The 56767-nt window shown below is 63.4% G+C and carries 51 protein-coding genes (2 of these 51 only partly in view); 24 read left to right on the top strand and 27 right to left on the bottom strand.

The window, feature by feature from the left end; genetic code table 11:
• A protein-coding gene (locus tag B0G81_RS25525) for a lytic transglycosylase domain-containing protein (RefSeq protein WP_134138816.1) crosses the window boundary here: on the bottom strand, window positions 1–360 show its 5' portion. It extends 87 nt beyond the left edge of the window; 360 of the gene's 447 nt are visible here — the first part of the coding sequence; its start codon is at window positions 358–360; its stop codon lies beyond the left edge, outside the window.
• A gap of 514 nt (window positions 361–874) precedes the next feature.
• Between B0G81_RS25525 and gspD the strand changes: the two genes are divergently transcribed.
• The 3 genes from gspD to gspF are packed head-to-tail and all read left to right on the top strand — an operon-like array spanning window position 875 to window position 6010.
• Entirely contained in the window at window positions 875–3235 is a 2361-nt protein-coding gene (gene gspD, locus B0G81_RS25530; protein ID WP_134138821.1) for a type II secretion system secretin GspD, read from the top strand.
• Window positions 3232–4788 carry a type II secretion system ATPase GspE gene (gspE, locus tag B0G81_RS25535; protein ID WP_134138826.1) on the top strand — a complete coding sequence of 519 codons (1557 nt, stop codon included), beginning with the start codon at window positions 3232–3234 and terminating at the stop codon, window positions 4786–4788. Before gspD ends, gspE begins: the two co-directional genes overlap by 4 nt.
• Window positions 4789–4792: 4 nt before the next feature.
• Window positions 4793–6010 carry a type II secretion system inner membrane protein GspF gene (gene gspF / locus B0G81_RS25540; RefSeq protein WP_106284904.1) on the top strand — a complete coding sequence of 406 codons (1218 nt, stop codon included), beginning with the start codon at window positions 4793–4795 and terminating at the stop codon, window positions 6008–6010.
• Window positions 6011–6085: 75 nt separating this feature from the next.
• On the opposite strand, the gene B0G81_RS25545 is transcribed toward gspF, so the two are convergent.
• Window positions 6086–6499: a general secretion pathway protein GspC gene (locus B0G81_RS25545; RefSeq protein WP_106284950.1), complete on the bottom strand. Its 414-nt coding sequence runs from the start codon at window positions 6497–6499 to the stop codon at window positions 6086–6088.
• Between the two features lie 173 nt (window positions 6500–6672).
• Here B0G81_RS25545 and gspG point away from each other — a divergent pair, with 173 nt between their 5' ends.
• The 8 genes from gspG (at window position 6673) to B0G81_RS25585 (ending at window position 13454) form a co-directional block, all read left to right on the top strand.
• Window positions 6673–7137: a type II secretion system major pseudopilin GspG gene (gspG, locus tag B0G81_RS25550; protein ID WP_106284905.1), complete on the top strand. Its 465-nt coding sequence runs from the start codon at window positions 6673–6675 to the stop codon at window positions 7135–7137.
• Between the two features lie 106 nt (window positions 7138–7243).
• Complete coding sequence (locus B0G81_RS25555) at window positions 7244–7825, top strand: GspH/FimT family pseudopilin (RefSeq protein ID WP_134138830.1); 582 nt, start codon at window positions 7244–7246, stop codon at window positions 7823–7825.
• Window position 7826: 1 nt separating this feature from the next.
• Complete coding sequence (gspI, locus tag B0G81_RS25560) at window positions 7827–8243, top strand: type II secretion system minor pseudopilin GspI (RefSeq protein WP_106284906.1); 417 nt, start codon at window positions 7827–7829, stop codon at window positions 8241–8243.
• A complete protein-coding gene (locus B0G81_RS25565) occupies window positions 8221–8907 on the top strand; it encodes a prepilin-type N-terminal cleavage/methylation domain-containing protein (RefSeq protein ID WP_106284907.1) in 687 nt (228 codons plus the stop codon). Before gspI ends, B0G81_RS25565 begins: the two co-directional genes overlap by 23 nt.
• A 490-nt stretch (window positions 8908–9397) precedes the next feature.
• Window positions 9398–10684 (top strand): type II secretion system minor pseudopilin GspK, encoded by a 1287-nt coding sequence (gene gspK, locus B0G81_RS25570; protein WP_208328553.1) that lies wholly within the window; start codon window positions 9398–9400, stop codon window positions 10682–10684.
• 28 nt (window positions 10685–10712) lie between these two features.
• Window positions 10713–12140 (top strand): type II secretion system protein GspL, encoded by a 1428-nt coding sequence (gspL, locus tag B0G81_RS25575; protein ID WP_134138834.1) that lies wholly within the window; start codon window positions 10713–10715, stop codon window positions 12138–12140.
• On the top strand, window positions 12137–12640 hold the full coding sequence (locus tag B0G81_RS25580; RefSeq protein WP_116118592.1) for a type II secretion system protein M: 504 nt from the start codon (window positions 12137–12139) through the stop codon (window positions 12638–12640). Before gspL ends, B0G81_RS25580 begins: the two co-directional genes overlap by 4 nt.
• Window positions 12641–12674: 34 nt before the next feature.
• The gene (locus B0G81_RS25585) at window positions 12675–13454 is read left to right on the top strand and encodes a type II secretion system protein N (protein ID WP_134138838.1); all 780 of its coding nucleotides are present in this window, start codon (window positions 12675–12677) and stop codon (window positions 13452–13454) included.
• Between the two features lie 207 nt (window positions 13455–13661).
• Here the strand turns inward: B0G81_RS25585 and B0G81_RS25590 are convergent, their stop codons facing one another.
• Window positions 13662–15233, bottom strand: coding sequence for an efflux transporter outer membrane subunit (locus tag B0G81_RS25590; RefSeq protein WP_134138843.1), 1572 nt, complete (start codon window positions 15231–15233; stop codon window positions 13662–13664).
• A 187-nt stretch (window positions 15234–15420) separates the two neighbouring features.
• Entirely contained in the window at window positions 15421–15792 is a 372-nt protein-coding gene (locus B0G81_RS25595) for a hypothetical protein (RefSeq protein WP_134138849.1), read from the bottom strand.
• A gap of 250 nt (window positions 15793–16042) precedes the next feature.
• Here B0G81_RS25595 and B0G81_RS25600 point away from each other — a divergent pair, with 250 nt between their 5' ends.
• Together B0G81_RS25600 and B0G81_RS25605 are read left to right on the top strand one after the other, a co-directional pair.
• On the top strand, window positions 16043–16585 hold the full coding sequence (locus B0G81_RS25600) for a MarR family transcriptional regulator (protein WP_134138850.1): 543 nt from the start codon (window positions 16043–16045) through the stop codon (window positions 16583–16585).
• Window positions 16586–16720: 135 nt separating this feature from the next.
• Entirely contained in the window at window positions 16721–18283 is a 1563-nt protein-coding gene (locus B0G81_RS25605) for a DHA2 family efflux MFS transporter permease subunit (RefSeq protein WP_134143204.1), read from the top strand.
• 79 nt (window positions 18284–18362) lie between these two features.
• Here B0G81_RS25605 and B0G81_RS25610 read toward each other — a convergent pair whose 3' ends face one another.
• The 4 genes from B0G81_RS25610 to ada form a co-directional block, all read right to left on the bottom strand.
• A complete protein-coding gene (locus B0G81_RS25610; RefSeq protein ID WP_208328554.1) occupies window positions 18363–18863 on the bottom strand; it encodes a hypothetical protein in 501 nt (166 codons plus the stop codon).
• A 212-nt stretch (window positions 18864–19075) separates the two neighbouring features.
• A complete protein-coding gene (gene gshA / locus B0G81_RS25615) occupies window positions 19076–20692 on the bottom strand; it encodes a glutamate--cysteine ligase (protein WP_134138852.1) in 1617 nt (538 codons plus the stop codon).
• Between the two features lie 321 nt (window positions 20693–21013).
• Window positions 21014–21931 (bottom strand): DNA-3-methyladenine glycosylase, encoded by a 918-nt coding sequence (locus B0G81_RS25620; RefSeq protein ID WP_134138856.1) that lies wholly within the window; start codon window positions 21929–21931, stop codon window positions 21014–21016.
• The gene (gene ada / locus B0G81_RS25625) at window positions 21928–23118 is read right to left on the bottom strand and encodes a bifunctional DNA-binding transcriptional regulator/O6-methylguanine-DNA methyltransferase Ada (RefSeq protein WP_134138860.1); all 1191 of its coding nucleotides are present in this window, start codon (window positions 23116–23118) and stop codon (window positions 21928–21930) included. The genes B0G81_RS25620 and ada overlap by 4 nt, the downstream gene beginning before the upstream one ends.
• Before the next feature lie 394 nt (window positions 23119–23512).
• Between ada and B0G81_RS25630 the strand changes: the two genes are divergently transcribed.
• Window positions 23513–23938 carry a VOC family protein gene (locus tag B0G81_RS25630; protein WP_134138863.1) on the top strand — a complete coding sequence of 142 codons (426 nt, stop codon included), beginning with the start codon at window positions 23513–23515 and terminating at the stop codon, window positions 23936–23938.
• A 32-nt stretch (window positions 23939–23970) separates the two neighbouring features.
• Here the strand turns inward: B0G81_RS25630 and B0G81_RS25635 are convergent, their stop codons facing one another.
• Complete coding sequence (locus B0G81_RS25635) at window positions 23971–24525, bottom strand: YaeQ family protein (protein ID WP_116119683.1); 555 nt, start codon at window positions 24523–24525, stop codon at window positions 23971–23973.
• Window positions 24526–24667: 142 nt separating this feature from the next.
• Complete coding sequence (locus B0G81_RS25640) at window positions 24668–25645, bottom strand: LysR family transcriptional regulator (RefSeq protein WP_134138866.1); 978 nt, start codon at window positions 25643–25645, stop codon at window positions 24668–24670.
• 187 nt (window positions 25646–25832) lie between these two features.
• On the opposite strand from B0G81_RS25640, the gene B0G81_RS25645 reads away from it, so the two are divergent.
• From B0G81_RS25645 to B0G81_RS25665, 5 genes are all read left to right on the top strand, one after another.
• Window positions 25833–27281 (top strand): aldehyde dehydrogenase family protein, encoded by a 1449-nt coding sequence (locus B0G81_RS25645; RefSeq protein ID WP_134138870.1) that lies wholly within the window; start codon window positions 25833–25835, stop codon window positions 27279–27281.
• 126 nt (window positions 27282–27407) lie between these two features.
• Complete coding sequence (locus B0G81_RS25650; RefSeq protein WP_116118602.1) at window positions 27408–28412, top strand: arabinose ABC transporter substrate-binding protein; 1005 nt, start codon at window positions 27408–27410, stop codon at window positions 28410–28412.
• A gap of 86 nt (window positions 28413–28498) precedes the next feature.
• Window positions 28499–30046, top strand: coding sequence for an L-arabinose ABC transporter ATP-binding protein AraG (gene araG / locus B0G81_RS25655; RefSeq protein ID WP_134138873.1), 1548 nt, complete (start codon window positions 28499–28501; stop codon window positions 30044–30046).
• Between the two features lie 71 nt (window positions 30047–30117).
• Window positions 30118–31122 (top strand): L-arabinose ABC transporter permease AraH, encoded by a 1005-nt coding sequence (gene araH / locus B0G81_RS25660; RefSeq protein ID WP_106284922.1) that lies wholly within the window; start codon window positions 30118–30120, stop codon window positions 31120–31122.
• A gap of 39 nt (window positions 31123–31161) precedes the next feature.
• Window positions 31162–32895: an IlvD/Edd family dehydratase gene (locus tag B0G81_RS25665; protein ID WP_116118604.1), complete on the top strand. Its 1734-nt coding sequence runs from the start codon at window positions 31162–31164 to the stop codon at window positions 32893–32895.
• 260 nt (window positions 32896–33155) lie between these two features.
• Here B0G81_RS25665 and B0G81_RS25670 read toward each other — a convergent pair whose 3' ends face one another.
• On the bottom strand, window positions 33156–33494 hold the full coding sequence (locus B0G81_RS25670; protein ID WP_012434866.1) for a hypothetical protein: 339 nt from the start codon (window positions 33492–33494) through the stop codon (window positions 33156–33158).
• A gap of 450 nt (window positions 33495–33944) precedes the next feature.
• Window positions 33945–34487 (bottom strand): spermidine N1-acetyltransferase, encoded by a 543-nt coding sequence (gene speG / locus B0G81_RS25675; RefSeq protein ID WP_134138876.1) that lies wholly within the window; start codon window positions 34485–34487, stop codon window positions 33945–33947.
• 184 nt (window positions 34488–34671) lie between these two features.
• Here speG and B0G81_RS25680 point away from each other — a divergent pair, with 184 nt between their 5' ends.
• The gene (locus B0G81_RS25680) at window positions 34672–34947 is read left to right on the top strand and encodes a hypothetical protein (protein WP_243856583.1); all 276 of its coding nucleotides are present in this window, start codon (window positions 34672–34674) and stop codon (window positions 34945–34947) included.
• Window positions 34948–35019: 72 nt separating this feature from the next.
• On the opposite strand, the gene B0G81_RS25685 is transcribed toward B0G81_RS25680, so the two are convergent.
• Together B0G81_RS25685 and B0G81_RS25690 are read right to left on the bottom strand one after the other, a co-directional pair.
• A complete protein-coding gene (locus B0G81_RS25685) occupies window positions 35020–35445 on the bottom strand; it encodes an HIT family protein (RefSeq protein ID WP_106284957.1) in 426 nt (141 codons plus the stop codon).
• A 68-nt stretch (window positions 35446–35513) separates the two neighbouring features.
• On the bottom strand, window positions 35514–36455 hold the full coding sequence (locus B0G81_RS25690; protein WP_134138881.1) for a GlxA family transcriptional regulator: 942 nt from the start codon (window positions 36453–36455) through the stop codon (window positions 35514–35516).
• A 181-nt stretch (window positions 36456–36636) separates the two neighbouring features.
• Here B0G81_RS25690 and B0G81_RS25695 point away from each other — a divergent pair, with 181 nt between their 5' ends.
• Complete coding sequence (locus B0G81_RS25695; RefSeq protein WP_134138886.1) at window positions 36637–37449, top strand: SDR family oxidoreductase; 813 nt, start codon at window positions 36637–36639, stop codon at window positions 37447–37449.
• 23 nt (window positions 37450–37472) lie between these two features.
• On the opposite strand, the gene B0G81_RS25700 is transcribed toward B0G81_RS25695, so the two are convergent.
• Entirely contained in the window at window positions 37473–38000 is a 528-nt protein-coding gene (locus tag B0G81_RS25700; RefSeq protein WP_134138891.1) for an Lrp/AsnC family transcriptional regulator, read from the bottom strand.
• A gap of 152 nt (window positions 38001–38152) precedes the next feature.
• On the opposite strand from B0G81_RS25700, the gene mdeB reads away from it, so the two are divergent.
• Complete coding sequence (mdeB, locus tag B0G81_RS25705) at window positions 38153–40900, top strand: alpha-ketoglutarate dehydrogenase (protein WP_134138895.1); 2748 nt, start codon at window positions 38153–38155, stop codon at window positions 40898–40900.
• 129 nt (window positions 40901–41029) lie between these two features.
• On the opposite strand, the gene B0G81_RS25710 is transcribed toward mdeB, so the two are convergent.
• The 8 genes from B0G81_RS25710 to dinD form a co-directional block, all read right to left on the bottom strand.
• Window positions 41030–42118 carry a PleD family two-component system response regulator gene (locus tag B0G81_RS25710; protein WP_134138897.1) on the bottom strand — a complete coding sequence of 363 codons (1089 nt, stop codon included), beginning with the start codon at window positions 42116–42118 and terminating at the stop codon, window positions 41030–41032.
• A gap of 60 nt (window positions 42119–42178) precedes the next feature.
• Entirely contained in the window at window positions 42179–43195 is a 1017-nt protein-coding gene (locus tag B0G81_RS25715; protein ID WP_134138899.1) for a chemotaxis response regulator protein-glutamate methylesterase, read from the bottom strand.
• A gap of 16 nt (window positions 43196–43211) precedes the next feature.
• Complete coding sequence (locus B0G81_RS25720; protein WP_134138902.1) at window positions 43212–45704, bottom strand: hybrid sensor histidine kinase/response regulator; 2493 nt, start codon at window positions 45702–45704, stop codon at window positions 43212–43214.
• Window positions 45701–46381 (bottom strand): chemotaxis protein CheW, encoded by a 681-nt coding sequence (locus B0G81_RS25725; protein ID WP_134138904.1) that lies wholly within the window; start codon window positions 46379–46381, stop codon window positions 45701–45703. The genes B0G81_RS25720 and B0G81_RS25725 overlap by 4 nt, the downstream gene beginning before the upstream one ends.
• Window positions 46374–47786 carry a CheR family methyltransferase gene (locus B0G81_RS25730; RefSeq protein ID WP_134138908.1) on the bottom strand — a complete coding sequence of 471 codons (1413 nt, stop codon included), beginning with the start codon at window positions 47784–47786 and terminating at the stop codon, window positions 46374–46376. Before B0G81_RS25730 ends, B0G81_RS25725 begins: the two co-directional genes overlap by 8 nt.
• Entirely contained in the window at window positions 47783–48247 is a 465-nt protein-coding gene (locus B0G81_RS25735; protein ID WP_116118615.1) for a chemotaxis protein CheW, read from the bottom strand. The genes B0G81_RS25730 and B0G81_RS25735 overlap by 4 nt, the downstream gene beginning before the upstream one ends.
• Window positions 48248–48311: 64 nt before the next feature.
• On the bottom strand, window positions 48312–49877 hold the full coding sequence (locus B0G81_RS25740; RefSeq protein ID WP_279590539.1) for a methyl-accepting chemotaxis protein: 1566 nt from the start codon (window positions 49875–49877) through the stop codon (window positions 48312–48314).
• Window positions 49878–50135: 258 nt separating this feature from the next.
• Window positions 50136–50951 carry a DNA damage-inducible protein D gene (gene dinD, locus B0G81_RS25745; RefSeq protein ID WP_121306934.1) on the bottom strand — a complete coding sequence of 272 codons (816 nt, stop codon included), beginning with the start codon at window positions 50949–50951 and terminating at the stop codon, window positions 50136–50138.
• A gap of 288 nt (window positions 50952–51239) precedes the next feature.
• Between dinD and B0G81_RS25750 the strand changes: the two genes are divergently transcribed.
• Window positions 51240–51566 carry an ecotin precursor gene (locus B0G81_RS25750; protein WP_134138916.1) on the top strand — a complete coding sequence of 109 codons (327 nt, stop codon included), beginning with the start codon at window positions 51240–51242 and terminating at the stop codon, window positions 51564–51566.
• A gap of 88 nt (window positions 51567–51654) precedes the next feature.
• On the opposite strand, the gene B0G81_RS43800 is transcribed toward B0G81_RS25750, so the two are convergent.
• The 3 genes from B0G81_RS43800 to mnmE form a co-directional block, all read right to left on the bottom strand.
• Window positions 51655–51816, bottom strand: coding sequence for a hypothetical protein (locus B0G81_RS43800; RefSeq protein ID WP_012434883.1), 162 nt, complete (start codon window positions 51814–51816; stop codon window positions 51655–51657).
• 234 nt (window positions 51817–52050) lie between these two features.
• The gene (locus tag B0G81_RS25755) at window positions 52051–53265 is read right to left on the bottom strand and encodes an integrase arm-type DNA-binding domain-containing protein (protein ID WP_134138918.1); all 1215 of its coding nucleotides are present in this window, start codon (window positions 53263–53265) and stop codon (window positions 52051–52053) included.
• 176 nt (window positions 53266–53441) lie between these two features.
• Window positions 53442–54836, bottom strand: coding sequence for a tRNA uridine-5-carboxymethylaminomethyl(34) synthesis GTPase MnmE (gene mnmE / locus B0G81_RS25760; RefSeq protein ID WP_106284936.1), 1395 nt, complete (start codon window positions 54834–54836; stop codon window positions 53442–53444).
• A 369-nt stretch (window positions 54837–55205) separates the two neighbouring features.
• Between mnmE and B0G81_RS25765 the strand changes: the two genes are divergently transcribed.
• Window positions 55206–55619 carry an XRE family transcriptional regulator gene (locus B0G81_RS25765; protein WP_116118620.1) on the top strand — a complete coding sequence of 138 codons (414 nt, stop codon included), beginning with the start codon at window positions 55206–55208 and terminating at the stop codon, window positions 55617–55619.
• Between the two features lie 136 nt (window positions 55620–55755).
• Here the strand turns inward: B0G81_RS25765 and yidC are convergent, their stop codons facing one another.
• On the bottom strand, window positions 55756–56767 hold the 3' portion of the coding sequence (yidC, locus tag B0G81_RS25770; protein WP_134138920.1) for a membrane protein insertase YidC. It continues 647 nt past the right edge of the window; only the last 1012 of its 1659 coding nucleotides appear in the window; its start codon lies beyond the right edge, outside the window; it ends in the stop codon at window positions 55756–55758.

Consider the following 56767-nt stretch of genomic DNA (forward strand, 5'->3'; position numbering starts at 1 on the left):
GTGGTAGGCACCGATGGCCTGCCAGGTGTTGCCGTACTTGTTCATCTGACGGCGCAGATGCCACGCCGCTATATAGACGTTCTTGCACGGCTCCATTAGCGTGCCTTGCGAGATGCCATACTGGGCGAGCACGGGCAGATGGATCGAATTGATCTGCATCACGCCGTAGTCGGTCGAGCCATTTGCATTTTTATGCGTTGCGTCGGGACGATTGTGCGACTCCTGCCACGCAATTGCGCGCAGAATCAAGGGGTTGACCTTCTGATACTTCGCCGCTTCGTCAAAGCAATCGGCGCGTGCTGACCCTGCTGCTATCAGCAGGGCAAGTCCCACGGCGGCGGTGACGAAGCTTCGTTTCATCAGTCAAGACCACTAAGCAAAGCGCAAGAGTAAGGTTCGGTAAGGCATCGTATCGGCCATACTTCAGCCGCTGACGGTCGTCGGGCCACAGGCCTGAGGTTTGTCGGACATCGGGGAAAACCCGCGTCGGCAACTCGCAACCAGGGACTCGAACGGCTCGTATCATACCGGCAGGCGGACCCTCGTCAAGTTGGCTAACCGACATAAGGGAGCAGAAAACGAAGCGTTTTTGCGCCCAATCGTCTGACTTTCCGTTGGCTTTCAATTGTTTGACAACAGGCGGCGATTTCTAGAGAAATCGCGCAAGACAGTTCGTTTTGTGACAAATCAGACATGAAAAACTGTTACTGTTCATTTTTTTCGGACATCGGACGGCCGCCGACGAGGGCGAAAATCGTCCGCGAGGCTGGCCGGCAGACCGTCAGAGCGGCGGCCTGCTCGCATGTCCGCACTGCATGACCGTCGACAGCTAGGGCTGTCGGCATCGAAACCTTATTCCATGAGAAGAAATCGTATGGCTTTGCGTCGCGTCGCAACGGCGCTGCTGGTGGCTGGCTTGATCACCGCGCAGACAGCACAGGCACAGGTGACACTGAACTTCGTCAACGCGGACATCGACCAGGTGGCCAAGGCGATTGGCGCGGCAACCGGCAAAACGATCATCGTCGACCCGCGTGTGAAAGGTCAGTTGAATCTCGTGTCGGAGAACGCGGTGCCTGAAGATCAGGCACTGAAAACCTTGCAGTCCGCCTTGCGCATGCAGGGCTTCGCGCTCGTGCAGGACCACGGCGTACTGAAAGTCGTGCCCGAGGCCGACGCAAAGCTGCAAGGCGTGCCGACCTATGTCGGCAATACGCCTACGGCGCGCGGCGACCAGGTCGTCACGCAGGTATTCGTTCTGAAGAACGAATCGGCCAACAATCTGCTGCCGGTGCTGCGTCCGCTCATCTCGCCGAACAATACCGTCGCGGCCTACCCAGCCAACAACACGATTGTAGTCACTGACTACGCCGACAACGTGCGGCGTATTGCCCAGATCATCCAGGGTGTGGATTCCGCGGCGGGCCAGTCGGTATCGGTGGTGCAACTGAAGAACGCGAATGCGATCGACATCGCCACGCAACTCAACAAGATGCTCGACCCGGGTTCGATCGGCAGTACCGACGCGACGCTGAAGGTATCGGTCACCGCCGACCCGCGCACCAACTCGCTGCTGATCCGCGCGTCGAACGGGGCGCGCCTCGCGGCCGCGAGGACTCTGGCGAAGGAACTCGATACGCCGACCACCATGCCCGGCAACATTCACGTCGTGCCGCTGCGCAACGCGGACGCGACGAAGCTCGCGAAGACCTTGCGCGGCATGTTCGGCAAAGGCGGCGAGACCGGCTCGTCGAGCAACTCGAACGACGCGAATTCGTTCAACCAGAACAACACCGGGGGCATAGGCGGCAACAATTCGACGGGCTCGTCGGGTACGCCGCCGCTGCCGTCGGGCGGACTCGGCAGCAGCTCTCTGGCTTCGCCGATGGGCGGCAGCGGCAGCGGCGGCGGATACGGCGCGGGCGGTTCCAATAACGGCGGGTTCGGCAACGAGAAGGACAAGAGCGACGACAATCAGCCAGGCGGCATGATCCAGGCGGATTCCGCGACCAACTCGCTGATCATCACGGCGGCCGAGCCGGTGTACCGCAATCTGCGCGCGGTGATCGACCAGCTCGACGCACGTCGCGCGCAGGTCTATCTCGAGGCGTTGATCGTCGAGTTGAACTCGAACACGAGCGGCAACCTCGGCATTCAGTGGCAGGTGGCGAACAATTCGATCTTCGCCGGCACGAACCTGCAGACCGGATCGAGCAACAGCATCATCAACCTGACGGCGGCCGCCGCAGCGGCCGGCACCACCGGCGGGCTTGCCACCGCGCTCGGCAACGGGGCTTTGCAGCAGGGCCTGAACGTCGGCTGGATTCACAACATCTTCGGTGTGCAAGGACTCGGCGCGCTGCTGCAGGCGCTGTCGCAGACCGCCGACGCGAACGTGCTGTCCACGCCTAATCTCATTACGCTCGACAACGAGGAAGCGAAGATCGTCGTCGGTACGAACGTGCCGATTCAGACGGGTTCATATTCGAATCTGACGAGCGCGACGGCGACTTCGGCGTTCAATACCTACGACCGCGTCGACGTCGGTCTGACGCTGCACGTGAAGCCGCAAATCACGGACGGCGGCATTCTCAAGCTGCAGCTCTACACGGAAGACTCGGCGATCGTCACTGGCACGAACAACGCGGTGACCAACCCGGCCGGCCCCGAATTCACCAAGCGTTCGATCCAGTCGACGGTGCTCGCCGATAACGGCGAGATCATCGTGCTGGGCGGCTTGATGCAGGACAACTACCAGGTCAGCAACAGCAAGGTGCCGCTGCTCGGCGATATTCCGTGGATCGGCCAGCTGTTCCGCTCGGAACAGAAGACCCGCAACAAGACCAACCTGATGGTGTTCCTGCGCCCTGTGATCATCAGCGATCGCGGTACGGCTCAGGCCGTGACGTCGAATCGCTACGACTACATCCAGGGCGTGCAGGGCGCGTACAAGCAGGACAACAACCTGATGAAGGACAACGACGATCCGGTGGTTCCGCCGATGCCGATCGGTCCGAGCCAGGGTGGTTCGCCCGCGATGAATCTGTTCGATCTCGACAAGATGCGCCGTCAACAGTTGGCGCCGCCGCCGGCTAACGGCGGAGCGCCCACGAATGGCGGCGCCGCTACCAACGGTAACGCCGTGCAGAGCAGTCCGGCCACCGTCGGGCCTGCCATACAGAGCAGCCCCGTCACCGTGACGCCGTCCACCGCGTCGCCTGGAGTGCGGCCGTGAGCACGCCGTCCACGCCGCCGTCAGCGTCTGCTACGCCAGCCGCAACGCGAGCCGGTGCCGCAACACTACCGCCCGCCGGCGCGACGGAGCATGCCGGGCGCGAGGCGCCCTCCGCCATCGCCGCGCGCCTCGTGCCGTACGGCTTTGCCCGTGCCGGCCAGATTCTGGTCGCGCATCAGCATGCGGACAGCCTCGAGGTCTGGATCAGCGAACGCACGAGCGACGCCGCGCTGTCCGAAGTAGCGCGTAACTTCGGCGCGGTGTCGATCGTACGGCTGCCCGCCGACGAGCTCACGCAGGCAATCAACCAGGCGTATGCGCGCCAGGACGGCAGCGCTGCGCAGGTGGTCGGCGAAGTGGAAGGCGAAGTCGATCTCTCGCGCCTGATGCAGGACATTCCCGAAGTGGAGGATCTGCTGGAGTCAGAAGACGACGCCCCGATCATCCGCATGATCAATGCGCTGCTCACGCAAGCGGCGCGCGAGCAGGCGTCGGATATTCATATCGAGCCGTTCGAGACTTCTTCCGTCGTGCGCTTTCGCGTCGACGGTACGTTGCGCGACGTCGTGCGGCCGAAGAAAGCGCTGCACGGCGCGCTGATCTCGCGGATCAAGATCATGGCGCAGCTCGATATCGCCGAAAAGCGTTTGCCGCAGGACGGCCGTATCACGCTGCGCGTGGGCGGCCGTCCGGTCGACGTGCGCGTCTCCACGCTGCCGACCGGCCACGGCGAACGCGCGGTGCTGCGTCTGCTGGAAAAAGACGCGTCGCGCCTGAACCTCGAAGCGCTCGGCATGGCGTCGGATACGCTCGGCAAGTTCGACAAGCTGATCGGCAGGCCGCACGGCATCGTGCTGGTGACCGGCCCGACCGGTTCCGGTAAAACGACCACGCTGTATGCGGCCATGTCACGGCTCGAAACCGCGACCACGAACATCATGACGGTCGAGGATCCGATCGAATACGACCTGTCCGGCATCGGCCAGACGCAGGTCAACGAACGGATCGGCATGACCTTCGCGCGGGCGTTACGCTCGATTTTGCGGCAGGATCCGGACGTCATCATGATCGGTGAAATCCGCGACCTCGAAACCGCGCAGATCGCGGTGCAGGCGTCGTTGACGGGCCACCTCGTGCTGGCCACGCTGCACACGAACGACGCGGCATCCGCCGTGACGCGTCTGACCGACATGGGTGTCGAACCGTATCTGCTGGCGTCATCGCTGCTCGGCGTGCTGGCGCAGCGGCTGGTGCGGCGCCTGTGCCCGATATGCCGCGAAGAGCGTGTCGAGGAAGACGGCAGCGTGCGCTATCACCCGGTCGGTTGCGACCGGTGCGGCCATTCCGGTTATGCGGGACGCCGCGGCGTCTACGAATTGCTGCTGATCGACGACGACATCCGCACGCTCGTTCACCGCAACGCAGCCGACGCGGAGATTCTCGCGGCCGGCCGTGCGCAAGGCATGCGCACGCTGCGCGAAGATGCGGACCGCTGGCTCGCCTCCGGGCTGACATCGCTCGAAGAAGTGATCCGCGTCACGGGCGGAGCATAAGCGCATGCCGGCATTTCGTTTCGAAGCGATCGACGCGGCGGGCAAGGCGCAAAAAGGCGTGCTCGACGCGGACAGCGCGCGCGGCGCGCGGACCAATCTGCGCTCGCAAGGACTGACGCCGCTCGTCGTGGAACCGGCGGCCACGCGCACGCGCGGCGAGCGCAATCAGCGGCTGTCGCTGGGGCGGCGTCTGTCGCAACGCGAGCAGGCGATCCTGACGCGCCAGCTCGCCAGCCTGCTGATTGCGGGCCTGCCGCTCGACGAAGCGCTCGCGGTGCTGACGGAGCAATCGGAGCGCGACTACATTCGCGAACTGATGGCGTCGATTCGCGCGGAAGTGCTCGGCGGCCATTCGCTGGCCAATGCACTGACGCAGCATCCGAAAGACTTCCCCGAGATTTATCGCGCGCTGGTCGCGGCGGGCGAACATACCGGCAAGCTCGGTCTCGTGCTGTCGCGGCTCGCCGACTACATCGAGCAACGCAACGCGCTGAAGCAGAAGATCGTGCTCGCGTTCACGTACCCGACCATCGTCACGATCATCGCTTTCGGCATCGTCACGTTTCTGTTGAGCTACGTCGTGCCGCAGGTGGTGAACGTGTTCGCCAGCACCAAGCAGCAACTGCCCTTCCTCACCATCATGATGATGGCGCTCTCCGGATTCGTGCGGAACTGGTGGTGGGCGATGCTGATCGGCGTGGCCGTGCTGGTGTACCTGGTGCGCTCGGTTCTGAGGCAGCCCGGTCCGCGCCTCGCGTTCGACCGTTGGCTGCTCACCGCACCGCTGCTCGGCAAACTCGTACGCGGCTATAACACGGTGCGCTTTGCCAGCACGCTCGGCATTCTCACCGCGGCGGGCGTGCCGATTCTGCGCGCGCTGCAAGCCGCCGCCGAAACGCTCAGCAACAACGCGATGCGCGAGAACATCGACGATGCGATCGTGCGGGTGCGTGAAGGCACGTCGCTGTCGCGCGCGCTCGGCAATACGAAGACTTTTCCGCCCGTGCTGGTTCACCTGATCCGTTCGGGCGAAGCGACCGGCGACGTGACCACGATGCTCGACCGCGCGGCCGACGGTGAAGCGCGCGAACTCGAACGCCGCACGATGTTCCTGACGAGTCTGCTGGAGCCGTTGCTGATTCTGGCGATGGGGGGCGTGGTGCTGGTGATCGTGCTGGCGGTGATGCTGCCGATCATCGAATTGAACAACCTGGTGCAGTAGGAGTGGATTGCGCGATTACCGCGAAGGGTCACCGCGCAATCCATTGAAGCGACGCTGCTGTTCAGCGCCTGAGCTTCAGCGCACGTAGATCGTCGGGCCTGCGGGATTGGCCGGCAGGAACACTTCGGAATGCGCGCCATTGCGGTCGATGATGATCGAGCGGGCGCGGACTTCGGAGAGTTTGGTGCCTTTCATCAGCGCGCTGCCGAGCGACACCGCATGCGGCGGTTCGCCGCCCACGCTGACGATGGCCGCGGCGCCTTCCCGCAAAGCGAGGATGCCGAACAGCCGCACGTCCTGGTTGGCGTTGCGCGTGAGCTGGCCGCCGAATAGCGTGGCAGCCTGCTCGGTCGAGATCTGCGCGTGCGCGGCGGCTGCAGGCAACGGCGCACCGGACAACGTGCTGAGCGTGATGACCCAGTAGGTGAGCGTCGCGCAGAACACGGCGAACAGCGCGAGCGACAGAAGGCGGATTTGGATGGCGTTCATGCGCATCATTGTACGGACTATTGTGAAAATTGCGTTGGGCTGAAAGCGCCTTCTCACGACCCTTCAACTGCATGACATTAAAATGACCGGCCGGGCGTGTTCAATGGCACCCTGATTGCCAAAACGCGAATCCCGCCGAGTCAAAAATTTCACCTGAAAAGAGGTAGCAAGCTATGCAACTGTCGACCACTCGCCGTCATGACATCGCGGGTCCGCGCAGCCGTCGTCAACGCGGGTTCACGCTGATCGAAATCATGGTCGTGATCGCGATTCTGGGCATTCTGGCCGCGTTGATCGTGCCGAAGATCATGAGCCGTCCCGACGAAGCGCGCCGTGTCGCCGCCAAGCAGGACATCGGCACGATGATGCAGGCGCTAAAACTCTATCGTCTGGACAACGGCCGTTATCCGACGCAGGAGCAGGGCTTGCGCGCGCTGATCGAAAAACCGGCCACGGACCCGGTGCCGAGCAACTGGAAAGACGGCGGTTACCTGGAGCGTCTGCCGAACGATCCGTGGGGTAACGCTTACCAGTATCTGAATCCGGGCGTGCACGGCGAGATCGACGTGTTCAGCTACGGCGCTGACGGCAAAGCGGGCGGCGAGGGCAACGACGCCGACGTCGGCTCGTGGCAGTAGGCGCTCGATGAGCTGGTGTTTTCATGCGTGCGGTGGGATTGAACCTCGCACGTTCCCGTCGATGCATCGTCGTTTGATTTTGAGTTGATCGTTCGTGGCCGGCACTATGCGATTGCCCCCTTGCAAGTCCCGTGTGGACACGCCCTGTACGGCTCCGTTGCCGCGCGCGGCGCGGGCCGGCGTGCGCTCGCAAGGCGTGCGTCACCCGCGTGAGGCGGGCCGGCCCGGCGGCGGCAAACGCGCGGCGGGTTTCACACTGCTCGAAATGCTGGTGGTGCTGGTGATTGCGGGCCTGCTGGTGTCCTTGACCGCGTTGACGATGACACGCAATCCGCGCACCGATCTGAACGAGGAAGCGCAGCGTCTCGCGCTGCTGTTCGAATCGGCTGGCGACGAAGCGCAGGTGCGCGCGCGGCCGATCGCCTGGCAACCGCTCGATGGCGGCTTTCGCTTCGACTTGCGTACCGAAGACGGCTGGCGTCCGCTGCGTGACGATCTGCTGGGACCGCGTCGCTGGGAAGGTGGCGTGACCGGCGTGAGCATCAGCTATCCGGGTTCGGATTCGCAGCCCAGCCGTATCGTATTCGGCACCGAGGCGATCGACGTGCCCGTGCAGATCACGCTGTTTTCGGCAGCCGGGAGCGCGACGATAGTCGGCACCGGCAATGGCCGCTACGAGGTGCACTGAGATGCGTCGTTGCAGGAGCATGACGGCTCGCGAGAAGGTTCACGGCGCGCAGCGCGGTTTCACGATGATCGAAGTGCTGGTGGCGCTGGCGATCATCGCGGTGGCGTTGGCCGCGTCGTTGCGCGCGGTGGGCAGTCTGGCGAGCGGCGAGGCCGACTTGCATCGCCGTTTGCTGGCGGGCTGGAGCGCGGACAATACCTTGGCGCAACTGCATCTGACGCATGCCTGGCCGAACGTCGGCTCGACGAGCTTCGACTGTTCGCAGGGCAACTTGCAGCTGGTCTGTACGGAGCAGGTGACGGCCACGCCGAATCCGGTGTTTCGTCGGGTGGAAGTGATGGTGACGATGCCGGGCGGTTCCGGCAATCTGGCTCAGATGGTGACGGTGGTCGCGAATGAAAACAACCGTTCGCTCTGAGCGCCGCCGCCCATTGAGGGCGAGGGGCGCGCGTGGTTTCACGCTGATCGAATTGCTGGTGGCGATTGCGATTCTGGCGGTGATTGCCGTGCTGTCGTGGCGCGGGCTTGACCAGATCATTCGTGGCAGGCAGACCATCACGAGCGCGATGGAGGACGAGCGCGTTTTTGCGCAGTTGTTCGACCAGATGCGGATTGATGCGCGGCAGGCCGCGTCGGATGATGAGGCTGGGCAGGCGGCGGTGTCGGTATCCGGCAGCGTGTTGCAGATCGTGCGGGAATTCCGGTTGCCGGGCGCGGCGCCGCGGTTGCAGGTGGTGCGGTATCGGGTGTCCGATGGGCGCGTGATTCGATATGCGTCGCCGCCGTTGGCGAATATGGGGGAGTTGCGGCGGGCTTTGCGCGGCAGTGAAGGTGAAGGGTGGAGTGGTGTGCCGTTGATGGGCGGTGTTGGGTCTATTTCTGCTCAGGTTTATGTGCCTAAGGTGGGGTGGACTACGCAGATGGGTGAGGTGCAGAGCGCCATTACCGAGGCGGACAATAATCTTAAGGTGCCCCAACTGGGCAGTGCGCCGCTGCCGCGGTCGGTGACGGGGTTGCAGGTTAGTGTTGGGGCTAAGTCGTTGGCGCGGCCTGTTACTCGCGTTTTTCTCGTCGGAGAGTGATATGAAGTTCGCTTTTTTGTCTTTCCGACGGGGGGGTTTGGGGGCTTTGGGGTTTTTGCGTGTTGGCCTTTCCTTGAATTCGTTGTGGTCTATTAGCGTTGCCCCTGTGCGGGGCGGCACTTACTTTCTTTGCCGCCGCAAAGAAAGTAAGCAAAGAAAGCGGCTTCACACCGCTAACGTACAAGCGGGGCCCCCGCACAGTCACTTTTGTGGCGCGATCAACGCACAATCCCTCGCACAGCCAACGGCAGTGACCAGGCAGTCATCCGCTCCGGCGGCGCTGCGCGCGCCGAGCGGCAAGCAATCAAACCAATGGTCCCTGGCAATGCCCGAGCACGCCTCACGGTATCTCCGGTCTGCTTCGGCGCTTGGGCATGCACCCGCACCTAATTCGGCGCCCCGCCGAGGCGAAGCCGACGGCCCCCGCTCCGCCAAAACGCAGGCACCGCGCTCTACCCTTCCGGCGAGCACGGAGTGCGAGGCGGGAGGTATGACGGCCTTGTCACCGGGGTTGAATGTGCGAGGAGACAGATTCCAGATGGTCCACTACCGAGGCTGTGCGGGGGATCCGCTTAGCATTGGCGGTGTGAAGCGGCTTTCTTTGCCTACTTTCTTTGCCGCGGCAAAGAAAGTAGGTGCCGCCCCGCACAGGGGCAACGCTAATAGACCACAAAGAATTCAAGGAAAGGCCAACAAAACCCAAAAAACCAAAAAAACCCACACCGGCGTAGCCATAATCAGCGCATTACTAGTAGTCGCACTATCAGCGATCCTGGTGTCGGGCATGCTCTGGCGCCAGCAAGTCCAGATCCGAAGGATAGAAAACCAGCGCCTCCTGTCCCAGGCCCAATGGGTAGCCCGCGGCGCGCTAGACTGGACACGCCTGATCCTCCGCTCAGAAGGCGACACATCAGCCGGCATCACATACCTTGGCGGCCTATGGGGCGTCCCAATAGCCAAAACCCGCCTATCCGATTTCCTCGGCCAAATAGGCGAAGTAAGAGCACAACAAGGCGCAGAAACCTACCTATCGGGATCAATCGAAGACGCCCAGGCAAAATTCAACCTGAGAAACCTGGTCGAAAGCCCAGCCCCAGGCGTGATGCAACTGGACATGGACCAGATCGGCGCCTACCAGCGCCTATTGGCATCGCTCGGCGCAAACAGCCAGCTGGCAAAAACCACGGCAATCCAGGTCCGCGCGAGCCTCGCACAATCGGCAACCCGTTTCCAGACCATCACTTCGACGAACGGCACCACCGCGACCCCGCCGCCGATCCAGGGCGGCGCCACCGGCGGCAGCTTCACCAACAAACCGGGTATCGAAGACAGCGATGACAGCTCCGCGAACGCCCCGATCCAGATGACCAGCGTCGACTCGCTGCTCGATATCCCCGGCTACACGCCCGAAATGGTCGCGCGCCTGCGCCCCTTCGTCACCGTGCTGCCGACCGTCTCGGCGGTCAACGTGAACACGGCTTCGGCCGAAGTCATCGCGGCGGTCGTACAAGGAATGAGCCTGTCGACGGCGCAAGCCTTCGTCGCGCGCCGGCAAACGGTATTTTTCCGCAATGTCGGCGACATACAGCTCGCGTTGCGCGGCGCCGGCGTGCAATCGGTCTCGATCGACCCGAGCGAACTCGACGTCAACTCGAATTACTTCCTCATCCACGGCCGCGTGCAGCACGAACGCGCCGAAGTGGACCGCACGACCCTCGTCTATCGCGACGCATTGACTCACACTACGCGTATCGTGCGAGTAGAAGACCAACTATGAATAACGCTTTTCCCAGAGAGAGTGGCCTTTGAGCACGCTGATCGTTCTATTGCCGCCGCGTGATCCGGCGGTGCCATCGCAGGAATGGCAACTGCCGGAGCTGCCGTTCGTGCTGCTCGACAAGTCGGGCCGCACCCAGCGCGCCGGCCGGTCGGCGCTCGCGCTGCTGCCGCGCGCGTCAACCACGGTGCTGATGGTCGCCGCGCGCGATCTGCTGATGATGCCCGCCACACTGCCGCCGCTGCGTGGCCCGCGGCTGCGCCAGGCGCTGCCCAATATCGTCGAGGATCAACTGATCCAGGACCCGCAGACCTGTCACATCGCCGTCGACCCGAAACCGCTCGCGGGCGGCCGGCAGTTGCTGGCGATCATCGACCGCGGCTGGTTCCGGTATATCTGCGAATCGTTCGCCAACGCCGGGCATCGCAGTTTGCGCGCGGTGCCGGTCACGCGCTGCCTGCCGCAGGCGGCCGCGCTCGATGCCGATGTGCCCGCCGAAGTCGCCGAAACGGTAAATGCCGGTGAGCCGGCCATGGCGGGCGCTGCAGGCGGGGCCTCGTCGTCGCCGGACGTCGCACCGCTGCTGGCGCCCGGCGTCGCGGCTGCGGTGCCGATGGTGGCCGCCGTGCTCGGCGCCGTAGTCCAGACCGCGCCCGCCCTGCTGCTCGAAGGCGTGGCAAACAGCGCAGGCGACCGAGGCGTGCCGCGCGTCGAACTGGCGATTGCGCGCGGCGTGCAGGGCGAAGGGCTGGCAGTGCCCGCTAATGCCGTGAACGCGACGCTTGCCGCGCTCGGCGGGGCGGCGCCGGTCTCGCTGCACATGCTCACTGAGGTGCCCGGCAACGAGCCGAGTCTCGCGCCGAATAGCCCGGCGCGGCTGGCTGCGCACATCCACGGCGCGAGTCCGCTGCCGTTCGAGCAACTGGCGCGGCGCGCGCTGGAGTGCCGCTTCGACCTGTGCCAGTTCGAGTTTGCTTCGCAGCCGTGGCGGCTCGACCGCGCGACGCTGCGGCGTCTGCGTCTGCCGGTGCTGCTCGCGGTCGGCGCGCTGCTGATCGCCATCATCGGCGCAAACGTGCAGTGGCTGATGCTCGCGCGCCAACGCGATGCAATCAACACGCAGATGACCGAATTGCTGCTCAATACCTTCCCCAAAACGACCGTCGTGCTCGACGCGCCCGACCAGATGTCGCGTCAGTTGCAGCAGTTGCGCGTGGCGGCGGGCGAGCTGTCGCCGGACGATTTCCTGCCGCTCGCCGATGGCCTCGCGCGTTCGCTGGCGCCGGTGCCGGTCAACGGCATTGCCGCGCTCGACTATCACGACCGCCGGCTCGACGTGAACTTCAAGCCGGAGGTCAAGCTCGATCCCGATTTCGCCAAGCGCCTCGCGCGCAACGGCCTGAGCGGCGCGATCGACAGCAATACCGGCAAGTGGACCATCAGGAACGGACAATGAAAGCTGAACTCGCTCAAACATGGGCCGGATTCTGGGAACAGCGCACCGAGCGCGAAAAAGCCCTCCTGACGTGGGGCGGCGGCGTTCTCGCCGTGGTGATCGCGTGGTCGGTGCTGTGGGCGCCGGCGCAGGAAGGCCGCTCGCATCTGCGTGAATCGCTGCCCGCCATGCAGCGTCAGTTGGCGCAGATGACCGCGCAGGCGAACGAAGCGCGTCAACTGTCGGCGGCGGCTCAAGGCGTCGCGCCGACCGGCGCCGCGCTGAAGGACGCGCTGACCGCTTCGCTCAACGATCACGGCCTCGCGGCGACGCAGGTTCAGGTGATCGGCAATGCGGTCCAGATCCAGTTGAAGAACGCGTCGTTCCCGGCATGGACCGCCTGGGTCGACGACGTGCGCAAGCAGTTCAAGGTGCAAGTCTCGGAGGCGCACGCCACGGCGCTCAAGGAAGACGGCCAGGTGGACCTGACGGCGTCGTTGCAGCCGTCTACCGCGAAATGACAATAACCGCGACCGCGCCGTCACAGGATCTCGCATGAATTACTGGATGCGGCGCTTGCGCGTCGCGCTGCCTTGGCTGGTGATCGCGGTGCTGTCCGCCGCGGCCGTGATGCTGACGATGCTGCCGGCCGCCTGGATCACCCCGCAGTTCGCCAAGCAGACAGGTGGCCACGTCAATCTCGTCAATCCGGCCGGTTCGCTGTGGCACGGCTCGGCCACGCTGATGCTGGCCGCCGGTTCGGACATGAGCGCGGCGACGCTGCTGCCCGGGCGGATCGAATGGCACACGGCGTTCTGGCCGCTGTTTACCGGCCGTGTGCGCATGATCATGCGGCACAGCGAAGCAATGCCGGAGCCGATCACCGTCGACGCCACGCCGCGCACCGCGACTGTTACGGCCGGCGCGATCGCCGTGCCGGCTTCGCTGCTGAGCGGTCTTGGCGCGCCCTTTAACACGCTCGATCTGCAAGGCAATGTGCAACTGTCCTGGTCGGACTGGCGCAGCTTCAATCGGGAAGCGTTCGGGCAACTCACCGTCACGTTGACCGACGTCAGTTCGCGCGTCTCGCTGGTCAAGCCGCTTGGCTCGTACCGGGTGCTGTTCCAGGCGCAGGGCGAATCATCCACGCTCGACCTGACCACCACCAAGGGTCCGTTGATGCTGACCGGCAATGGCACGGTGTCGGCGGCGTCGACGTCGTTTCATGGCACGGCCAGCGCCGCGCCGGAGGCGCGCGACAATCTCGCGGGACTGTTGAACCTGTTGGGGCGGCCGAGCGGGCCAGACACGGTGGCGTTGACGTTCGTGCACTGAGGCGCGCGGTCCGGCGTTACGGCGCAGGCTGGCTGAGGCGAGGCATCGGCTTCGTTGCGTGCGGCGGCCAGCGCTGTGGCGTAGGAGCGCGATAACCTCGTGGGGCTGATGGATCCGTGGTGGCGCCTGGCGTCGGCGCGATAAAAAAGAGGCATGGCCGTGGAATGCAGCCATGCATCTTTTGCCTTGCCTCGACGGCCGGCGCTTTTACTCGGTATGCATTCGCGACAGCGGGGTCGCCGCGCTTTGCGCGACAGGCGCGGCCGATGACGCCGGCAGCGGCACCGGCGCCGCCACGTCGCCGGTTTCGCGATTCATCTGCGAGACGTCCCAGCCGCCGCCCAGCGCCTTCACCAGACCGACCGACGACACCATCCGCTGCCCGGCGATGTTCTCCAGCTTCTGCTCGGCCGTGAAGGCCGTGGTCTGCGCTGTCAGCACGTTGACGTAGCCGACCGTGCCGGCCTTGTATTCGTTCGTGACGATGGCGAGCGCCTGGCGCGCCGAATCCACCGCTTGCTGCTGCACGACGATTTCCTGTGCGAGGATGCGCTGGGACGCGAGATTGTCCTCGACGTCCTGGAACGCGGCCAGCACTGTTTGACGGTAGGTCGCGACGTCGCCGTCGTAGGCAGCGCGCGCGGCGTCGGTCTGAGCCTGGCGCAGGCCGGCGTCGAACAGCGTTGCGGCGAGCTGCGGTCCGAGCGTCCAGAAGCGCGACGGCGCGGTCAGCAGCTGCGAGAACACCGAATTTTCGAAGCCGCCGGTCGCCGACAGCGTCAGCGACGGGAAGAACGCGGCGATGGCGACGCCGATCTGTTCGTTCGCCGCCGCGGCCTTGCGCTCCGCCGAGGCGATATCCGGACGCCGCTCGAGCAGCGCGGAGGGCATCTGCGCCGGTACGGTGGGCGGCGCGGCGGTGAGCGGCATCGGCGGAATCGAGAAGGTCGAGGCCGGCTCGCCCACCAGAACGGCGATTGCGTGCTCGTCCTGGGCGCGCTGAACGCCGTTGTCGATTGCGGACGCCTGCGCCGATTGCAATTGTGTCTGCGCCTGAATCACGTCGGAGCGCGCGGCAACGCCGGCTGCGTACTGGTTTTGCGTGAGCTGCAGTGAGCGTTGATAGGCCGCGACGGTGTCGTCGAGCAGCTTTTGGGTCGAATCGAGCGCACGCAGCGAGAAGTAGGTCTGGGCGAGCGTGGCCTGGGCCGACAGCCGCGCGTTGGCTAGGTCCGCCGCGGCGCTTTGCTGGCCGGCTTTTTGCGCGTTCACCGAGCGGGTGACCGAACCCCACAGATCCGGCTCCCAGCTTGCGTCGAGTTGCACGTTGAAACTGTTGCCGACGCCGGAGCGGCTCGTCGCGGTGGTCGAATTGCCGCCGGAGGACGTCCCGTTGCCGGAACGCGTTGCACCCGCCGACGCGCCGATAGTCGGGAAATATGCCGCACGCGCCTCGCCGACGAGCGCGCGCGCCTGCCGATAGGCGGCAGCAAACTGGGCGACGGTCTGGTTGGCGGTGTTCAGGCGCTCCTCGAGCGCATTGAGCTGAGGATCTTCGTAAATGCTCCACCAGTCGCCGCGATCCTGCTGATCGGCCGGTTGCGCGACTTTCCAGCCGGGCGCGGCTTCCTTGTACGACGCTGGGATCTCGGCGGCAGGCCGCTTGTAGTCGGGGCCGACCGCGCAAGCCGCCAGCAGGCTGGCGAAGGCCGCGGCCACCGCAATAGTCAGGGCGCGAGGCGCAAGTATCCGCGCGCGCGAGATTCGATCAGACTGCATGCAATGAATTCCTTCTGGACGCCGCGGCACGGCCAATGGCGGCACCGCCGGCCGGGCGAGATCTTGGTCGCCGGAATGTTAGCGTATGAACCCGCTGGGCGCGGGAAACTGAAAGGGTAATGCGAGGAAGGAGGCAGGTGTGTTACGGAGGGTACCGCGAAGGTTACGCGCTGTTACCGGCCAGGCGTTAAACCCGCGATTCCGTCGACTTGGTCCGGCGGGCCAGCTTACCCGCGGCGGCCCGGCACGGCGCATCGCCGCGCGTCTGGCAGACGCCGGCGGGACCGACGTGCTTTTCCGCGCTGGCAGGAGCGACAGCGGCGTTCGCCGTAGGCACGGCGGCCGCCACCAACTGGATTTTCCCTGCCTCGCCACCCTTCTGTCCCCGGCGATGCTCGAACCACGCCAGCACCGCGACGCCGACCGACCCGCCAGGCAAGACGAACAGGACGGCGAACAGCGCGAGTTTCCACCAGCGGTGCGGCCCTTGAAAGGTGCTGAGCGCGGAATCGGTCAGGGAGCGGCTCAGGCCGCCAAGCGTGTTTTTGAGGTACAGCATCGGGGAAATCCTTTTTCGCGCGTCGCGGTCGCGGCGGCAGACAATCGGTCAGAACATGTTTCGGGTGGCGCGGGTCGCGCGTAACTCGTTGCCTATAATAATATTGACTATGCAATTAAATTTCAAGATACTTCCGTCCGCGAACGTCGGCCGTGTTGTTTTCCTGTCGTTCGCGCTATGTGAAATCGAGTTTGACTTGTCTGCTTAGGCAGCTAAAATTCGTTCTGCTCGAGACGTTCCCGGATACACGATGACTGATGGCCCCTACAAGGCGAACGAGATTCATCTCGAATCGAGTCTTGGCTACTACCTGACGAAAGCTCGAAACGTGCTGGTCGAGCGGACGGATCGTGCGGTCAAGCCATTGGGACTGACCACGCAGCAGATCGGCGTGATCCTGATGCTGTCGTCGCGGCGCGCGAGCACACCGTTCGAGCTGTCGCGCGCCATGTCGTACGACAGCGGATCGATGACGCGTCTGCTCGATCGCCTTGAAAAGAAAGGCTTTATCGCGCGTTCGCGCAGCGAGACCGATCGGCGCATGGTGAAGCTGGAGTTGACGCCGCAAGGTCACGACGCCGCGCGGCAATTGCCCGCTCTGGGCGCGGCGGTGCTGAACGAGCAATTGCGCGGATTTTCGGCCGCCGACCACGCCACGTTGATCGACCTGCTCGGCCGTTTCATCGCGAACGGCCTCGACGCGGGTGCAAGCGCGGGATGTGGATTGGGGACGCAACAGGAAACGCTGGACGAATCCCCCGAAACGTCGCTGCGGGAACACGGCGAACACTAACTTGGACGCGCTTTTTTGAGAGCGTCATCGTCGGAAAATATCTGTCTGGGCAGAGAGTGATCCGGCATGTAAACACGCTACCTGGCGTGGTCGATAAGGCTGCCGCGACAAGCTTTCCAGTTGAGGAGAAGAATGATGAATGCCACGGCTTCCGCCGCCGCCCTACCCGTCGCTGAACCCGCCCCGCTCAAGGGCGGCGCTTTGGCTCTGCTAACGGTCGGGCTCGCACTCGGCACGTTTATGGAAGTGCTCGACACGTCGATTGCGAACGTCGCGGTGCCGACCATTTCCGGCAGCCTCGGTGTCGCGACCAGCCAGGGCACCTGGGTGATCTCGTCGTATTCGGTCGCCTCGGCGATCGCAGTGCCGCTCACAGGCTGGCTCGCGCGGCGTGTCGGCGAAGTGAAGCTCTTCACGCTGTCCGTGTTGCTCTTCACGATCGCTTCCGCGCTGTGCGGCTTCGCGCACAACTTCGAATCGCTGATCGCGTTCCGGCTGGTGCAGGGGCTCGTTTCCGGGCCGATGGTGCCGCTCTCGCAGACCATTCTGATGCGCTCGTATCCACCGGAAAAGCGCGGACTTGCGCTGGGTCTATGGGCGATGACGGTGATCTGCGCGCCCATCTTCGGGCCCGTGATGGGCGGCTACATTACCGACAACTACACGTGGCCGTGGATCTTCTATATCAACGTGCCGATCGGTCTGTTCTCGGCGGTATGCGCGTTCCTGCTGCTGCGCGGCCGTGAGACGAAGACCACGAAACAGCGCATCGACGCGGTCGGCCTCGCGCTGCTCGTGATCGGCGTGTCGTGCCTGCAGATGGTGCTCGACCTCGGCAAGGATCGCGACTGGTTCAACTCGACGTTTATCGTGACGCTGGCGGTGATCGCGGTGGTGTCGCTCGCCTTCATGCTGGTGTGGGAGATGACCGAGAAAGAGCCGGTAGTCGATCTCTCGCTATTCAAGGATCGCAACTTCGCGCTTGGCGTGATAATCGTGTCGTTCGGCTTTATGGCCTTCTTCGGCTCGGTAGTGATTTTCCCGCTCTGGCTGCAAACGGTGATGGGTTACACCGCCGGCCTGGCCGGTCTGGCGACCGCGCCGGTTGGTTTGCTCGCGCTGTTTTTGTCGCCGATGATCGGCAAGAACATGCACCGTCTGAATCTGCGCGTGGTGGCGAGTTTTGCGTTCATCGTGTTCGCGTTCGTCTCGTTCTGGAACTCCACGTTCACGCTCGACGTGCCGTTCAATCACGTGATCTGGCCACGGCTCGTGCAAGGCATCGGCGTCGCCTGCTTCTTCGTGCCGATGACCACCATCACGCTCTCCAGCGTGCCGGATGAACGCCTGGCGAGTGCTTCCGGGCTGTCCAATTTTTTCCGGACCTTGTCGGGTGCGATCGGCACGGCGATTAGCACGACGTACTGGGAGAACGACACGATCCGCCATCATGCGATGCTGACCGATTCGGTCAACGTCTACGCCGCGAACACCAATGCTTATACCAATGCGCTGGCCGGTATCGGGCTCTCCGGCGACGGCATCACCGCGCAGTTGAATCAGGTGGTGACGGCGCAGGCTTATATGATGGCCACTAACGATTTCTTCCGCATTTCCTGCGCGGCGTTTCTCGTGCTCGCGGTGTTGGTGTGGATTACCAAGCCACGCAAGGGCGTAGGCCCGTCAATGGGGCATTGAGGTCTGACGCTGCCTTGAGCGGACGCGCGCCGAAAGAAACCATATTGTTCCTGCAACTTCTCGCGCGCGTCTTCAGCTTTTATTGCGTGACGGCTTCGCCATTCGTCGCCGGGATCGATTGACCCTGCATGGCATCCGGATGCGGCGCTGTCGGCGCGGCTTGCGGGGGTTTAGCGCCACTCTGCGGCGCGCCGGCCGCGGTGCCTCGCACGTATTGCTTGAAGTCGGCGCCTGCTTCCCACGGGTTCGGCTTGCAGCCCATCGAGCCGTCGCAATGCGCGGCGAAGCCGATCGTTGCCGTGCCGTCCGGATTCGCGGCGCGCGTGATCTGATACGCCAACGCGCGCTTGCCGCCATCCGGGCCGGCGGTCTGAATCAACGTGTCGGTCGAGGCATCGATCTTGTATGTCGAATGGCTCGCCACCCACGCTTGCGCGCGTTGCCACCAGACATCGCATTCCGTTTTGTTCGAACACGTTAATGGCGTGGTCGCGATCTGCATGACGTCCGGATCCACCTGCCCTTGCGTTGAACATCCCGCCGCCGCTACGCACAGCATGGCCAACAGACTTTTCTTCATCACGTTGAATCCTCCCTCTGTGGTGCGCGTCATGTCAGTTTGGACTACGGCGCGGGGACGGTGTTTCATCTGGATCAGAGAATCGTTAGAACGCGCGGAGTATTTGCCGATGACGTTTGAAACGCACCGTACTTTGCGTAGACGTTACCGGCGCGGAATAAAAAAAGCGGCCGTGTGGGCCGCTCTTTCGTCATGTCGCCTGCAAGCGTGATTCAGACGCTGAACCGGTTTAGCGTGTACGCCCGATATGCAGCGACGAACGCGTCGAACGAACCGACTTCGTCCCGTTCGAGTTTGGCTTGCTCGGCAAGCGATTGCGCGGCGAGATCGGCGAAGGCCTGGGTCTGTTCCGCATCCAGCGGACGTGAGCGGAAGTACGCGGCGCGCGCTTCGCTTTGTTCGAGACCGAATGCGAGGAAGCTCTGCTGCTTCTCGCGCATGGTCTGCAACACGCGCGCCGACGGCGTCAGCGATGCGTCCGCCAGCTTCGCGCGTTGAACCGCGACGGCGCGAGCATGCGCATCGCCGCCATGCAAAGTGTCGAGCGCGGCGGCGGCCGCGTCGATCTTGATGAGCAGCTCGTTCGCCCAGTCCGTCATCGCAACCGGTTGGCCGTCGCGTGCCAGTTCAAGGCCCGGCTTGCGCCCTTCCATCGTTACGCGGCCGAAATTCTGATTGGCTTCGGCATAAGCATCTGGCGGTAACAGCGCGCTGTCGTCGAGCGCGCAGACCAGCAGGTAAGCGTCGAGAAAACGCGACGTTTCGAGCGAAATGCCGGTCGGCTCGAACGGGTCGATGTCCATGCAACGCACTTCCACGTATTGCACGCCGCGTGCGGCGAGCGCGTGCAGCGGACGCTCGCCCGGATGCGTGATGCGCTTCGGACGGATCGTCGAGTAAAACTCGTTTTCGATCTGCAGCACGTTCGTGTTGATCTGCACCCACTCGCCGTCGCGTTGCGTGCCGATTGCCTCGTATGCGGGGTACGGCTGGCTCACGGCTTTCGCGAGCGCGTCGAGGTAGCCCGGCAGCGTGTCGTAATCGGCGCGCAATTCGGCTTGCGCCGCAGTGTTCGAATAGCCGAGGTCGCTCATGCGCAAACTGGTCGCGTACGGACGATAGAGCGTGTCGGCGTCGAACGTGTCGAGCGTGTGTTTGCGATCGCGGAGGAAACGCCGATCCAGCGCCGGCGATGCGCCGAACAGATACATCAGCAGCCAGTTGGTGCGGCGGAAATTGCGGATCAACGCGAGATAGCGATCGGACTGGAAATCGACCGCGCTCGCGGTGGATTGCTGGTCCGCATGCAGCCGACGCCACACTTCTTCGTTCAGCGAATAGTTGTAGTGAATGCCCGCAATGCACTGCATCGTGCGGCCGTAGCGGAGCGCGAGGCCGATGCGGTACACGTACTTCAGCTTGCCGATGTTCGAACTGCCATAGTTCGCAATCGGAATGCCGTCGTCGGTGTCGGGCAAGAGGCCCGGCATGGAGTTGTTCCACAGGATCTCGTCGCCGAGTTGTGCATAGACAAAACGGTGGAGCGTATCGAGCTTTTCGAGCGTGAGCGCGACGTCGTGCTCAGCCGGCGTGATCAGTTCGAGCAGCGCTTCGGAATAATCCGTGGTGAGCGATGGATGCGTGAGCGCCGAACCGAGCGCGCGCGGATGCGGCGTCAAGGCGAGCTTGCCCTGATGCGTCACGCGCAGGCTTTCCTTTTCGATGCCGCGCAGGCCGCGTATCAGCGCGTCGCGCTGCGGGCCTGAGGTCAGCACGGACAGGCGGTGCGAGAGCGCGTCGGTCGTGCGGGAAGGTGTCGTGTTTGGCATTGATGCGAGTCGGGCGTTGTCGGCCGCCATGTGCCGCAGCACGGCGGTTGACAACGTTCGGCGGAATTTTCGGTAGCGGGCACTTTAACATCTCGCCAGAACGGCTGCTTGAGGCCGCTTCGGCGGGTCGCCGGAGCACTTCGGACCGCTTCTTTTTTGGGCCAATTTCACTGCTTTTTGCGCCAGTCCGTTGGCTTTGCCCGACATCACTCTATCCGTCACGCACGGCGCGCGCGATCCGCATTTCTTCTCACCAAACCGCGTGATGTGTCGGTCGCCATCGGCGACGCACCGCTTCAACGCCGGGCGTGACGCGCCGTTTCAGCCGCCACGTGCGGCGCCCGCGCGGTCCGCCACTTCATTCCACAGATGCATCGCCGCGTACGCACGCCACGGCCGCCATGTGTCGGTGCGGGCGCGCTGCTGCGTGGGCCGTACGAGCGACGGATCGCGCGCGCAGATCGACTGCATCAGCACGAGGTCCCATGCGGGCCATGCGTCGGCATCGCGCCATGCGCGCATGGCGACGTACTCGACGGTCCACGGACCGATGCCGGGCAGCGCCAGCAGCGCGGCACGCAGACTGTCGGCGTCGGCCGTGTTGCTGTCGAGCGGCACGTCGCCGGTGGCGACCGCGCGCGCGAAACCTTGCAATGCCGCTACACGTTTACCCGGCATGCCGATTTGCGCGAGATCCACGGCGGCCAGCGCGGAGGGCGTCGGGAAACGCCAAGCGGTGTTCTCATGCGGATGCCCCTCGATACGCCCGCCGGCGCGCTGCACCAGTCTGCCGATGATGGTGGTCGCCGCCTTCACGCTGACCTGCTGCCCGACGATTGCGCGCACCACCAGCTCGAAGCCCGACCACGCGCCCGGCACGCGCAAGCCGGGCACGGCTTCGACCAGCGGCGCGAGCCACGGATCAGCGGCGAGTTCTGCGCCGATCTTTTTCGGATCGGCGTGGAGGTCGAACATCTTCGCAATCGGCGCGGCGAGCGCGTCGGCGTGACGGCTTACCGGCCCTTCTATGCTGGCGACGAGGCAACGCTTGCGCGGATGCAGACGCACGCTCAGCGTGCCGCTGTCGCCGGCCCAATCGATCGCGCGGCGGTACGCGCCGTCTTCCACCGCTTCGACGCCGGGCGTCGCGCGTCCGCCGAAGAAACGCAGCAGGCGCGGCCAGTCGAAGGGTGATTTGAACGGCAATTCAAGGGAAGCGACTTCGTCAAGCGTGCTCACGCGGCGTGGTCCAGTTTGGTGGTGGTTTCGGTGTCGATGCCGGTGTCGATGTCGGCCTCGGCATGGACGCGCTGGTTGCGCTCGGTCTGGCCGTGCGAGAAGGCGCCGGCATGCTGCGCCTCGTTGTCCAGCAGCGCGGCCTTGCGCGGCAAACCCCAGCGATAGCCCGCCAGCGCCCCGCCCTTGGCCACCACGCGATGACAAGGAATCGCCAGTGCCACTGGGTTCGTCGCGCAGGCGCTCGCTACAGCGCGCACGGCGCGAGGTGCGCCGACCGTTTCGGCGATCTGCGAATAGCTGCGCGTCTCACCGTACGGGATGCGCCGCAACGCGTCCCACACACGCTGGCGGAATGCTGTCGCGGCGATATCCAGCGGCAGATCGAAGTCCTGACGGGTGCCGCGCAAATAGGCGTCGATCTGCGCGATGAACGGCGCCAGGTGTTCGGTATCTTCCAACACGTCGGCGTTGGCGAATTCGCCGCGCAGGTCGCTGGCGAGTACGGCTTTGTCGTCGCCGAAAGCGATCTTGCAGATGCCCTTCTCTGTCGCCGCGACCAGCACATAACCGAGCGAGGTCGGCGCGCTGGCGTAGCGAACGGTCAGTCCGGCACCCCTGCGGCGATACGCGGACGGCGCCATGCCCAGTTCGGCCGATGCACTGTCGTACATCCGCGACGGCGAGCCGAAGCCCGCGTCGAGCGTGGCGCGAGTGACGTCCGAGCCGCTCTGGAGCGCGTCGCGCAACGCGGCGCCCCGGCGCGCGGCCTGATATTGACGCGGCGACACGCCCACCACCCGCTTGAAAAGACGCTGCAGATGGAACGGGCTGACGTGCACGGCGTCGCTCAGTTGCGCGAGCGTGAGGCGCTCCTGCGGGGCGGCGTCCAGCGCGGCGCACGCGCGATTCACGATTTCCAGCTCGCGCGGCAGGCCGCCGGGCTGGCAGCGCTTGCAATCGCGAAAGCCCGCGGCGCGCGCGGCGGCGGCATCGGTGAAGAAAGCAACGTTCTCACGGCGCGGCAGGCGCGACGCGCACGACGGACGGCAGAACACGCCGGTCGTTTTGACGGCGTAGAAGAACGCGCCATCGGCTTGCGACTCGCGGTGGGTGACGGCTTGCCAGCGCGCGTCGTCGGAAGTCCAGTGGTTGGCGTCGGAGGCGGTATCGGTAGCTTTGCGGTTCATGATGGTCCCGAAGAGACGGTGTCGATGCTCACCAATGTAGGCCGCATGCCGACACACTACGCTCCGGTTCTTGCTCTGTCATTGCGCTTCTTCGTAGACCCAAAGCCCCGCCGGGCGTCCCTTTAACGGAAAACTGCGACAATTTGGCACGATATCGGGTTTTCCCTTAAAAAGTTGTTGCGTCGCACCAGGCCGATGTGTATATTAGTACTTGTCTCCTCCATGTCTCCTCCTGATATGGATTCAGCCCGCTCCACATAGAGCGGGCTTTTTTTCGTCCATACGGTCCTGATCCAGCCCTTAAGGCGGCCTTCACGACCTGCGCTCGCAGCGCCGCCCTTTCTTCTACACTGGCAATTCACGCGTTCTGCGAGCCAGCCAAGGGGCGTTCCACATGAAAATCCACATTCGCGAGATCGACCACGTTGTCATTCGGGCGACCAACGCCGAGGCCATGGCGCGTTTCTATTGCGACGTGCTCGGCTGCAGCGTCGAGAAGGAGCAGCGCGATCTGGGCCTGACGCAGTTACGAGCGGGCCGTTCGCTGATCGATCTGTTGCAGGTGGGCGCCAAACTCGATCACGCCGAAAACGGCGTGCCGGGCACTGGGCGGAATATGGATCACGTGTGCTTGCGCATCGATCCGTTCGACGCTGAAGCGCTCAAGGCGCATCTGCTCGAACACGGCGCGCGGCTGGGTGAACTGGGGCAGCGCTATGGCGCGGACGGCTACGGACAGTCGCTGTATCTCTTCGACCCGGAAGGCAACATGGTCGAACTGAAAGGCCCGCCGGAAGCGGCGCATGTGACGTCGCTGTAAAGCTATCGGCAAGTGCGTGAGGCTTCGAGGCGTCAGGCGTTGGCGGGCGCCTTAAGCACCGTCCATTCGATTTTCACCGCATCGGCATCGGCGCTGCCAAGCCATGCTTCGCCGTCCTGCACGGTGCATTGCAGCCGCATGGTCCGTTCGGCCAGCGAGCCGAGGGCAGTGGCGACGTCTTCGCCGAGCGTCCAAACCGTCACGTTGCGCATGCGCTCAACCTTGTTGCGCACGCCCTGCCACCAGATGTCCGACGCACGGCCGCCGTAGGCAATCACGATCACTGCGTTCGAGCGGCCGCTCGCCTTGGCGATGCGCCGTTCATCCGGCTGGCCGACTTCGATCCAGGTGTCGATTGCGCCGGTCAGGTCTTTTTCCCACAGATCCGGTTCGTCCACATCCGACAAACCTTTGCAGAATTCAAGCCGTTCCTGCGCGAACAGCGCGAACGCGGCGACCCGAACCATCATCCGTTCGTCGGTTTCCGAGGGATGGCGGGCGATCGTCAGCGAATGGTCGGCGTAGTAGTGCCGGTCCATGTTGGCGATCTGCAGTTCCGCCTTGTAAATCGTCGATTTGAGAGCCATGCCGTTGCTAAACCAGGCGCTCGCTCCGCCGGAGCGAACTGAAAAAGAATCGTCGACGGCGCGTTGCCGTTTTCCGTGTTTGTTGTACATCTTCTGTCCCTCCCGCGCCGCCAGCCGGCTGTCGTGACCACGGGAGAAGCATTTATCGCGCCACTGTTGGCTCGAAAGCCGTGCCGTACACCTCGCTAGCGGCTTCCCGCAAGGCTTCCAGCACAACCGAGGCCGCCGGCGAAAGCAGGTGCGACTGGCGCGTGATGATACCGAATGTATCCATCCTGCACGGTAAATCGATCGGTATCCGCTTCAGAACGCCATACTGTTGGTACTGACGCGCCACTTCGTCGGGTAAAACAGCCAACATGTCGCTTTGGAGCAGCAGGCTCGAAATCGCCAGAAAATTGTTGGTATTGACCACGTTTTGCGGCGGATTCAACCCGATTTGCGAAAACATCAGATCAAATCGATGGCGCAAAACGCTGCCCGGAGGATGTAAAACCCAGCTGGCATTGACGATTCCGCGCAGTGTCAAACCTGTCTCATTTTCGAGATGATGGCCGGGACGCGCCACCACGCAAAGCGGCTCGTCGGCGAGCGGTTCGTAGCGAACTTCAGTGTTGAACTGATTCTGCCGCTCCAGTACGCGGCCGATCATGATGTCCAGTTCGCCTTCCGCCAGTCGCGGCAGCATCACATCCGAAGTTTCGACCTCTGCCCAGATTTGCAGTTGCGGATAGCGTTCTTTCACACTGGCAATCGCGCGCGGCACCATGGTTGCCGCGGCCGCCGCGATCACGCCGATCCGCACTTGCCCCGCCAGCCCCGCGCGCAACGCCGAAATTTCGTCGTGCGCATGACTCAGGTTCGACAGCACCATGCGCGCATGACGGATCATCACCTCGCCGTACAACGTGGCATGCATGCCGTGCGGCGTGCGGTCGAACAGGCTTACTTCCAGCATGTCCTCGAGCTCTTTGAGCAGTCGCGACGCGGCGGGCTGGGTCATGCCGAGCACGTCGGCGGCGCGCCGGACGTTGCCTTCCTCTTCCATTGCCGCGAGCAATAGCAGTTGCCGCGTTTTGAGCCGCGCCCGCACGAACCAGTTCGAGTAGCTACGCGTCATGGTCTGTCTCCAGCCTGTTTCCGATTAGGCGGCTCAAACCACGAACCGCGAGCTCTGCCAAGGCAAGGCTCCATCATGCCATACCGGAATTGATATCAGAATGGCCTAAAAAGGGATTGGAAAGTTATTGGGACGGCTCATACCATTCGTGGACTTTCTGAGCTTCCTATGTGGCGCCTTCCCGTCGATGAACCGCGATCCGCTCGTTCCACTCGTTGCAAGCCCGTTTCGCCACTACATCAATGGCGGATGGGAGACGGGCGCGACCACGGGCGTCTCGCTCAATCCGTCGGACCTGGACGATCCGGTCGGCGAATATGTGCGAGCCGACGTGCGACAAACCGATATGGCCATCGAGGCCGCGCATGCAGCCTTCGGCGAATGGTCGCTTGGTTCGGCGCAGCGTCGCGCGGATGCGCTCGACGCCATCGGCAGCGAGATGCTCGCGCGCCGCGACGAACTGGGCCGGCTGCTGGCGCGTGAAGTCGGCAAAACGCTGCCCGACGCTTTGGTCGAGGCGACACGTGCCGGGCAGACCTTCAAACTGTGCGCGGCGGAAGCCTTGCGTGTCTTCACCGAGCCCGTCGCGTCGACGCGCGCCGGCGTCGAGATCGACGTAACGCGCGAACCGCTCGGCGTGGTCGGCATCATCGCTCCATGGAGCGCGCCGCTGGCGATTGCCGCCGCGAAGATCGGCGCCGCGCTCGCTCATGGCAATTGCGTCGTCTTCAAACCGGCCGAATCGACACCGGCTTGCGCGGCGGCGCTGGCCTCGATCATCAGCCGCGCCGGTTTGCCCGCGGGCGTGTTCAACCTCGTGATGGGCAGCGGCCGTCAGGTCGGCGCGCGGATTGCCGCGCATCCGCTGACGGCGGCCGTTAGCTTCACCGGTTCGGCGGAAACCGGCACGCGCGTGCTGCAAGCCGCCGTCGCTCGGCAGGCGCGCGTGCAACTTGAGATGGGCGGCAAGAATCCCTTCGTCGTATTGGCCGACGCCGATCTGGAAGGCGCCGTCGAAGCCGCCTTGAGCGGCGCCTATCGCTCGACGGGTCAGCGCAGCACCGCGGCGGCGCGGCTGATTGTCGAAGGTGCGGTGTTTGAACCGTTCGTGGACGCATTGCAGGCGAAGCTCGCGAGACTCTCGATCGATCATGCCTTGAAGCACGGCACAGACATGGGTCCCGTGGCCAACGCCGCGCAGCTGGAACGCAATCTCGACTATGTGCGCATCGGCCAGCAGGAAGGCGCGCAGTTGCTGCACGGCGGCCGCCAACTGGAGCGCGCGACACGCGGCTATTTTTTCGAACCGGCGCTGTTCGTCGGCGAACCGGAACATCGTGTCGCGCGGGAGGAAATCTTCGGCCCCGTCGCCGTCGTGCTGCGCGCGGACGACTACGATCACGCGCTGCATCTCGCGAACGACACCGCTTACGGCCTGTGCGCCGGCATTTGCACGCGCTCGCTCAATCGCGCGCGGCATTTCCGCCGTCATGTGCATAGCGGCCTCGTCACGATCAATCTGCCGACCACGGCCGTCGAGCGTCACGCGCCCGGCGGCGGCCGCAAAGCGTCCGCTTATGGCGCAACGGACGCGGCCTTCTGGAGCGCCGTGAAAACGGCGTACGTGGCGGGCTGATGGTCATGCGATCGCTTCACGTCACCATGCATTCCAACGTCCATCCGCGTCCCCGCTGACGCCGCCGTGCATCAACCGCTGCAATCAAATAAATCAACGCAGCTTTTTCAACTTCAGGAGACAGATATGACCAGCAAGCTTCGCCGTTTGACGCTAACCGCAATGGCGGCCGCCGCCCTCGCCGCGCCTTTTGCCATGCAACTTTCCGCGCACGCGGACGCGCCGCTCAAAGTCGGCTTCCTCGTGAAGATGCCGGAACAGGCATGGTTCATCAACGAACAGAAAGCCGCTAGCGCGCTCGGCCAGAAGGACGGCTTCTCGGTGGTGAACATCGGCACGCCGGACGGTGAAAAAGTGCTGGCCGCGATCGACAACCTCGGCGCGCAAGGCGCCAAAGGCTTCGTGATCTGCGCACCCGACGTGCGTCTCGGACCGGCAATCCAGGCGCGCGCCAAGCGCTACAACATGAAGTTCGTCACCGTCGACGATCAACTGGTCGACTCGACCGGCAAGCCGCTGGCGAACGTGCCGCATCTGGGCATGTCCGCGTTCAAGATCGGCAATCAGGTCGGCACCGCTATTGCCGAAGAGATGAAGCGCCGCGGCTGGAAGCCGGAAGAAGTCGGCGCGCTGCGCATCACGAACTACGAATTGCCGACCGCGAAACTGCGTACCGACGGCGCGACACAATCGCTTATCGCCGGCGGCTTCAAGAAGGAAAACATCTTCGACGCCCCGCAAAAGACGACCGATGACGAAGGCGGCTTCAACGCGTCGTCGCCGGTGCTCGCGCAGCATCCGAACATCAAGAAGTGGGTGATCTTCGCGCTCAATGAGGAAAGCGTGCTGGGCGGCGTACGCGCGACCGAGCAGTTGCATATTCCGGCTGCGGACGTGATCGGCGTCGGCATCAACGGCGCGGGCGAAGCGTTCGCCGAATTCCAGAAGAAGGAACCGACGGGCTTCTACGGCACGATCGCCGTGAGCTCGACGATGCACGGCAAGGAAAGCACGGAGAACCTCGTCGAGTGGATCAAGGACGGTAAGCAGCCGCCCGCCGATACGCAGACCACCGGCAAGCTGATGGTGCGCAGCAACTGGCAGGACGTGCGCAAAGAACTCGGTATTTAAGCGGGATTCGAGTTTGCATGCTGCGGGCCATCTCGCTCACGCGAGAGCGGCCCGCATAGGTTGTTCACCAGCTTGAGGTTTTTTTGATGACGTCCCCACACATCGATCCCCACACCGCCGAAGCGGCGCCCTCGCCCGCGCTCGCGTCCACCGAGCCGTATCTGCGGCTCGACGGGATCACCGTGCGCTTTCCCGGCGTGCTCGCGCTCGACCAGGTGTCGCTCGACGTGCGGCGCGGCGAAGTGCACGGCTTGATGGGCGAGAACGGCGCCGGCAAATCGACGCTGCTCAAGGTGTTGTCCGGCGTGAATCAGCCGGCGGCGGGCACCCTGTCGCTCGATGGCGTCGAACAGCAATTCATCACGACCAAGGCCGCGATTGCCGCGGGCGTGGCAATCATCTATCAGGAACTGCATCTCGTGCCGGAACTGACGGTTGCGGAAAACCTGATGCTCGGCGCCCTGCCCAATCGTTTCGGAATACTGGACGAAAAAGCGCTGGTAGCGCGCGCCGTGCGCGAGCTGGAACGGCTCGGCGAAAAGATCGATCCGTCGCAGCAAGTAAAGAATCTCTCGATCGGTCAGCGGCAAATGATCGAAATCGGCAAGGCGCTGATGCGCGACGCGCGCGTGATCGCGTTCGACGAACCGACCAGTTCGCTGTCCTCGCGTGAGACGACGCAACTGTTCCGGATCATTCGTGCGTTGAAGGCCGAAGGCCGCGCGATCATCTACGTCACGCATCGGATGGATGAAGTCTACGAGCTGTGCGATCGCGTGACGGTGTTTCGCGATGGCCGCCGCATCGATACGTTCGAAGCGGGCGAAGGACTCGACCGTGATCGCCTGATCAGCTGCATGGTGGGCCGTTCGATCGCCGACGTGTACGGCTATCGCTCGCGCGACCTTGGCGACGTGCAACTCGACGTCAAGGAATTGATGGGACGTGGCCTGCGTGAACCGGCTTCTTTCGCCGCACGCAAAGGCGAAATCGTCGGCTTCTTCGGACTCGTAGGCGCGGGGCGCTCAGAGTTGATGAAGCTCATCTACGGCGCGGTCAAACCCGCAGCCGGCGAGATCACGCTCAAAGGCAAGCGCGTGCGTTTTGCCACGCCGCGCGACGCCGTGCGCGCGGGCGTCGCGCTCTGTCCGGAAGATCGCAAGCAGGAAGGCATCGTTTCGATCGCGTCGGTATCGGACAACCTCAACATCAGCTGCCGACGCCATTTCAGCCGCTTCAACGTGCTCAACGGGCGCAAGGAAGCGCAGACCGCCAAAGAGTTCATCGGCAAGCTTGCGATCAAAACGCGTAATGGCGACACGCCGATCGGCACGCTCTCCGGCGGCAATCAGCAGAAGGTGATTCTGTCGCGCTGGCTCGCCGAAGACATCGACGTGTTCCTGATGGACGAACCCACGCGCGGCATCGACGTCGGCGCGCGCAGCGAGATTTATGGGCTGCTGTATGGGCTCGCCGAAGCGGGCCGCACGGTGATCGTCGTGTCGAGCGATCTCGCCGAAGTGATCGGCGTGGCGGACCGCGTGATCGTGATGAAGGAAGGCCGCATCGTTGGCGATCTGCCTAAAGCGCAGGCCACGCCGGATGCGCTCATCAAGCTCGCCCTGCCCCGCTGACCTCAGCCGCATACGCACGAGAACACGAAGCCAACTGAATCGAATCGCGTCATAGAAACGGAATAAACACCATGCAGACACCCTCAACCGATTCCTCGACCCCAGCCGTCGCCTCAGCGGGCCTGAGCGCGCGCGCCGCGCGCACCTGGGACCTGATCAACAAGTCCGGCATCGTGATGGTGTTCGTGATTCTGTTCGCGGCTTTGTCGTTTACCGTGCCGGATTTTCTAAGCTCGCGAAACATCCAGGGCTTGCTGCTCTCCGTCACGCTGATCGGCTCGATCTCCGTGACGATGATGTTCGTGCTTGCGCTCGGCGAAGTCGATTTGTCGGTGGCGTCGATTGTCGCGTTCGCGGGCGTGGTGGCGTCCACCTTGATCACCGCGACGCATAGCGTGATGCTCGGCGTCGCGGCCGGCGTGCTCGCGGGCGGCGCGGTCGGACTCGTCAACGGCGTGCTGGTCGCGCGCTACAAGATCAACTCGCTGATCGTCACGCTGGCCATGATGGAGGTTGTGCGCGGCCTCGCCTACATCACCTCGAATGGCGACGCCGTGATGATCTCCGAAGAGCGTTTCTTCGACCTCGGCGGCGGCGCGTTCCTCGGCATTTCGTATCCGATCTGGAGCAACATCGTCGGCTTCGTGCTGTTCGGCTTTTTGCTGAAGAAAACCGTGTTCGGCAAGAACGTGCTGGCCGTCGGCGGCAATAGCGAGGCAGCGTTGCTGGCGGGCTTGCCGGTGACGCGGATCAAGATCACAGTGTTCGTATTGCAGGGCCTCGTCACCGGGTTTGCAGGCGTGATGCTTGCGTCGCGTATGAGTCTGGGAGATCCGAAGACCTCGGTCGGCCTCGAACTCGGCGTGATTTCCGCGTGCGTGCTCGGCGGCGTGTCGCTCACGGGCGGCGTCGCGACGATTTCCGGTGTGCTGGTCGGCGTGCTGATCATGGGCTCGGTGCAGGACGCCATGAGCCTGCTCAACGTGCCGACCTTTTACCAATACCTGATTCGCGGCGGGATTCTGCTGCTCGCGGTGCTGTTCGATCAGTTCCGCCGCAGTAAGCGCGTGCACTGACGCGCGCCCCGCCCCCCACGTTTGTCAACAGGAGATTTCATGGCTGATTCGAACCAGACTAAAAAGCCGCTACGCAGCCAGGCGTGGTTCGGCCTCAAGGACCGCGACGGTTTTCTACATCGCTCGTGGATGAAAAACCAGGGCATCCCGCACGACGAATTCGACGGGCGCCCCGTGATCGGCATTTGCAATACGTGGTCGGAACTCACGCCGTGCAACGCGCATTTTCGCGAACTCGCGGAGTACGTGAAAAAAGGCGTGCACGAAGCGGGCGGCTTGCCGCTCGAGTTTCCGGTGATGTCGCTTGGCGAGACCAATTTGCGGCCTACCGCGATGCTGTTTCGCAACCTCGCCTCCATGGACGTCGAGGAGTCGATTCGCGGCAATCCCATGGACGGCGTGATTCTGCTGGTCGGGTGCGACAAGACCACGCCCGCGCTGTTGATGGGCGCGGCGTCGTGCAATCTGCCCGCGCTGGCAGTATCCGGCGGCCCGATGCTCAATGGCCGGTTTCGCGGCAAGAATATCGGCTCCGGCACGGGCGTCTGGCAGATGTCCGAGGAAGTGCGCGCCGGCACGATGACGCAGGAAGAATTCACCGAAGCCGAGTCGTGCATGAACCGCTCGCGCGGCCACTGCATGACCATGGGCACGGCCTCGACCATGGCCTCGATGGTCGAATCGCTCGGCATGGGTTTGCCGCACAACGCGGCGATTCCCGCGGTCGATGCGCGCCGCCAGGTGCTCGCGCATCTCGCGGGCCGGCGCATCGTCGACATGGTTCGCGAGGATCTGACGATGGACAAGATCCTCACGCGCCAGGCCTTTGAAAACGCGATCCGCACGAATGCGGCGATCGGCGGCTCGACCAATGCGGTCGTCCATCTGATTGCGCTGGCCAAGCGCATTGGCGTGGAGTTGTCGCTTGAAGACTGGGAGCTGGGTTCGAATGTGCCGTGTCTCGTGAACCTGCAACCGTCCGGCGAATATCTGATGGAGGACTTTTACTACGCGGGCGGTTTGCCGGCGGTGTTGAAGCAACTCGGCGAACAAGGCCTGCTGCATCGCGATGCGCTGACCGTGAACGGCAAGACCATCTGGGACAACGTGCGCAACGCGCCGAATCACGACGAGAAAGTCATCACGATGTTCGCCGAACCGTTCAAGCCGAAGGCCGGCATCGCGGTGCTCAAGGGCAACCTTGCGCCGAATGGCGCTGTGATCAAGCCGTCGGCGGCCACCGCGGCATTGCTCAAGCATCGCGGGCGCGCAGTGGTGTTCGAGAACATCGAGGAATTGCACGCGAAGATCGATGACGAGTCGCTCGACATCGACGAGCATTGCATCATGGTTCTAAAAGGCGCGGGCCCGAAGGGTTACCCGGGCTTTGCGGAAGTCGGCAATATGCCGCTCCCGAAAAAGGTGCTGCAAAAGGGCATCACCGACATGGTCCGCATCTCGGACGGCCGCATGAGCGGTACGGCATACGGCTCGGTGGTGCTGCATGTGTCGCCGGAAGCGGCGGCGGGCGGCCCGCTCGCGTTCGTGCAGACCGGCGACATGATCGAACTGGACGTCGAAGCACGCCGCTTGCATCTCGACGTCACCGACGAAGAGCTCGCGCGCCGCCGCGCCGCATGGAAGGCGCCAGAGGCGCCCAAACGCGGCTACTACAAGCTTTACGTCGAACACGTGCTGCAAGCGGATCAGGGCGCGGATCTCGACTTCCTGGTCGGATCGAGCGGCGCGCCGGTGCCACGCGACTCACACTGACCGGCGCGTTATGAGCTGACGGTTGTTCCCTGCGCTTTGCGAGAAGGCGTGCTGCCGATGCGGATTCAGACGATCCGCATCGGCTTTTTTCTGTCCATTCGAAAGCGGGGCTATAGCGTGCAAATAAAATCGGCCGGGCATTAATGCCCAGCCGATTTTTAACTCACAGGTTCACCACCTCCGGCTTATCGAGTCAGAGGACGGAGGCGCACGCGTGCAAAATCACGTTCCGGCATTTCGCCGGAATGAACGCGCTCAGCCTATTGCTTGATGAACCGATCGTTTGCCCAGAGGCCTTGCGTATCGCTATTACCCGAATTCACGAATTCGATGTCGTGTCCCACTACGCGGACGACGCGGAAACTCGAGTTTTCCGGTGTCGAAACACATTGGTATCCGGAGAAAAATTCCTGCATCTTTTGCTGTTCACCAGCTTGCGCATGCTGGTCGGCGGCGTCGAGTTTATCCTTCGACAGGCAGCCATATGCGTTGGCCTTGAACTGGATAGTCTGCTGCGGCTTGATCATGACGTCTTGCGCCTGAACAGTAGCGGCGGCCAATCCCGCAATGGCGAAAACAACGGCGATTCGCATTTTCATATTTTCCTCCGGTGCGGGTGGATACTCAGGTTAGCTATGTATTTAACTTTAACTTTGAACCCGCATCTTGCACTTTAGGAGAACGCGAGAGAACGACAAGCACATCTTGTGTGCGGTCGCAACAGCGGCGAATTGTCGCACCGTCTCTTGTGCCTGCCTGATCGGTAAGCACTGGCCTAAATAGCGTTGATTACGATGGATAACTAAACGCCTAACAGGCCACGCCGCTTTCACCAGTAACGCTTTGCGGCGCGTATTCGCGTAAACGAGCAGCCGCATTTAAATGTTTTGCGAAAGTTAGTCAAAAGACTTGGTGCATTGCACACAAAGTCATTCAACCGACTAACGGAAATTACGAAATAACGGTGTATTTGCAGAAGATAAACGGTGCCAGACGAGAAAGCAGGCGCGCGGCGCTGTGTTATCCGGCAGCGCTGCGTGGTCGCAACGTCACTCGACGCGCCGATTGGCCTCGAAAAACTCAGACTGGAACATGCACATACGCAAGGCGTTGTGATAGGTGCCATTGCCGAAAAATTCCTCGATGAGTTCGGCCTCGTGCCTGAAGCCGCACTTTTCGTAGACGTGGATCGCCGCGGTATTCGACTTGTCGACGATTAAATAGACCTTGCGCAGATTCAGCACGGAAAACGCATAGTCCGTGGCGAGCTGGGTGGCAAGCGTGGCGTAGCCGCGGCCCTGCGCATGCGGCGCGATGATGATCTGAAACTCGCCGCGTCGATGAATGTAGTCCAACTCGATCAGTTCGACCACGCCGACGGTCTGCCCCTCGTTGTCGATCGCCACAAAGCGCCGTTCGCGCAAGTCGTGCACGTGCTGGTCGTAAAGCTGGGTCAGTTCGGAGAAGGTTTCGTACGGCTCCTCGAACCAGTAACGCATGATTTTCGCGTTGTTGTTCACTTCGTGGACGAAGCGCAGATCGGTGCGCTCAAGGGGGCGCAAGGTGAGTTCGCTGCTGCGTTCAGTCGTCATTGGATTCCCCTTGAGAATTGTTGGTTTGAATGCGCGCGGTTCGTACAGGCAAACACGCTTTCCAGTTAGTCAGGAAGCGGGGCAGGGAGTTCTTACACGCGCTCGCACGCCGTCGACACTTTTTCGGTAAGTCAGGCGTCAAGTGGGTCAGGCGAGACCACGGTGTCGCGGTGTCGCAGGTCCGGTGTCCGGTTCGATCGCGACGATTACGAGGCGCGGGACGATACAGGTACGCGCGGTGCTCTACAATGAAATCATGCTCCTGCGATCGGAGGCCACCGTGATCGAGCACTTGATATTGGGCGTTTTTCTGGTCATTCCGCTACTCATCGTCGCCTTTCTTTTCTCCGACGAGTTGTGGCAAGAACACCGCCATCTGCACGAGATGCGGCCCATGCATGTGAGGCCGCGCCGCATCGACTGGCGGCATCCGCTGCGCCGCTCGCGGGATCGTCTGTAACGGCGGTTTCAGCCGCTTTTACCCATGTTACGGCGCATAAGCTAACCGTGCGGACGACGAGGCGAGTCGCCCTCAGTCCGCACGCCAATGCGAGCGGATGCGTTTGGCCAGCGCTTCGAGCGTGTCCGCGTCGGCGACATCGCGCGCATGCATGCGCAGTGGCTGACCTTCCCAGCGCGGGATCACATGAAAGTGGACATGCGGCACCGTTTGCCCCGCAGCGGCGCCATTGAATTGTCCGATGAACACGCCGTCCGGCCGCAACGCAGCGCGAACCGCGATCGCAAGCTTCTGTGTCATGCGCATGCAGGCCACCGTCGAGGCATCCGACAACTCGAAAATCTCCGCAGCGGCCTCCTTCGGCACCACCAGCAGATGGCCGTCGGCTTGTGGCATCAAGTCCATGAAGGCGAGGGCGGCATCGGTTTCGGCCACCTTGATGCAGGGTAGTTCGCCGCGCAGAATCCTTGCGAAGGGATTGCTGTCGTCGTAGTTCATCGCGTTCCTCTCATCGTGGAAGGTCATATCGGTTAAAGCGCTGTTGCCGGTATTGTCCCTCGCCTGTGTTACAGCACGCCCACACGCGCTGCGCGTTTGATCGCCTGCGGCGGTTGGCCAAAGGCGCGCAGAAAGGCGCGCCGCATCCGTTCGGTATCGACGAAACCCGTTTCCGCCGCTACCGCCTCCATGGAATGGCGGCCCGCTTCCAGCATGGCGCGCGCGGCCTCGACGCGCAATGCCTCGATGGCTTTGGCCGGCGATTGGCGGGTTTCGTCGCGAAAAGCGCGGCTGAACTGGCGTGGGCTGAGATGCGCGACGTCGGCGAGTTGCTCGACCGTCAACGGTTCGCGCAGATGGCTTTTGGCGTACGAGAGCGCGTTCTGAATGCGGTCGGATTTCGGCTCCAGGTCCAGCATGGCCGAAAACTGCGACTGCCCGCCGGTACGGCGATGGTACACAACGAGCTTTTTGGCGATCGCGCGCGACACGTCCGCGCCGAGATCGTTTTCAACGAGCGCCAGACACAGATCGATGCACGCGGTCATGCCGGCCGACGTCCATACCGAACCGTCGACGATAAAAATGCGGTCTTCATCCACGCGCGTCTGCGGAAAGCGCTGTTGCAGATCGCGGGCGTGAAACCAGTGGGTGGTCGCGTGGCGGCCGTCGAGAATCCCGGCCTCGGCCAGCACGAACGCGCCCGTGCAAATGCTCGTGGTGCGCCGCGCCGCGCCGAGCACCTCGTGCAGAAACGCCAGCAATCCCGGCGACGACGGCGCGATCTGCATCGCGCCGGTAACCACTACGGTGTCGTATGCCGGGTCGCCGAACGGCCGGGTGGCGATCTCCACGCCCGCCGAGCTGCGCACCATGCCGCCATGCTCGGAAATGATCTCTACCTCGTATTCAGGCTGGCCGGCCTCAAGGTTGGCCAGTTCGAAGATCGAGACCGCCACCATATCGAGGATCTGGAAGCCGGGAAAAACCACCACGCCGACATGTCTCATCGCAATGTCCTAAAACGAGGTAAATACGACATTTGAGACACAAGGCTACGCGCCTAAACTTGCCTCGTCAACACCGCAATGCCGCACACAACGGCGCGGCGGCGGAGTTTCCCAGGTTTCCCCATTCACTTATCGGACAGGGCAGAGGCGCGACGCGCCACGCCCGCAAGGAGAGATTCAAATGGCAACGCAAACGGGCAAAGGAACGGCATTGGTGACGGGCGCATCGTCGGGTATCGGCGCTGTGTATGCGGATCGCCTCGCGCGGCGCGGCTACGATCTGATTCTGGTGGCGCGCGACGTGCAGCGGCTGAACGGTCTGGCCGAACGTCTGACATCGCAAACCGGCCGCCACGTCGAGACGATCGGCGCGGACTTGACCGTCAAAGCCGACGTGCGCCGCATCGAAGAACGGCTGCGCGCGGACCGTGGCATCACGATGCTGGTCAACAACGCGGGCGTCGGCGCGACCGCCCCGCTGATCGATTCCGACGTGGACGAGCTCGAAAAAATGATCGACCTGAACGTGACCGCGCTTACGCGCCTGACGGCGGCGGTCGTGCCGGGTCTGGTGGAGCGGGGCAACGGCATCGTGATCAATATTGCGTCGATCGTCGCGTTATCGCCTGAACTGTTGAACGGCACTTACAGCGGCACCAAGGCCTATGTGCTCAACCTGACGCAGTCGCTGCATCACGAAGTGGGCGGCAAGGGCGTGCAACTGCAGGCGGTGTTGCCGGGCGCCACCAGCACGGCGTTCTGGGACCGTGCGGGTCTCGCGGTCGAACATCTGCCGCAGCAGATCGTAATGACCGCCGAAGACATGGTGGACGCCGCGTTGGCCGGCCTCGACCAGGGCGAACTGGTGACGATTCCGTCGTTGCCGGACGTGGCGGATTGGGAGCGCTTCAACAGCGCGCGCCAGCACCTGCAGCCGAACCTGTCGCATAAGGTGCCGGCTGCACGCTACACGCGCGGCGCTGCTTCCGCGTAAAGCCAGGCGGACTGTAAGCGCCTTCAGCGCCAGTCGGTCGACACGTCGTCGGGATCGATCAACGTCAATCCCGACGACGGCAACGGCAGCGCCGTCTTGTAACGCACCTGTTTGAGCGCAAAGCTCGAGCGGATATTGGAAATGCCCGGAATCTTGGTCAGATGATCGACGATGAAGCGCTCCAGCGTCTGCATATCCGGCATGACCACGCGCAGCAGATAGTCGGCGTCGCCCGTCATCAGATAGCACTCCATCACCTCGGGGCGCTCCGAAATCGCCTGCTCGAAACGCTGCAGCGCGTCTTCCACCTGCTTTTCCAGACTCACCTGAATGAACACGTTGATGCGCAGCCCGAGCGGCTCCGGATTCAGCAACGTGACCTGCTGCTTGAAGAGGCCGAGCTTTTCGAGCGCCCGCACGCGGTTGAAGCACGGCGTGGGCGACAGGTTCACTGAGCGCGCCAGATCCGCATTGGTGATGCGCGCGTTCTGCTGCAACTGGCTCAGGATGCCGATGTCGATGCGGTCCAGCCGTCTGGGTGGCGTAATCATAGATGAAATATTCTGTCGTCGTGGGGAAATCCGGAATAAATAGCCTATCGCAGCACGGGATCACAAGCAAATGAGACGCTCATTTTGTGAGCACATGGCTACCATTGACTCACTCGATCTTGAGCCGAACGCGTCGATGCGGGAGTGGTGCCATGACGGATTTGTCCAGCGGTAGCGAGCAGTTGCGGTTATCCAATCCACAACGCGTTGAAAGCGCGGAGCAGGCGGATGCGGATCCGCAAGAAACCGCCGAATGGCTGGAAGCGCTCGATGCGGTCGTCGCGCACGTCGGTCGCGACCGCGCGCAGTTCCTGTTCGACAAGCTTGCGAGCCATGCGCTGTCGCTGGGTGTCGAATCGGCGCGCACCAACGTCACGCCGTACCAGAACACGATCCCGTTCGAGCAGCAGCCGCGCTATCCGGGCAATCTCGAACTCGAGGAACGGCTTGCCGCCGCGCTGCGCTGGAATGCTTTGGCGATGGTGGTGCGCGCGAACCAGGCTTATGGCGAACTCGGCGGTCATATCGCCAGTTATGCGTCGGCGGCGGATCTGTTCGAGGTCGGCTTCAACCATTTCTTCCGGGCAGCGGCGCCAGGTGGCGAGGAGGGCACGGGCGACCTCGTGTATTTCCAGCCGCATTCGTCGCCGGGTGTGTATGCGCGGGCTTACCTCGAAGGGTTTTTAAGCGAGCAGCATTTGCAGCACTATCGCCGCGAGATCGGCGGGCCGGGCTTGTGCTCGTATCCGCATCCGTGGCTGATGCCGGACTTCTGGCAGTTCCCGACCGGCTCGATGGGCATCGGCCCGATCAACGCGATTTATCAAGCGCGTTTCATGCGCTATCTCGCCAATCGCGGCCTCGTGCAAACGGAAGGCCGCAAGGTGTGGGGCTTTTTCGGCGACGGCGAAATGGACGAGCCGGAATCGACCGGCGCGCTCTCGCTGGCCGCGCGCGAGGGGCTCGACAACCTCGTCTTCGTGATCAACTGCAATCTGCAGCGGCTCGACGGGCCGGTGCGCAGCAACGGCCGCATCATCGATGAACTGGAAGCGCACTTCATCGGCGCCGGCTGGAATGTGATCAAGGTGATCTGGGGTTCGGACTGGGACGCGCTGTTCTCGCGCGACCGCACGGGCGCCTTGCTGCGCGCCTTCGCGCATACCGTCGACGGCCAGTTCCAGACCTTCTCCGCCAACGACGGCGCGTACAACCGCGAACGCTTCTTCGGCCAGAACCCGGAGCTTGTCGCGCTCGCGGCGCAACTGAGCGATGACGACATCGACCGCCTGCGCCGCGGTGGCCACGACGTGCGCAAACTGCACGCGGCCTACGCGAAGGCACTCGATCACCGCGGCCAGCCGACGGTGATTCTCGCGAAGACGATGAAGGGCTTCGGCATGGGCACTTCGGGCCAGGGCCGCATGACCACGCATCAGCAAAAGAAGCTGGGCTTCGACGACCTCAAGGCGTTTCGCGATCGCTTCCGCCTGCCGCTCACCGACGAGGACGTCGAACAGGTGAAGTTTTACAAACCCGCGGAAGACAGCCCGGAAATGCAATACCTGCATGCACGCCGGGCGGCTCTCGGAGGCTATCTGCCCAGAAGGCGGAGAGTTGCATCGAAGGGGCTGACCGTCCCGCCGGTGTCCTCCTGGGGGCAATTTGCGCTGGACTCGAACGGCCGCGAGATGTCCACGACCATGGCGCTGGTCCGCATGCTGACCGCGCTGCTCAAGGACCGGGATGTCGGTCCGCGCGTGGTGCCGATCGTCGCTGACGAAGCGCGCACTTTCGGCATGGCGAACATGTTCCGTCAGGTCGGCATTTATTCGCCGCTCGGGCAGTTGTACGAGCCGGAAGATCTCGGCTCCATGCTTTACTACCGCGAGGACACCAAAGGCCAGATTCTGGAGGAGGGCATTTCGGAAGCGGGCGCGGTGTCGTCATGGATCGCGGCGGCGACGTCGTACAGCGTCCACGATCTGCCGATGCTGCCGTTCTACATCTACTACTCGATGTTCGGCTTCCAGCGCATCGGCGACCTGATCTGGGCCGCCGCGGATCAGCGTGCGCGCGGCTTCCTGATTGGCGCGACCTCGGGCAAGACGACGCTCGGCGGCGAGGGGCTGCAGCACCAGGACGGCACGAGCCATCTGGCGGCGTCGACGATTCCGAATTGCCGCGCTTACGATCCTGCGTTCGCATACGAGGTTGCCGCGATCGTCGACGAAGGCATGCGCGAGATGGTCGAGCAGCAGCGCGACGTGTTCTATTACGTCACGGTGATGAACGAAAACTACGCGCAGCCTGCGGTGCCTGGCGGCGACTTGCAGGCGCTGCGCGAAGGAATTCTCAAAGGCATCTATCCGCTGGTGAAGCATGCTGAGGAGCAGGAGAGCAAGCAGGCTCAGCTGCAATTGCTCGGCGCGGGCGCGATTCTCGGCGAAGTGATCGCGGCGCAGCAGATGTTGAAAGACGACTGGCAGATCGACGCCGCCGTGTGGAGCGTAACGAGCTTCACCGAATTGCAGCGCGACGGCATGGCGGCGGAACGGCTCGCGCGTCTCGGCGAAGCGAGCGCGGCGCCGTATGTCACGCAAGCGCTCAATGCATCGCAAGGTCCGATCATCGCCGCGACCGACTACGTACGCGCCGTGCCGGAGCTGATTCGCGCGTACGTGCCGCGTCGCTATGTGACGCTCGGCACGGATGGTTTCGGCCGCAGCGATACACGTCAGGCGTTGCGTGAGTTTTTCGAAGTGGATCGCAAGTCGATTGTGATCGCCGCGCTGAAGGCGCTGGTGGACGAGGGCGCAATCGATACAAGCGTGCTTGTCGAAGCACGCGGCAAGTACCTCGGCGATGCGTCGGTCGGCGCCGGGTCGTGGCAATGCTAAAGAAGCACACGCATTAGAAACCGCCGAACGCACCGCCAGCGCTACCGCTACCGCTACTGCCGCAAATGAAAACGCGCCCTGCACATGGGCGCGTTTTCATTGCACGCTGGTAGAACCGCATGCAAACAATCAATCACTTACCGCAACCTGATTCTTCCCATCCCGCTTCGCACGATACAGGCCGACGTCCGCCGCTTCGATCAGCTTCGTTACCGGCTCGGTGACCGTCGGCACCAGCGTCGCCGCGCCGATGCTGATCGTCACGACGCCGGTCGCGGAGCCCGCATGCGGGATCGCCAGCCCTTCGATTGCAATGCGGATCTTCTCCGCGAGCAGACGCAAGCCGCCGGCCGACGTGCCCGGCACCACCACCGCGAACTCTTCGCCACCGAAGCGCGCCGCGAGATCCGCCGAGCGTCCGAGGCACGATTCGAGGGTATGCGCGACCGTCTTGAGCACTTCATCGCCGGCAACGTGCCCGTAGGTATCGTTGTAAGCCTTGAAGTTATCCACATCGATCATCAGAAAACCGAGGCCGGTTTTGTCGCGTGTACTGCGACGCCATTCGGCGGCCAGATATTGATCGAGGTAACGGCGATTCGACAGGCCCGTCAGGCCGTCCGAATGCGTGAGCCGTTGCAATTCCAGATTCGTCGCGAGCAATTGCTGTTGCGATTGACGCAGCGCCTGGTAGGCCTCGTCGCGTTGAATCAGGTTCAGATACGAGCGCGAGTGATAGCGGATACGCGCGATCAGCTCGATGCGGTCCGGCAGCTTCACCAGATAATCGTTGGCGCCGGCGGCGAAGGCCGCGCTTTTCACGAGCGGCTCTTCCTTGGTCGACAACACGATGATCGGAATATCGCGCGTGGCCGGATTCTGCCGGTATTGGCGCACGAGGGTGAGGCCGTCGGTGCCGGGCATCACGAGGTCCTGAAGGATCACCGTCGCGCGCGTTTCCGCGGCGCTGCGCAGTGCTTCTTCGGGCGATGCGCAGTAGTGAAAGTCGACGCTCGGTTCGTCGGCCAGCGCCTGGCGGATCGCTTCGGCGATGATCGCCTGATCGTCGACCAGCAACACCATGATCGGGCACTCGGCTGCGGGCGGATTACCGAGGATGCGCGCGAGAGCGTCATCGATCGCGAGATTGGGGGCGTCCACCGCGTCCGACGCGAAATCCTGCGCGGCGGCGTTCTGATGCGGTTTAGGAGTGTCCATGTTGTTCGGCCAGAATGAATGTGAGTGAATCGAAACGGCTCATAAGTGGCGAGTGCGTGTTCAGCGCGCGTTGACGGCCGTCGCGAGCGCGCCGGCAATGCGCGGCAACGGTAGGATTGCGGAGGCGGCGTCGAGCGCCGCGGCCGCTTTCGGCATGCCGTAAACGGCGCTGGTCGCTTCGTCCTGCGCGATCGTGTGATAGCCCTTGGTGCGCATCGCCTTGAGTCCGATCGCGCCGTCGCGGCCCATGCCGGTCAGCAGCACGCCGACCGCGCGCGTCGGCCAGCGCGCCACCACGCTATGAAAGAACACGTCCACGGAAGGCCGGTAAGGCGTCTCTTCCGGTATCCGCGTGTAGCCAAGTGTGTCGGGCAGTTTGAGATGCAGATGGTCGTCGGTGGCGGCGAGCAGCGCGACGCCCGCTTGCGGGCGGTCGCCGTCGCGCGCGATCCGCACCGGCAGCGCCGATTGCTGGTTCAGCCAGTCCGCCATGCCGGCGGCAAATGCCGCGTCGACGTGCTGCACGATGACGATAGCCGCCGCAAAATCCTTCGGCAGGCCGGCGAGCAGCGTGGCAAGCGCCGCCGGTCCGCCCGCCGATGCGCCGATCGCCACCAGCGGCGTGTCGCGATTCGTCGCGCAGGCGGGCGTTGCCGCGGCCGCCGCGCCGGGCGCATTGCGTTCCTTGACGAGCGCCGCGATGCGATCGATCTTCGCGATCAGCGTGGCGATGCTCTTGTGCGCGTCGAGACCGCTCAGCGAAGGCGTGTCGACGGCGTCGAGCGCGCCCGCGCCCATCGCTTCATAGACGCGCCACGCGTTCGCGCCCACGTCGACGGTGACGATCAGAATCGCGCACGGCGCGCGCGCCATGATGCGCCGCGTCGCCTCGATGCCGTCGACGTTCGGCATCACCAGATCCATCAACACGATGTCGGGCCGCTGCGCGGTGCAGAAATCGACCGCCTGCTGGCCATCCTGCGCGATCCACAACACTTCATAGTCATGGCGCGCCGCGAGTGCGCGACGCAGCGCCTCGACGGCGAGCGGCATGTCGTTGACGATTCCGATTTTCATCCGTTTCTCCCCGGGACTAACCGTATGCTTCGCCGATCAGATCGCGCACCGCATCGAGCAGTGCCTCGTCATGAAAACTGCCTTTCGCCAGATAGTAGTCCGCGCCCGCGTTCAGTCCGGCGCGGCGGTCCTCCTCACGATCCTTGTACGAGACGATCATCACCGGTAGCGACTGCAACTGCGGATCGCGCTTGATGAGCGTGACGAGTTCGATGCCGTCCATGCGCGGCATGTCGATGTCGGTAATGACGAGGTCGAAGTGCTCGCCGCGCACGGCGTTCCAGCCGTCCATGCCGTCGACGGCGATCGTCACGTCGTAACCGCGCGTGGCCAGCAGCTTGCGTTCGAGCTCGCGCACGGTGAGCGAATCGTCGACCACCAGCACGCGGCGCGTGGCACGCTGAGCCGCACGCGCGACGCCATGTTGCGTGTGCTTCAGATCGCCACCCGCCACGAGCCGTTCGACGGAGCGCAGCCAGTCGTCCACGTCGGCGATCAGCACGGGATCGCCGTTCTCCATCAACGCGCCGGCGGTGATGTTGCGGATCTTGCCGAGGCGCGGATCGAGCGGCTGCACCACGAGCATGCGCTCGCCGAGAAAGCGGTCGACCACCACGCCGTAGGTTTGCGAGCCGTCGCCGATGACGATCATGCTGACGGTGCGACTTTCGTCCGCGGGCGGCGCGGCGTCGAGAATCTGATGCGCGGTGACGACGCCGATACGCCGGCCGGAAAAGGCGATGTGCTGATGCCCTTCGAGCCATTCGATCTGCGTACGATCCACGTGCAGCGTGCGGTTCACATGGGCCAGCGGCACCGCGTACGGCTCGCCCGCGACTTCGATCAGCAGGCTGCGGATCACCGAAAGCGTCAATGGCAACTGCAGTTGCACACGCGTGCCGAGGCCGGGTTCATGCGTGATTCGCACCGAGCCGCGCACGCGTTTGACGATGTCGTGCACCGCGTCGAGTCCGACCCCGCGGCCCGAGACTTCGGTTACCTGCTCGCGCAGCGAGAAGCCGGGCAGAAGCAGGAATTCCAGCAGCTCGGCTTCGGTTAGCCGCGCTACCGTTTCCTCGCCCGCGAGTTTCTTGCGCACGATCGACGCGCGCAAGGCGTCGAGATCGATGCCCGCGCCATCGTCGGAAACGGTGATGAGCAGTGCGCCGGCGGTGTGACGCGCGTCGAGCGTGAGCGTGCCTTCCTCCGGCTTGCCGCGCGCGAGGCGCACGGCGGGCGCTTCGATGCCGTGGTCGAGCGCGTTGCGCAGCATGTGGCCGAGCGGCGCTTCGAGCAGATCGAGTATGTCGCGATCCACTTGAGTCGATTCGCCGACCAGTTGCCAGCGCACTTTCTTGCCGAGCGAACGTGCGACGTCGCGCACCATTCGTGCGAGGCCGCTGGTACCGTCGCCGAACGGGCGCATGCGGCATTGCAGGGCGGCGTCGTAGAGTTGTTGCGATAGATGCGTCGAACGGCGGTCGAAGCTTTCCAGATCGGCAAGACGCTCGGCCAGCAAATGCTGCGATTCGGCGGTGAGGCGGCGCACTTCTTCGAGCGCGGCCTGCGCGCGCGGATCGAGCTTGAGGTCGGCGAGCGTTTCGTGCAGTTGATCCAGCGCGCGAGTGCCGTCGCGTTGGACGCGTTTGACACGCAGCATCGATTGCGCGAAGGGTTTCAGCCAGCGCGATTCGACCAGCGATTCGCCGGATAGCGAGAGCAGACGGTCGAGGTTGTCGGCACGCACGCGCAACATGCGGCCGGGTTCGGTGGTCGGTGGGATGGCTGTGCTGTTCGACGCGGACGGGGCGGCAAGCGGGGCGTCCTGCTTCTGCTCGGGTACGAGGGCGGCGTTGTCGTCTTGTGTAGCCGCTGGCGTAGCGTTGGCTGGTGCCGCTTCAGCGCGCAGTGCATTGGCTAGCTCGTCGAATACGGCGTCGGGGTTCGGCTGTGGGGTCGGGATGGCCCGCGTGCCTTCGGCGCGTAGTGCGCGGGCTAAATCGTTGAACGCGGCGTCAGGGTCCGGGACCGCATTTGCACTGGCAACAATGGCAGGCGGCTCGGCGACCGCAGCGGTCGCCGGCGGCGTAGAGTCTCGCAGCATCGCCGCGCCATGCGGCGGCACACTTGCCATACGTGCCTGCAATGCCGCCACACACGCGCCGACCCCGTCGCGAGCCGACTCGTCTTCGTCGTTGCCGATGCGCGCGACGATATCCACCCCGCGCAGCAACTCGTCGATCCAGGCCGCGTCGAGCAACGCACGCCCTTCCTGCGCGGCGACGAAGCAATCCTCCATCGCATGCGCAAGTTCGACACCAACCTGCACGCCGACAATGCGCGCGGCGCCCTTCAACGAATGCGCGGCGCGCATGCAGGCCTCGAGCGCGGCGGCATCGCGCGGCGCGCGGTCGAGGGCGAGCAGGCCGTCGTTGAGCACGCGCGCCTGGGTCCGCGCTTCTTCGCGGAACAGATCGATCAGCGACGGGCGGCGTGGGTCGTCCGTCATCCGAGACTCCGGTTCAAGGTGTCGAAGAGCGCGTCGGCGTCGAGCAGGCCGACGCTCATGCCGCGCCACGGCGCGACTGCGCGCGTATGCGCAGCGGCGGCATGCGAGAGCGTGGCGGGCGGCGCGCATAAGCTGGCCGTCGCGATCCGGTGCACGCCGTCGACCTGATCCACCGGGAACACGGCGTGTTCCTCAGCGCGCGAGACAACGAGGAAACGCGGCAGATCGTGACGCGCGCGATCGTCGCGTGCGGCGGCGCCGGTTTCGAAGCCGAGCAGGTGCGCGAGCGACAGGCACACGAGCAACTCGCCCTGCACGTTCACTACGCCCAACACCGCGCGATGCTGCCGATGCGGCAACGTATGAATCGGCCGCGTCTGCACGATGCGTTTGAAGATCGGCGTGGGCAGCGCGAGCCATTCGTCGCCGATGCGAAAGACGAGGAACGATTCGCTCGCGCCTTGCGCATCCTGCTGCGGTCGTGCCCGCGCGCGCACGTCATGCTGCGAGAGATCCACCAGGGGAATCGGCCGTTCCAGCAGTTTGGCCGCGGCCGTTTCGAACACCGGGCAATTCAGGCAGCGCACGTACTCGACAAGACGCTCGCACGACGAGTCGCCGCGCACGCCGATGCGATTCCAGCAATCGTCGAAGCTCGCCGTCCGCGCATCAGCCACGTTGCGCTCCCTGCGCACGCGTCGCGCGTTGCATCAACAGGCGCGCACCGTTGCGGTCGCCCTCGAGTTCGAGCAAAGTCGCGAGATGCGCGAGCGCTTCCGCGTGCTGAGGATCGAGATACAGCGCCTTGCGATACTGGCTGCGTGCAAGGTTCGCGTCGCCGTTGGCATCCGCCAGAACGCCGAGCAGGTAAAACGCGTCGGCGTGCGGGGCGTGATGTTCCAGATAGGCATTGATCGCCGTGGCGGCTTCCGCGAGGCGGCCGGCGTCGGCCAGCGCGTGCGCGGCTCGCAACGTGTCGCGTGCCGCGTTGATTGGCGGCAACGGCGAGTTGTGTGCCGACGACGTGGCGGCGGGCATCGGCGTCTTGCGCGCGTGTGTCGCGACGTTGTCACGCGGTGTGAGCTGCGTTGCACCGCTGAACGGCGTACGCGCAACCGGATCGGGCCACGCGAAAGGCTCCGCGGAAAACACTGGCGGCGACGAGAGCGCGGGAACGTGCGAATGCGTCATCGCGAGTGCCGCGGCCGTAGCAAGCGGCGCGGTATGCCAGCTATTCCACTGCGTTTCCTCGGGCGCGCTGTGATGAAACGCGAAGGCCAGCGGGATCTTCGCGGACTGCATGCCGTAGCGCATCAGTAGCCCGGTTTCCGCAGGGCCGACGAACAGCGTGCCGTTTTCGGCCAGCACGCTGGTGAGCGCCTGCAAGGCTTTTTGTTGCGCGTCGCGATCGAAGTAAATCAGTACGTTCCGGCAGAACACGAAGTCGTAGACACCGAGCGACGACGCATCTAGCTGCATCAGATTGGCGCGCGAGAAACGCACCGTTTCGACGATGCGCGGAGCGAGACGCCAGCCGTCTTCAATGCGCGTGAAGTGCGCATCGCGAAACGGAAACGCATTGCCGCGAAACGAGTTGCGTCCGTAGACAGCGCGTTGTGCGACGGCGAGCGAGCGGTCGCTGATATCCATTGCGTCGATGCGCAACTGGGCGGCGTCAATGCCTGCGTCGAGCAGCGTCATCGCGATCGTGTACGGCTCTTCTCCGGTCGAGCAAGGCAGGCTCAGAACGCGCAGCGGCAACGCGTCGCCGCCCTTGGCGAGACGTTCATGCGCGAGTCGCGCGAGTGCCTTGAACGCTTCGGCGTCACGATAGAACCAGGTCTCCGGCACGACGACGGTTTCGATCAGCGCCTGCACCATTGAAGGTGAACCTTGCGCGGCTTCCCAATAGTCGTTGAGCGTGGCCTTGGCGTGGCCATCCGCGCACCACGCCGCCGCGCGCTGATCGACCGCGCGCTCGATCGCGCTATGGCCGAGCGATGCCGCATCGAGCCCGATCGTCCTATGCAACAGTTCGGCGAAGCGCCCGTAGAGCGGTGCGTTGTCGTGATGCGCGTTCATGCGTGCGCCTCGGGAAAGAGCAGCGCTTTGATGTCGTCCGGCAGCAGATGCTCAACGCGAATCCACTGCACGAGACCGCCCGCTTCGCTCGCGACCGGGCCGAGATAGCGCGCGTGCGGCATGTCGAGTCCGGCATCGTGAAACGCCGTCACGTCTAGTCGAATCGTGCGCGTCGCGCCTTCGAGCAGCAGCGCGAGCAGGCGCGTCGTGCCCGCATGCGGATAGCGTACCAGCACGACGCGTGTCGACATCAGTTGCGCGGCGGGACGGCCGAGCGCAAGCGCCGGCAGATCGATCAGCGGCAGCGGCGCGCCTTCGTGATCGAGCACGCCCGCGACCCACGACGGCGCGCCGGGGATCGTCTTCGGCGGTGACTGCGGCGTGAGCGGCATCAGACGCTCCACCTGCGTCGCGTCGATCACATACCGTTCGCTATCGAGCGTGAAGAGGATGAAGAGCATCGGCGTGTGCGAGAGCGATGGATGGGCGTGCGGGTATCGGTGTCCGGCGGCGCGGCGTGGCGCGTCAGGCCGTCACCTTGAAGCGCGACACGCCGGTGCGCAGACTGTTGGCGACGTGCGTCAGATCGTCGATCGCCTGGGTCGACTGGCGCAGCGACTCCGCCGTCTGCTGCGCGGCCTCCGAGAGCTGCGTCAGCGCCTGGGTGATCTGCTCGGCGCCGGTGGCCTGCGTCTGCATGCCCTCGTTGACCATCGAGAAGCGCGGCGCGAGTTGCTGCACCTGCTGGATGATCTGCGTGAGATGGCCGCCGACGTTCTGCACGTCGAGCATGCCGCGCCGCACTTCTTCGGAGAACTTGTCCATGCCCATCACGCCGGCTGCCACCGCGGACTGGATTTCCTTGACCATCTGTTCGATGTCGTAGGTCGCCACGGCGGTCTGATCGGCGAGGCGGCGAATCTCGGTTGCCACGACCGCGAAGCCGCGGCCGTATTCGCCGGCTTTTTCCGCTTCGATTGCCGCGTTCAGCGAGAGCAGGTTAGTCTGGTCCGCAACCTTGGTGATGGTGGCGACGACCTGATTGATGTTGCTGGCCTTCTCGTTGAGGATCGCGAGCTTCGCGTTGACCGAGCCGGCCGCTTCCATCACGAGGCGCATGGTTTCTTCCATGCGCGCGAGACCGGCGTGACCGGTGCCCGCGAGCGCCGCCGACTGGCCGGCCACTTCGGACACTTCGTTCATGGTGCGCAGCAGATCGCGCGAGGTCGCGAAGATTTCACGCGACGTGGCGCCTATCTCCGTGGTGGTGGCCGCAGTCTCGTTCGCCGTGGCTTGCTGTTCGCGCGAGGTCGCAGCGATTTCCGTCACAGACGTGGTCACCTGCACCGCCGATTTCTGCGCCTGGCCGACCAGCGCGGTGAGTTCGTCGGTCATGCGGTTGAAGCCCGCCTCGAGCGCGCCGATTTCGTCCGCGCGATTCAGTTGCAGACGCTGGGTCAGGTCGCCAGTGCGCATCACGTCGACGACGCGGAGCACTTTGGCCATTGGCGTAGTGACCGCGCGCAGCAGCCAGTATCCGGCCAGCACGGCCGCGATCGCGGCGAGCAACAGCATGACGAGCAACACGACGCGGGTTGCCTCGACCGAATTGCGGATGCTTTCCGCAGCTTTGTCGGCGTCGGCCTTGTTGTTTTCCACCAGTTTGCGCGCCGAGAGGCGGCCCGCTTCCCAGATCGGCGTCAGTTGCGTGTTGAAGACACGCACGGCGTTCTCTTTCGAGCTCGGCAGAGCATTCAGCAGCGCCGCCTGGATCGGCAGGTACTGCGTGTGTTGCTGGCGGAAGTCGTTGAAGAACTCACGATCGGTGTCGCGGAAGATGGTCGCGCCGTAGTCGCCGAACAGCTTCTGCAGCGCTTGCTCGGTCTCCTGCAAACGATCGGTGTCGCGCTTGATGGACTCGGGGTCCGCGTCCACGTAAATGAGGCGCTGTGTGACGGTGTAGTTCTCGAACCAGGCCGCGCGCATCGCGGTCGCGTAGTAGAGGCCGGGCATCGAATCTTCCTGCTGGCTCTTCGCGTCGCGGTCGATGCCGCCGAGCTGCTCGAAAGTGACGATTGCCATTGCCAGCATTACGATCAGCACGATCCCGAAGCTGCACAGAATCCGTTGCCGGATGGTCCATTGTTTCACGCGCACGCCCCTTACTTTTTCGCTTTGTCTCGACCCGTGCTGTCGATGTGGTCCGACCTGCTATCGACGGGCTGGAAAAGCTTTGCGGGTTGTCAGAACTATCCGACAGGTTGTGCCGCGAATTTTACATTGATCGGTGGAATGGGGAAGCGGGGTATCGCCCTGGCGCGCGGGGGGCACGGATTTGCGTACGCTGAATCAGCTTTGGGACTTCTTGGTATCGCGCGTGATCTGCCGGATGCTTGTCTCCGGTGTCGGCAACGCTTCTGGCATGGTTCCACCAAGTTCACGGATGGTGTCGCGGACTTTGCCGCCCACCTCAAAATGCGTCTGATTGGCTTGCCGCTTGCCTTGCACACCGTCGCGGCGCAATTTCTCCTCCGTTTGCGTCGCGCGGAAAAGATTGGCGGCTAGCTCGGTGCTGCCCATATGGTCGAGAATTTTCTGACTCTTTTTCAAACTCTTGCGCACGTGGATGTCCTTTGCGCCCAAGCCACCATAGAGGCCGCGATAGCCATGATCCTGGAAGACTGCATAATCGAGCGTGGTTTGCACGCCGGCACTGCGGGCGGTTGCGCTTAGTTTCTTGTTGTGAAGAGTGAGTTCACCGCGCAGCATCAGGCGACGCTGATCCTCCACCATACTGGCAAAAGCCTTGCCGTCACCGATTTCCTGACGTCTGGTCTGAATCGCAAAGTATGTTTGGCCGTTTGCGATGACGGGCTTCGACGGATCGCCATTCTGTACGACGAGATAGCACGCATATCGCGAGAGGCGGAAGTCTTCGACCGTGCGTTGCGCGCCGGAGCCGAGGCCGACCATTTTTCCCACTTGGGAAAAATGGTCGGAAACGCTGTGGCCCGAGCGCTTGCACGCCTCGCTTGCTTTCTCGATGACGCGCCTGAACTTGTCCCACGTTGCATATTCGAGAAGCGGCTGAAGCTCTCTCGCTGACCAGAACTCGACATTGTGTTCGCTGAATTGCTTGATGCCGTCGAAAGTGTGATTCGTCATAGTGGCTCCCTTGGTTCGTTACGTGGACAGCCGTGCCGATGCGTGACATCCGGCAACCTCACGTCGATTTTATGAACGGGGCTTCGACTAGGCCATCAGACACCGGAGATCAACGCGTCAGGATTATCGTCGGCTGAAGCAGTGCTTTCCTACGCCGGCAGGGCAACGCGGGCCGCCGTGCACCGATGTACCGCGTTACACGGGTAATGTCCCGTTACCACTTGCAGCATCTATTTCTGCGCGCGCCCGCCACAATCCGTTCCATGCCTGAACGGCGAGGAGTCAAACATGAAAAAGATCGCAGTGGCGTTGGTGATGGTGGGAAGTCTGAGCGTGGCCGGGCAAGCATCGGCGCATGGCAATGGCGGCGATGTCGTCGGCGCGCTGATCGGCGGGGCCGTGCTCGGGGCGGTGGTGACCTCCGTACTGAATCCGGCTCCGGTGGTGGCTTACCAGCAGCCCGTGTACGCGCAGCCGGCGTATCAGCCCGCGCCGGTCTACGCGCAAGCGCCGCCGGGATACTGCTATGACCAATACCAACAGGCCTATGTGGCGTGCGGTGCGCAACCGCCGCCGGCTCAATACGGATATCCGCAGCCCCAGCCGGGTTGGTAATCAATCGCAGAGCGCGCGCGTGGTCGTACGCGCCCACAGACAAAAAGGCCGTCGTGTTACGCGACGGCCTTTCCATTTCAAGCGCGACTCAGTGCCTGTGATGCAGCCACTCCGCATAGTGCGTGTCGAGCCAGCGCTCAAGTCTCTGTGGCTTTGTCTTCTGGTGATAGTGGGACGCGGCCCAGATAGCTACGCCGACCAGCAACATGACAGCAGGCCCCAGCAAATAGGCGATCAACGATTCAGACATGGGAGCCTCCGTATCGGGTTGCGTCCACCCTTCAGTTTAGGCGATGAAACGCGGGAGAAAAGGTCCGCGTGGTGCGATTGTGGCCGGCGTCTCAGCGGCGTCTCAGCCCTCACCCTTGAAACCTAGCAAAAAATAGAATTTTTTATTTCGAGCAGGAAGTTGCGTTGGATGCGAAGTGCTTTGTGTACCAATAAAACTGCATGTTTGGAAGGCGCGGCGCCCGACGAGGTAGCTTCAGGGCGTACTGATCGCAACTCTATGCATGCCTTCGATCTGTGCATCCACAAAATCCGCCCACTGCTGCATAAGCCATCGCTGCCCGGCGGCGTTGCCCGCGCTCGCACCTTGCTCGATACGCTCGGGCGTCGCCGATGAGTTCTGGTCGGGCGCGTCTGACGATTGTGTTATCTCGCGCAGATGCGCTGCTGCGGTGCGCCGGAAGTCATGCAGGACGAAATGCTCCACGTCCAGGCCGAGCGCCTTGACCGCCTGGTTCAGCGTACTTTTGGCGATCGGCCGATCGTCGCCCCTGACGCTCGGGAATACGAACTTTCGGCTGGCCCTGGCGTGGTCGAGTTCGCGCAGCATTGAGACTGCCTGCTGCGAAAGCGGCACGCGCTGATCGCGGTCTTTTTTCAGGCGTGCCGCGGGTATCGTCCACATCGCCTTGTCCAGATTGAATTCGGCCCACGTCGATTCGATCAGGTCCGACTTGCGCACCATCGTCAGCACCAGCAGATGCAGCGCCAGCTTCAGAGGACGGCGAATACTCGACGCGTCGATCGAACGAAACATCGCGCCGATCTCGTCGCCGGAGAGCACGCGGGTGCGGCTGTCGAAAGTGGCGATGGAACGCGCCGGCACGACCTCGGCCGGATTGCTGGCCGCGAGTTGCCGGGCGATCAGATATTCGTAGAGACGCTTCACCACGTTGCGCGTATGCAGCGCCATTTTCGGCGAACCGCGATTCTTGATTCTCTCGCATATCGCGACGATGTCGTCGGCGGTCACCGCTTTGATTCGCATGTGGCCGATGGCGGGCAAGATGTCCTTGTCGAGCGCGCGCCGCGTGGTGCGGCGGTATTCCTCGGACTTGCCGGCCATTTCCGTGGCGAGATAAAGCTCGGCGGCTTCGCGCAGGACATCGGCTTTGCTTTCCGCGCCGCGGTCGCGCCGCGCCGTGGCGACTGGCGAGATGCCTTGCGCGACCATCTCCGCATACTTCTGCGCCTTGGCGCGCGCGACACGCAGCGAGATCATCCGGTAGTCGCCGATGGTGGCGAGCGGTTGGCGTTTGCCGTTCAACGAATAACGGAAGCGCCAGATCTTGGTGCCGGTCGTCATGACTTCGATGACGAGGCCGTTGCCGTCAGCGACGCAATAGCGGGTGTCGCGTGGTTCGAGAGCGCGAATCTGGGCTTCGGTGAGAGGGACGGCTAGGCGGGGCATGTTCGGATCGCGGGTATTCGGACATCGGCGATTTTAAAGCCTTTGGCTGCTGTGTACCAAAGATTTGGCGATTTTTGGGTCAACGGAGTGGGGCTTTGGCGTTCGTGAATCCGCGCTTAGGGTGACCAAAAAGGCCCTTGCAATGGGACCGGCCAGCCCATGCTGCAGACACTCGCTCACTTCCCAATACAGAACCTGCTAAAAATTACTCCCAGCAGATCATCCGAACTGAACTCACCAGTGATCGAATTCAACTGATCCTGCGCGAGCCGTAGTTCCTCGGCGAACAAATCAAGCGCCTGCGAGTTTTGATCGGCGTGCGCGGCCGCAGTAGCCAGATGCTCCTCGGCTGCGCGCAATGCAATCAGATGCCGCTCGCGCGCCAGGTACACGCTTTCCGCTCCCGCCTGCCAGCCGGCGATCCGCAACAGTTCGTCGCGCAGCAGCGCGACGCCGTCGCCCTGTTTCGCGGAGAGTCGCACTTCGCTCAGTTCGAGGTCCGCGTCGAGCGCCTGTGCCGCTGGCGCGAGGCCGGTCAGGTCCGTCTTGTTGAGCACGCGCACCACCGGCACGCCGCCCGGAAAGCGCCCGGCAATCGCATCGTCTTCAGCCGTCATGCCGGTGCGCGCATCGAGCAGATGCAGCACCACATCGGCGCGCTCGATTTCGCTCCATGTGCGTGCAATGCCGATTTTTTCGACTTCGTCCTCGGTATCGCGCAGGCCGGCTGTGTCGATCACGTGCAGCGGGATGCCTTCGATCTGAATCGTCTGCGCGACCTTGTCGCGCGTCGTGCCAGCGATCGGCGTGACGATCGCCAGCTCCGCGCCGGCCAGCGCATTCAGCAGCGATGATTTGCCAACGTTCGGCTGGCCGGCCAGCACCACCGAGAGCCCTTCGCGCAACAACGCGCCTTGCCGCGCTTCGCTCAGCACGTGCGCGAGACGCTCGCGTATGCGCGCGAGCTTGCCGCGGGCGTCGGCGGCTTCGAGGAAGTCGATCTCTTCTTCCGGGAAGTCGAGCGTCGCTTCGACCAGCATGCGCAGCGTGATCACGTCTTCGACCAGCGCGTGAATGTCGCGCGAGAACGCGCCGTCGAGCGAGCGGCCCGCTGAGCGCGCGGCGGCTTCGGTGCTGGCCTCGATCAGATCGGCGACCGCTTCGGCCTGCGCCAGATCGAGCTTGTCGTTGAGGAAGGCGCGCCGCGTGAATTCGCCGGGTTCGGCGAGGCGCAGACCGAACGCGCGGCCGGCGTCGATGCAACGCTGCAGCACGAGTTGCAGCACTACCGGACCGCCGTGGCCTTGCAGTTCGAGCACGTGCTCGCCGGTGTAGGAATGCGGCGCCGGAAAGTACAGCGCAATGCCGCGGTCGAGTGCATTGCCGCTCGCGTCGAGGAACGGCACGTAGCTGGCGTGGCGCGGCGCCAAAGTCTGGCCGGTGAGTGCCTGCATCAGCGGCTGGGCCGCCGTCTCGCCCGCGCGGCCGAACGAAATCCGCACGACCCCGATTCCTCCCCGGCCGGGCGCGGTGGCAATGGCGACGATCGGATCGGAGTCGGTGGTGAGCATAAAAAGCGTGGCAAAAGCAGAGAGGAGGGGAGGGCGCCGCCGGTCAGCGCGGCGCGAGGCATTGTAACGCGCGAGCATTCGGTGCCCGTGTCGCGGCGCTCTTGTTGATGGCGGAAGCTGACTTATTCCGACGGTTGGGATTTATCTCAAACGAGCTAGGATTGCTACTGCGTTCCTTGAGAATAAATCAGAAGTTGTAGGACGGCGAAGTCACAGACAGGCGTGCCAGACAAGGAAAACACCAAAATTCTACAAATTCGGCAGACCCATTGCCCGAAGCGCCTCGCAAGCTAAAACTATCTCAAATACGCTAAAACTAAACTCGCCCGGTTGTCAACTATTTGAACGTTGAATTGCACAATCCGGCCCATGCCGACCAATAAAGAAAAAGCCGCCTTCGCCAAACGGTTGAAGGACCTGCTGGAGCCGCTGAAGATTCGCGGCGGGACCAAGCTCGCCGAGCAATTCAACCTTCGCTATCGAGGCGAGCGGGAGGTCACGCCGCAAACCGCGCATAAGTGGTTATCTGGTACGACGATTCCTAAGCCCGATAAGTTGCGTACGTTAGCCGAATGGCTGAACGTGAAAGAGCATTGGCTGCATTACGGACCGTCGCCGGGCGTGAATGCGAGGCCGCTGGCGCGTGGCGAGAAATATCCGCCGTCGCCGGAAACGATCGAACTCGCTTCCAAAATCGAGTCGCTCACACCGAAAGACCGCTTTCTGGTTCAGGAGATGATCGTTCGCTTTTACGGCGAAGACGCGGAGCCGGGCGAGGAATAAGCACGGCATTGCGTAACGCGTTTGCCGCGAGCATGAAAAAAGCCGCCCGGTTTTGCACCGGGCGGCTTTTTTTTATTGCTGCTAGCAGAGCTTTAGACGACGGCGAGCGCTTCCGCCCACCTCCGGCAAAACATCATCAAGCCGCTTTTGCCTTCGTTTGCCCCATCATCCGCGTGATGTAGTACTGCTGGGCGATCGACAGCACGTTGTTCACGACGTAGTACAGCACCAGACCGGCCGGGAAGAAGAAGAACATGACCGAAAACGCGATCGGCATAAACATCATCATCTTGGCTTGAACCGGGTCCGGCGGCGTCGGGTTCAGCTTGGTCTGCAGGAACATCGAGACGGCCATCAGCACCGGCAGGATGAAGAACGGATCCTGTTGCGAAAGGTCGTGAATCCACAGAATCCACGGCGCGCCGCGCATTTCCACCGACGACAGCAGCACCCAGTACAGCGAGATGAACACCGGAATCTGGATCACGACCGGCAGGCAGCCGCCGAACGGATTGACCTTCTCGGTCTTGTACAACTCCATCAGCGCCGAGTTCATCTTCTGCGGATCGCCCTTGAAGCGTTCGCGCAGCGCTTGCATACGCGGCGTGATCGCCTTCATGCGCGCCATCGACTTGTAGCTCGCAGCCGACAGCGGGAAGAACACCGCCTTGATCAGCAGCGTGAGCAGCACGATCGACCAGCCCCAGTTGCCGACATAGCTGTGGATCTTTTCGAGCAGCCAGAACAGCGGCTTCGCGATGATCGTCACCCAGCCGTAGTCCTTCACCAGTTCCAGACCCGGCGCGATGCCTTCGAGCATGCGCTCTTCTTCCGGACCGGCGAACAGACGCGCGGAGACGTCGACCGTTTGGCCCGGGGCAATCGTCGCCACCGGTTCCTTCACGCCAACGCGATACAGCGCCGGATCGATCTTCTCGACGTAGATGTCGCGCTTCACGCCCTGCTGCGGAATCCAGGCCGACGCGAAGTAATGCTGGACCATCGCGATCCAGCCGTTGTCGGCCGAGGTCGCGTAATCGTGCTTGTTCTTGTCGATGTCGCCGAACGTCATCTTCTGGAAGTGATGCTGGTCGGTGTAGACAGCCGGTCCGATGAACGTGTGCGAGAAGCGCGGCGTTTCCACCGGC

This window comes from Paraburkholderia sp. BL6665CI2N2, assembly GCF_004366535.1.
GTDB lineage: Bacteria > Pseudomonadota > Gammaproteobacteria > Burkholderiales > Burkholderiaceae > Paraburkholderia.

Excerpts from the sequence above, each read along its gene's own strand:
- gspK (WP_208328553.1), top strand. The coding sequence starts at position 9,398 with ATGACGGCCTTGTCACCGGGGTTGAATGTGCGAGGAGACAGATTCCAG.
- B0G81_RS25735 (WP_116118615.1), bottom strand. The coding sequence starts at position 48,247 with ATGCTCTTCATCCTCTTCACGCTCGATAGCGAACGGTATGTGATCGAC.
- B0G81_RS25710 (WP_134138897.1), bottom strand. The coding sequence starts at position 42,118 with ATGGACACTCCTAAACCGCATCAGAACGCCGCCGCGCAGGATTTCGCG.
- B0G81_RS25595 (WP_134138849.1), bottom strand. The coding sequence starts at position 15,792 with ATGCTGTACCTCAAAAACACGCTTGGCGGCCTGAGCCGCTCCCTGACC.
- gspD (WP_134138821.1), top strand. The coding sequence starts at position 875 with ATGGCTTTGCGTCGCGTCGCAACGGCGCTGCTGGTGGCTGGCTTGATC.
- B0G81_RS25695 (WP_134138886.1), top strand. The coding sequence starts at position 36,637 with ATGGCAACGCAAACGGGCAAAGGAACGGCATTGGTGACGGGCGCATCG.
- B0G81_RS25640 (WP_134138866.1), bottom strand. The coding sequence starts at position 25,645 with ATGACGCGTAGCTACTCGAACTGGTTCGTGCGGGCGCGGCTCAAAACG.
- araH (WP_106284922.1), top strand. The coding sequence starts at position 30,118 with ATGCAGACACCCTCAACCGATTCCTCGACCCCAGCCGTCGCCTCAGCG.
- B0G81_RS43800 (WP_012434883.1), bottom strand. The coding sequence starts at position 51,816 with ATGTCTGAATCGTTGATCGCCTATTTGCTGGGGCCTGCTGTCATGTTG.
- B0G81_RS25730 (WP_134138908.1), bottom strand. The coding sequence starts at position 47,786 with ATGAACGCGCATCACGACAACGCACCGCTCTACGGGCGCTTCGCCGAA.
- B0G81_RS25635 (WP_116119683.1), bottom strand. The coding sequence starts at position 24,525 with ATGGCTCTCAAATCGACGATTTACAAGGCGGAACTGCAGATCGCCAAC.
- dinD (WP_121306934.1), bottom strand. The coding sequence starts at position 50,951 with ATGACGAATCACACTTTCGACGGCATCAAGCAATTCAGCGAACACAAT.
- B0G81_RS25600 (WP_134138850.1), top strand. The coding sequence starts at position 16,043 with ATGACTGATGGCCCCTACAAGGCGAACGAGATTCATCTCGAATCGAGT.
- B0G81_RS25685 (WP_106284957.1), bottom strand. The coding sequence starts at position 35,445 with ATGAACTACGACGACAGCAATCCCTTCGCAAGGATTCTGCGCGGCGAA.
- B0G81_RS25755 (WP_134138918.1), bottom strand. The coding sequence starts at position 53,265 with ATGCCCCGCCTAGCCGTCCCTCTCACCGAAGCCCAGATTCGCGCTCTC.
- B0G81_RS25650 (WP_116118602.1), top strand. The coding sequence starts at position 27,408 with ATGACCAGCAAGCTTCGCCGTTTGACGCTAACCGCAATGGCGGCCGCC.
- B0G81_RS25605 (WP_134143204.1), top strand. The coding sequence starts at position 16,721 with ATGAATGCCACGGCTTCCGCCGCCGCCCTACCCGTCGCTGAACCCGCC.
- araG (WP_134138873.1), top strand. The coding sequence starts at position 28,499 with ATGACGTCCCCACACATCGATCCCCACACCGCCGAAGCGGCGCCCTCG.
- B0G81_RS25585 (WP_134138838.1), top strand. The coding sequence starts at position 12,675 with ATGAATTACTGGATGCGGCGCTTGCGCGTCGCGCTGCCTTGGCTGGTG.
- mnmE (WP_106284936.1), bottom strand. The coding sequence starts at position 54,836 with ATGCTCACCACCGACTCCGATCCGATCGTCGCCATTGCCACCGCGCCC.
- B0G81_RS25545 (WP_106284950.1), bottom strand. The coding sequence starts at position 6,499 with ATGAACGCCATCCAAATCCGCCTTCTGTCGCTCGCGCTGTTCGCCGTG.
- B0G81_RS25665 (WP_116118604.1), top strand. The coding sequence starts at position 31,162 with ATGGCTGATTCGAACCAGACTAAAAAGCCGCTACGCAGCCAGGCGTGG.
- gspG (WP_106284905.1), top strand. The coding sequence starts at position 6,673 with ATGCAACTGTCGACCACTCGCCGTCATGACATCGCGGGTCCGCGCAGC.
- B0G81_RS25690 (WP_134138881.1), bottom strand. The coding sequence starts at position 36,455 with ATGAGACATGTCGGCGTGGTGGTTTTTCCCGGCTTCCAGATCCTCGAT.
- B0G81_RS25700 (WP_134138891.1), bottom strand. The coding sequence starts at position 38,000 with ATGATTACGCCACCCAGACGGCTGGACCGCATCGACATCGGCATCCTG.
- gshA (WP_134138852.1), bottom strand. The coding sequence starts at position 20,692 with ATGCCAAACACGACACCTTCCCGCACGACCGACGCGCTCTCGCACCGC.
- B0G81_RS25750 (WP_134138916.1), top strand. The coding sequence starts at position 51,240 with ATGAAAAAGATCGCAGTGGCGTTGGTGATGGTGGGAAGTCTGAGCGTG.
- B0G81_RS25765 (WP_116118620.1), top strand. The coding sequence starts at position 55,206 with ATGCCGACCAATAAAGAAAAAGCCGCCTTCGCCAAACGGTTGAAGGAC.
- speG (WP_134138876.1), bottom strand. The coding sequence starts at position 34,487 with ATGACGACTGAACGCAGCAGCGAACTCACCTTGCGCCCCCTTGAGCGC.
- B0G81_RS25565 (WP_106284907.1), top strand. The coding sequence starts at position 8,221 with ATGAAAACAACCGTTCGCTCTGAGCGCCGCCGCCCATTGAGGGCGAGG.
- B0G81_RS25630 (WP_134138863.1), top strand. The coding sequence starts at position 23,513 with ATGAAAATCCACATTCGCGAGATCGACCACGTTGTCATTCGGGCGACC.
- B0G81_RS25555 (WP_134138830.1), top strand. The coding sequence starts at position 7,244 with ATGCGATTGCCCCCTTGCAAGTCCCGTGTGGACACGCCCTGTACGGCT.
- B0G81_RS25645 (WP_134138870.1), top strand. The coding sequence starts at position 25,833 with ATGAACCGCGATCCGCTCGTTCCACTCGTTGCAAGCCCGTTTCGCCAC.
- gspI (WP_106284906.1), top strand. The coding sequence starts at position 7,827 with ATGCGTCGTTGCAGGAGCATGACGGCTCGCGAGAAGGTTCACGGCGCG.
- B0G81_RS25720 (WP_134138902.1), bottom strand. The coding sequence starts at position 45,704 with ATGACGGACGACCCACGCCGCCCGTCGCTGATCGATCTGTTCCGCGAA.
- B0G81_RS25670 (WP_012434866.1), bottom strand. The coding sequence starts at position 33,494 with ATGAAAATGCGAATCGCCGTTGTTTTCGCCATTGCGGGATTGGCCGCC.
- ada (WP_134138860.1), bottom strand. The coding sequence starts at position 23,118 with ATGAACCGCAAAGCTACCGATACCGCCTCCGACGCCAACCACTGGACT.
- B0G81_RS25610 (WP_208328554.1), bottom strand. The coding sequence starts at position 18,863 with ATGAAGAAAAGTCTGTTGGCCATGCTGTGCGTAGCGGCGGCGGGATGT.
- B0G81_RS25715 (WP_134138899.1), bottom strand. The coding sequence starts at position 43,195 with ATGAAAATCGGAATCGTCAACGACATGCCGCTCGCCGTCGAGGCGCTG.
- gspF (WP_106284904.1), top strand. The coding sequence starts at position 4,793 with ATGCCGGCATTTCGTTTCGAAGCGATCGACGCGGCGGGCAAGGCGCAA.
- mdeB (WP_134138895.1), top strand. The coding sequence starts at position 38,153 with ATGACGGATTTGTCCAGCGGTAGCGAGCAGTTGCGGTTATCCAATCCA.
- B0G81_RS25580 (WP_116118592.1), top strand. The coding sequence starts at position 12,137 with ATGAAAGCTGAACTCGCTCAAACATGGGCCGGATTCTGGGAACAGCGC.
- B0G81_RS25590 (WP_134138843.1), bottom strand. The coding sequence starts at position 15,233 with ATGCAGTCTGATCGAATCTCGCGCGCGCGGATACTTGCGCCTCGCGCC.
- B0G81_RS25740 (WP_279590539.1), bottom strand. The coding sequence starts at position 49,877 with ATGCTGGCAATGGCAATCGTCACTTTCGAGCAGCTCGGCGGCATCGAC.